This is a genomic window from Asticcacaulis sp. W401b, assembly GCF_046503825.1.
In the GTDB taxonomy this organism is placed as follows: Bacteria; Pseudomonadota; Alphaproteobacteria; order Caulobacterales; family Caulobacteraceae; genus Asticcacaulis.
On the sequence record NZ_JBKFEE010000003.1, the window covers coordinates 1 to 55,971 of the forward strand.

A 55,971-nucleotide genomic window follows, 5' to 3' on the forward strand; every position below is an offset into this window, starting at 1 on the left:
CTCCCATCTGCGCGAACATTGACCGGCCAGTGGCAGGGATGGCGTCATCGTCGACGATCTTCGCCAGCAGGGCCGCAATGCACGCGGTGCCCTTGGCCACCACCACGCCGAACTCCGCCGCGTGACCGCGCAGGGCATTGATAGCCTGGGTGCGTTGCGAAACGACCATATCGCGATGTTTCAAGATCATGGCGTCAGCTTGCTGCTCGACCGTCTTGAGGGCGACTGAAGGCATGGTCGGACGCGCCGCAGCCTCACTGATGGCCTCGGCATCGTTGCGGTCATTTTTGGAACGCTTGACAAAGGGTTTGACGTATTGCGGCGGGATCAGTCGTACCTTGTGACCCAGGCCACCTAACACCCGCGCCCAATGATACGAACCGCCGCACGCCTCAAGCACCACCTCGGTTGGTTCTTGCTTGCTAAAGAAATCTTCAAATTGAGTTCGCTTCAGATCACGACGGAGTGCAGGGCGATCATGTTCATCAACACCATAAAGAGTGAAAACATGCTTGGACGTGTCGATGGCAACGCGCTTATAGTTCATTTGGGCGGTCCTTATGTTGGAGTGAGCAACCCAAATATGGCACAAGATGCCTTTGGGCCGTCCACCCCAACAAGGGTCATTGAAAGTGACTCTTGGTATTCCATTCGAGACTGTCTCATGTCGCTAATACATATGAGACAGTCTCGTGTCTTCAACGGCCGGATGCGGTCAGCATCTTCGGCCGTTGGTATAAAAATGGCCGCTCCGGGGTGGGAGCGGCCAGTCTGTGCGCAAACGCTTACTCGAACACGGTTTTAATGATCTACCGCCTCCGAAGCCCCAAGCCCCGTCTGTGAGCGGACGAACTGGGCAAAGAACTTCTCGCGCTCGGCCCTGGCCTTGGCGGAGGTGTCCGTCACCGAGAACAGCCAGATACCCACAAAGGCGGCGATCATGGCGAACAGGGCCGGATATTTGTACGGGAAGATGGCGGCTTGATGGTGCAGCACATCGACCCACACGGTCGGGCTCAGGACGGTGAGCGTCAGGGCCGTGATCAGGCCCATGGCCCCGCCGATGACCGCCCCGCGAGTCGTCAGCTTCGACCAGTACATGCTGAGGAACAGGATGGGGAAGTTGGTCGCTGCTGCCACCGAGAAGGCGAGCCCCACCATGAAGGCGATGTTCTGCTTCTCAAACACGATGCCGAGCACGATGGCTACGACACCCAGTACGATGACCGCGCCTTTGGAGACCGCCATCTGTGCCTTTTCATTGACGTTGCCGCCGCGCAGGACGTGGGTATAGAGGTCGAGCGCCACGGCGGAGGCCCCGGCCAAGGCCAGACCGGCCACGACGGCCAGAATGGTGGCAAAGGCGACGGCCGAGATGAAGCCGAGGAAGAAGTCACCGCCCACGGCCTTGGCGAGGTGCACCGCCGCCATGTTCGACCCGCCCAGAAGTTCACCCGCCGCGTCCTTGAAGGCGGGGTTGGTGCCGACCAGCAGGATGGCCCCGAAGCCGATGACGAAGGTCAGGATGTAGAAATAGCCGATGAAACCCGTGGCGTAGAAGACCGACTTGCGCGCCTCCTTGGCGTCGCTGACGGTGAAGAAGCGCATCAGGATGTGCGGCAGACCGGCGGTGCCGAACATCAGGGCCAGACCCAGCGAAATGGCCGAGATCGGGTCGCTGATCAGCACGCCGGGGGCCATGATGGCATCGCCCTTGGGGTGCACCTCGACGGCCTTTTCAAACAGGGCGGAGAAGTCGAAATTGACCGATTTCAGCACCATGACGGCCATGAAGGTGGCGCCGGACAACAGCAGGACGGCCTTGATGATCTGCACCCAGGTGGTGGCCAGCATCCCGCCGAACAGCACGTAGAGCACCATCAGCACGCCGACCAGCACCACGGCGATCAGGTAATCGAGCCCGAACAGAAGCTGGATCAGCTTACCCGCCCCGACCATCTGCGCGATCAGGTAGAAGGCCACGACCGTCAGCGAAGACAGGGCCGACAGGAAGCGGATCGGCTTTTGCCCCAGACGGTAGGAGGCCACGTCCGAGAAGGTGAACTTGCCCAGATTGCGCAGTCGTTCGGCCATCAGGAACAGGATGATGGGCCAGCCGACCAGAAAGCCGATCGAATAGATCAGGCCGTCAAAGCCGGAGGTAAAGACCTGCGCCGAAATGCCCAGAAACGAGGCGGCCGACATGTAATCGCCCGCAATGGCCAGACCGTTCTGAAAGCCGGTGATCTTTCCGCCGGCGGTGTAATAGTCCTTGGTCGAGGCCGAGCGCGCCGAGGCCCATTTGGTGATGCCCAGCGTCAGGACGATGAAGGCCAGGAACATGGCAATGGCGATGTAGTTGGTGCCTTGCTTCTGCACCTCGCTATTGATGGAATCGGCCAGCACCATGGCCGGGACCGCGCTGATTAGCGCGGCTCCGAACAGGGCGCGCCAGCTAAATGAGAAGCCCTTCATTGCCCGGCCTCCTCAAGGATTTGACGCACTTCGCGGTCAAATTCGCCATTGGCGCGCTGCACATAGATACCAGTGAGGATAAAGCACAGCAGGATCAGGCCGATGCCACCCGGAATGCCCCAGGTGAGGACCGCATCCGGCTGGATGCGCGTACCCAAAAGCTTCGGGTCAAAGGCGATCAGGCAGACAAAGCCGTAATAGGCCAGCAGCATCAGGGCCGACAGCGTCCAGGCAAAGCGCCCGCGCTTTTTGACCAGCGCCTGAAATTTGGGGTTGTCGTAGATACGACGATAGACCTCGTCGGAACTCATTTCGGGTTGTCCTTCCTGTTGTTTTGGCCTGTTTTTTGGGCCTGTTTTTGGCCTTCAGCCGTTTGTTCGTCTTCCTTATGGCGCGGAAGATCAGGGGAGGAGGGTAAAACAGCCCCGCCCCGGCGGCTATTCGACTTTAGTCGTCGCAAAATGCAACAGCCAATCGCGTGATTTTCCCACTTGCGGTCAGCCGGGGGCGGGATAAGGTTTCTGCTGTTATTAAAGGGGACGCACGCATGACCATCCGCACACTGAGCCTGGCTGTTTTTCTGGCTGTCGTCGCCACGCACGCGACGGCGCAGGACAAGCCTGTTACCCCGTCGTCTGTGCTGGAGAGCGCGCCTGCGACCGCCTGGAAGGATATCCCGGCCGAAGACCTGATGGTCATGACCTTGGCTGACGGGTCGAAGGTGGTGGTGCAACTGGCCACGACCTTTTCGCCGCAGCACGTGGCCAATGTCCGCGCCTTTGCCCGCGCGAAGTGGTGGGATGGCTCGGCCATTATCCGCTCACAGGACAATTATGTCAGTCAATGGGGCTGGCCAGACGAGCCGGAACCCAAATACCCGGAGGCCGTAAAGGCCGCGCCGCCCGCTGAGTATGAACAGCCCTTGTCCAAAGCCTTCCGCCCGCTGCCCTATCGTGACGCCTATGCGACTCAGGTCGGGCACGTGGACGGCTGGCCTGTGGCGACGGACGGTCAGGCGCAATGGCTGCCGCATTGCTACGGCATGGTCGGTGTGGCGCGCGGCCTCAATCCGGATACGGGGTCTTCGTCGCAGCTTTACGCCATTATCGGCCACGCGCCGCGCCATCTCGACCGCAACCTGGCTATGGCCGGGCGCGTCGTGTCGGGCATGGACGCCCTGAGTGCCCGTCCGCGCGGCACAGAGGCGCTCGGCTTCTACAAGACCGAGGCGGAGCGCACAAAGATTGTGTCCGTGCGCATCGCCGCCGATCTTCCGTCCACGGAGCGTCCATCTTTTCAGTATCTCGATACGCAAAGCCCGACCTTTGCCGCCTGGGTAAAGGCCCGCGCCAACCGCAAGGACGACTTCTTCGCGGTGTCGGCCGGAGCGGTGGATATTTGCAACGCTTTGCCGCCCATCCGCCAAAAACCGTAAAAAAGGGCTTTTGCGAAGCCCCCGCCCGTGCCAACACTAAAAAGGTTAACGGGTGGGTAGATGGGTTTGTTCCGGAAAATTATTGGCGCGGTGCTGAGCCTGATGCTGCTGGTCAGTCAGCTCTATGTGCTGGGCGGCACGCTGGATCAGCGTCAGCGCGCTGAGCGCCTGTCGCGGGAACTGGCGCGGCTGGAGCCGGAGGTGGGGCAGTCGAAGGACTTTGTCGCCCTGATGCAGACGCGCGACACGCCGGCCGTGCGCGCGCAGATGAACAACGACTATATCGACGCCAATTTCGAGCTGATTATGGAGCGCGTCTATCTGTATCTGCCGCAGGAAGCGCCGCGCAATATCCAGCCCGTCGGCTATATGGTGCGCGACCTGAGCGGCAAGCGCTTCGTGTTTGTGGCGCTGGAGTACGAATTTTCCGACCGCTGGATCATCGCCACCGTGACGGTCGAACCGGGCTCCGCGAAGCAGGCGGTGGCGGGGTTCAATATGAATACCTACCGCGCTTCGCTGTTTGAACGCACGGCCTTCCGCCTGAGCGGGCAGAGCATCGAACACTATGCGCTTCTGGGGCTGGCGGTCATCAACCTGATCTTCTGCGCGGTGACCTTGTTTATCTGCATCGCCGCCCCGCGCGTGCGCTGGCGCTTTGTGTGGATCGGCTTGATCCTCCTGGGGGTAGGGCTGATGAGCTTCAACTGGCTGGAAGGGCGTATGGCGCTGAACCTGTTCACGGCCAACCTTCCGCCGTCGCGTTTCAGTCTGGGCCTCTATCAGCCGCTGATCATCCTTCTGTCCATCCCGCTTGGGGCCATCCTGTTCTGGATGAATTTCCGCAAGCTGACTCAGCCCGACGCCAACCGCGTCTGACCTCAGAGCCTTACGACGCGGCTGTGGAACGGCTGCACCTGAACCTCCAGCTCGTGCGCAAGCCTCTGGCCCTCCGCGTGGCTTTCGTCCCTGATCTCGCAATCGATCAGCACGGTGATCGCCGCGGCGTGCGCCTCCAGCAGCGGCAGGGTCAGCGCCAGATCGCTGTTGGCCGTCAGCAAGAGGCAGGCCGAGGCGGCCACACGGCTGACCAGCGGGTAGCCGTAGGTCGTCCCCATGCCCTTGAGGTCGCCGTAGCGTCTCAGCAACTCCTACCGGCTCGCCTCACCGGGCGTCTGACAGGCGGCTTTAACGGCCCTGTTCAGCCGCATGATGTCGTCGGACAACCAGCCCTTGAACTGTGCTGACAGGGTGTGCAGGGCCTCTTCCACCCGCTCAAGCATGGCCGCGTCCGAAAGCGCGTCCCCCAGCTTGGCGTGCAGATCATTGGGAACCTCCAGAATAAGTGCCGTTTTCATGAGGGGGCACCGTTCGTCGGGTGGTGAGCAGGTGGGCTGACGGGACCTGTGCCCATAGCCGATGGCATAGCAAACATAGGGTTTGCTCCTCGTGGTTTGAGGGTAATACGGGCGCTACACATCCATAACGCGAATATCTTAAACCGTAATTAACGATACTGTACGCTGCCTCTAGTATCGTGAATTTGAAGTTCGCTTCATTTTGATATCGAGAGCCGGGCGAACTTCAAATTCGAAAACGATACGAGTTACAATAATTTGCTAGTGTCCTGTTGAATCTGAAATTCGCCAGAGAGCGATAACAAGCACATGCGAATTTCAGATTCAGGACACCAGGCCCGCACCGTGGTTAAGGCTTGTGCGCGCGCAGGGTTTCCTTGGGGGTTTCTCCGAACCGGGCCGTATAGTCTTTCAGGAAGCGGTGGCGGCTGGAATAACCGCACTCCGCCGCCAGCGCCGAGATGGTCCCGCGATAGGTGCCGGAGGTCAGAATGGCCCGGATAGCGTCAAGGCGGACCTTCTTGACGAAGGCGGACGGGCTCATCCTCAGACTCTGCTCAAACCCGCGTTCGAGTTTTCTCAGGCTGACGGCGCAGAGTTCGGCCAGTTCGCGGATGGTGAGGGCGTCGCGATAGTGGTGGACGATGTAATTGCAGGCCTTGCGGATATAGGGCGGCACCCTGTCGGCTTCGGACAGGCGGCCATGGCGGCGCATCACATTGGGCACCAGATCAAAGACCAGTTCCCCCATGGCGGTGACCAGGGCATGGCGCGTTTCTTCGGACAGCACCGAAAAGACCGCCTCGGAATCAAGCCCCGACATCGTGCCGACCAGCGCCGGGATCAGGCCAAAACCCGGCATGCTCTGTTCGATTACCTGACGGAAATCGGTGCGCAGACGATCAAAGCGACCCGTGCGCCGCGCAATAATGCGCCGCACGCATTTGTTGCTCAGGCGCAGCGATACCGAGCGCGCCACACGATCGTGGGCCATAAAGGACTGACGCAGTTGCTCACACTGCTGGTACATGATGGCCTGTCCCTTGCCGATTTCGACCGTCTGATCGGCAAAGGTGTGGCTCTGGCGGCCTTCCAGCGGAAAGCTCATAATGATGTCGTCGCCGGGCGTATGGGACGTAAAGGACCAGTCCGCCGTAGTCTCCACCATGGCCAGCTTCAAATAGACAGGGTCCTTGAGATGACGCGACTCAATAGAGGATAAATTCAACCGCCAGTTTAAAGGCTGCGCGGGATCGGGTTGCTGGGCCGTTATATCGCAGTAACGGTGCAGAATCTGAGCCAAACCCTCAAACGAATCCCCGCTGAATTTCCAGTCCTCTCGCGGTAAAGTGCTGTTATTTGACATGTGCCCCACTCCTCAGCGACGGGTAATCGTATTCGGAATGTATCGTAAGAGGCGAATTTGCGGCGTGTGCGTCAATCCCCGGTGATTTGTTCCGATTGCGACATGCGGCCCTTCTGTCGCGGTATTTAGGTGCCGTTGCCTTGTCGGAAAAACCCGCCAGCTACGCCCTTTTACGAGGATGAGACCTGAAAATCTCCTTATAAAATAAGCTTATCCACCCTAGTTGCGCGGGGAACAGGGAATCACCCTTCGGCGGCTACGTCTTACAAAGACTGCGTCGGAAGGTCCCTGAAAACGCATAGCGCTTATCAACCCTCAGGGGAATGCGGCAAACTGAGGCGGGTTTGACAGGTTGACCTTATCTGAGGAGAGGCGGCGCGGGACAGTTCGCGCTGAGCGGGTCGGCTTTCGCGCAGGACGTCACCGGCGGCGCCTGACAGCTGTCACTGAAAGGGCGTGACGGCGTTTAAGCAAACGACCCCTTCGCCTTTATCGCAAGGCGATAGTGCGATGCCATGTCGGGGAGATAGAGGCTTTTGTGATAATTGAGCCGGGCTGGATGAGCCGAGTCACAAAACGGACGTTAGTGGCCTTCTAACGTTTAAAGTGCCAGTTTTTCTTGGATTTTTTAACCTTGGGCGGATTTCAGCAAACAAGGTAGTGGTGCGCTTAGGTGACTCGAATTCGAGAAATAACCTATTGAATTCAAAACTCATTGGTGGAAGAAAAAAATGAAAGGCCCCCAAAATGGCCCCCAAGACCAATGTGTTGTCTCTGTTACAGTCCTCAAAAATGATTCAGATCACCAAAATTGCACATGTGAACGGGCCAAATAGCATCGGTGTAGCTGACACAATTGGCCGGATCATTCACCCTCTATGCTGACACGCTCACCCGCATCTGTAAATGTATCGGGCACCGTCAAGCTGGGTTTCTCCATATTCAACGCTGAGGTCACGGGCGATGGCGTCATAATCAATGTAGTTTCGCAGCGGCTCCGGTATCTCGCCGTAGAGCCCTTCTTCGACAAACTGCGCTGCCAGGTCAGCGAGGCTGTCAGCCTGGTAAAGTTCGACCTCGAACTGATCCGGCATGTCGTCGCCAAGCTTGAATTTGTAGCCGACCTCGCCCACCGCGATGATGACCTTGATTTTCTCGTCATCGTTCCAGTCGGTCGCGGCTTCAAGGAAAGACTCATGGTTCGCCTGATTGACGCCCAGGGCCTCGAATAGCTTGGCATCCAGGTACTCGCCATCGATGAACTGGATTTCAAACTCTTCAACGGCCTGGCCGTAGTCGTTTTTCAGCTTCACGGCCTTGGCGGAATATTCCGACGCCGTGTCGAAATAGAAGCCGCGCGCGCTGATGTCGTAAGGCTGTGCAAACAGTGTGGTCATGGTCATTTCCCTCTTTGGCTTTGGGTTGCGCATAGCAACCCTTGGCTCCCGCCGAGGGTGGGGGTAGCAAACGCAAGGGCGATCAAGGCCGAGGGGTATCACCCGCCTGCACAGAGCGTAGCGAAGGAAGGCAGGGGATACGGCCTTGATCGTTCATCGAAGACCCTTGCGTGCGCGAGGGGCAACGCCCCTTAGGTCTCCACTGCGATCATCCGGAAGAGAACTGAGGGAAGCTATTACTTAAAAAAGACGTTCTCAAGCGACTCAACCGTTAAGTGTCGATCAACGGATTTGAGCCGTTGAAACGTTTCCTGCTTTGCTTGAGGTCGATTGTCGGTTGAAATCTATGGATCGGCATACTACCGATGTCTTAATATGAGTCAGGGGCAATTTCGTGGATATTTTCAAGCTTGATAATGAACTTATTGAAAATTATGCGTCTTTTGCGCGGTCATTTTCCGAGATTCGCGCCCCTGAAATTAGAACACAAATAGATGCTGCTTACTCATCAGGCAGGTACTGGCCGGAACCTCTTATTACTATCAATCCGAGGTTTGAGGCCGGAAGAACCGTATCAGAACTCGTAGCCGAGGGTGTTCTCGATCCCGCTATGCAAGAGATTTTTGCAATTGGGCCGACCCGTTTGCCGATGTCCTTGTACAGCCACCAAGAACGAGCCATCTCTCGCGCCAAAGCCAATGAAAGCTATATAGTTACCACGGGAACGGGGTCCGGAAAATCCCTGTGCTTCTTCCTGCCGATTGTAGATGCCATCATTCGAGCGCGGCGCGCTGGTGAGCCGAAGCGCACGCGGGCCATCATCATCTACCCGATGAATGCCCTAGCCAATAGTCAGCTTGAAGAGCTGGAAAAGTATATCGGTGAGTCCGGCTTATCAGATGACCTTAAACCCACTTTTCGTCGGTATACCGGCCAGGAAAGCGATGCTCAGAGAGACGAAATAGCGCGGACTAAGCCGGATATTATACTGACGAATTTCATGATGCTCGAACTGCTCATGACGCGGCAGGACGGTCGTGATCGCACAGTGATGGCCAATGCCGAGGGTTTGCAGTTCTTAGTGCTAGACGAGTTGCACACGTATCGTGGCAGGCAAGGTGCCGATGTTGCTATGCTGGTGCGGCGGGTGAAGAATCGTCTCGCGCCCGACCAAGAATTAACTTGTATCGGCACGTCCGCAACGATGTCGAGTGCTGACTCCGATGACGAGCGTGCCGCAGCAGTTGCCAAGGTAGGCTCGAAGCTGTTCGGCCAAACCATCAAGCCGTCATCCATTATCGACGAAAGGTTGGTTCGAGCTACCGACCCCAAAATTAATGCGTCCACTCTTGGCGAGCCCTTGCGTAAGGCTGTGCTGGCTTCGCCGCCAGCCATGGCGACGGACGAGGAACTTGCGTCTCACCCGCTGGTCTGCTGGATCGAGACCGAGATTGGACTCGATGACCGCGAAAAGCTTCGTCGCCGCAAGGCGATAACCCTATCGGTAGCGGCAGAAAAACTTGCCGAGCAAACCGGGCTCGAAAAATCCCAATGCATGACATCTCTGATGGATATGCTGACCTTGATCGGCAAACCAGAAGGCCAGCGTGGCGGCACCAGGGACCGCGCCTTCTTAGCCTTTAAGCTGCATCGTTTCATCTCCGGGGCGGGTCGCGCTTTCGCGACTCTTGAAGGTCGCGATCAGCGTCGCGTGGTTCTAGACGGACAAGTCTTTCATCCAGACGACCAGAATGCGAGGCTGTATCCTCTGTTTTTCTGTCGAGAATGCGGGCAAGAACATCACAGCGTTCGCCTGGCAATGACGTCAGCGGGGCGGCAAGTGATCGCTCGTCCGATTGATGAACCTGCAACAGACGATGCAGGTGAAGATGGTTCACTCACAGGGTTCCTCGTGCCGGCGGTAAATGAAGCTTTCGACTTTTCCGGCGCTGTAGAAGACTATCCCGACGACTGGATTGAGGTGACCGCGCCCGATCGTCCTGCGCGCCTAAAGGCGACCCACCGACGCAAGCATGAAGGCCAAGAACTTAGCATTCTCCCAGACGGCTCAGTCTCGGAAAAAGGTACGAAAGGCTGGTTCTTCCAAGGCAAGTATCGGTTTTGCCCGCAGTGTAAGCATCAACCGTCGCCCCAGGCACGCGACATCAATAAGCTGGCCGGCTTGTCGGCTGAGGGCCGCAGTTCCGCAACCACCCTCATCGTCTCGACCATTCTCGCGGAGATGGAAGCGGACAAAACTTTCAAGAAGCATAGCCGCAAATTGCTGGGCTTCACGGACAATCGTCAGGATGCCGCTCTTCAGGCCGGGCACTTCAACGACTTCATATTTGTGTGCCTATTACGTGGCGCAATCTTGCGCGCCACGATCGATGCAGGGGACAGGGGATTGGCCGATGCGCGGTTTGGCGAAGCAGTCCGCAGGGCCCTGGGCTTTGAGCCGGACTATCAGGCCCGTCTGGCCGAGTGGATGGGCGATCCCAACGCCAAGGGTTATCAGGCGAGGCAAGGCGCAGAGGATGCGCTCAATGCTGTCCTGGCCCATCGTGTTTGGACCGATCTGCGCAAAGGCTGGCGTTTCACCAATCCCAATCTCGAAGAAACGGGCCTAATTGAAATCAAATTCCCTGGCCTAAAAGAATTGGCGAGTGATGACGTTGAATTCGCTGGCAATCCGCGTCTGGCCAATCTCTCGGCGGCACAGCGTGAAAATCTGTATAAAATTCTCTTTGGCTTTATGCGAAAGGGTCTGGCCGTCGCAACGGAAAGCCTTGATCGCACACGGGTTTTGCAAGTCGCCCAAGATTCCCGCAGCCATCTACGTGACCCCTGGCTAATTGATCAAAATGAAGAACGCGAAATCCGTAGCGCCTCTGTGTTCATGATCACCCCTCCCGATCGGGCCGACCTCCGGGCGCGGGACGAAATGGCTATTATCCGCGGCGGCTGGCGCACGAGTCTGGGCAAGGCGTTGCGTCACAAAGATATCTGGGGCGTCCAACTGCCAACGGCCGAATATGATGAGCTGTTACTGACCCTGCTGGCGGCCGCCGAGGTCCATCAAATTGTGCGTCGCGTGTCATCGCTGGGATTTGACGTTCCTGCCTGGCGTCTAGCTTCCACGGCACTGCGCGTACATCCCGCCGATCAGCGTGCCGATGGCAAGCGCGAAAACCCGTTTTTTAAGGCCCTGTATATTCAGGTAGCCAACATGCTGTCACAGGACGGCCCACTTCCTTATGCGTTTGAGGCACGCGAACACACGGCACAGGTGGATCAGCGCGTTCGGTCTTGGCGGGAAGATCGCTTTCGATACGGTCACACCGAACAGGAACGCATCAAGGTCAATCAAGGTGACATGCGCCAGGAGGGCGAGCCGACCAGTTTCCTGCCCGTATTATTCTGTTCGCCGACCATGGAACTGGGGGTCGATATCAGCGCCCTCAACATGGTTTATCTGCGCAATGCGCCGCCGACACCAGCGAACTACGCGCAACGTGCGGGTCGTGCTGGCCGTAGCGGCCAGGCGGCGTTGGTCATCACCTACTGCGCGGCCCAATCGCCGCACGACCAGTATTATTTTACCAATAGGACAGGCCTGGTCTCCGGAGTTGTCAAGCCCCCGGCGCTCGATCTCAGCAATCGCGACCTGTTGCGCAGTCACCTTCAGGCAGAATGGCTAGCCGTCGCGAAAGTGCCGCTGCAACCGGCGATCCCGGCCAATTTAGACATGACGCAAGTTGGCCTGCCGATAGCGTCGCACATTACCGAAGCTCTTGATAAGCTGTCGAAAGATGGCCGGGCCAAACCGATATTACGGCGGATTGTTGACGCCACTGTCAATGTCATTGACATGACAGATGCGCCCTGGCTGGAAGACATCGACTCCTTTGTCGCCGAAACGGACAGGGAAGCCGCATCACGCCTGACGGCCAGCTTTGAGCGCTGGCGCGATCTGTACCAAGGTGCCAAGCGAGAGCAGGATGAGTCCAATCTTATCCAGACTCGCACCTCCTTCCGACCTGGCGAGCGCAAAGAAGCGGCTCGGCGTTATTATCGTGCAACCGAGGAACTGGATCTGCTGGAGCGTGGTGACTCAACCAACAGCTCGGACTTCTACACGTATCGTTATCTGGCGACCGAAGGGTTTTTGCCTGGCTACAACTTTCCTAGATTGCCTTTGTACGCCTTCGTACCCGGTACGAAGCGAGCCTCAGTTCTGCAAAGACCACGATTCCTGGCCATTTCAGAGTTCGGCCCAAACAGCCTCATCTATCATGAGGGAAGGGCCTTCCGCGTTGTGAAGGCGAAACTACCATCCCACGGCCGGTTCGATGATGGCAAGTTGACCACGACAACTTTGATCCTCTGCGACAGGTGCGGCGCGTCTCATGGCGACGACCGGATCGAACGTTGCCACGCCTGTGGTGGCTCCCTAGCCGGGGGCACTCGACTCGATAATATTTACAAGATTGATAATGTCGAAACAGCGCCCTCGCTGCGAATTACAGCCAATGACGAGGACCGGCAACGCCGTGGCTTCGATGTACAGACGGTCTTCCAGTGGACGTATGACCAGGGCCAACTGGATGTCCGTCACCTTGAACTTGCCAACGCGGATGGACGGTTGCTGTTCGTCGATTACGGTAACCGAGCCAAGCTCTCGCGGATCAATAAAGGCCTGCGCCGAAGAGCCGAAAAATCGATAAACGGGTTCAACATCGATCCATCGACAGGGCGGTGGGTATCCGACACAAATAATGATGACGATGGCGAAACCGGCGATATCGGCACGACGGGGGCACAGCGCATTGTCCCCATCGTCGAAGACTATAAGAACGCCATGCTGCTGCGTCCGGCATGGGAACTGAACCTGTCCCAGATGGCCACGCTTCAACACGCCCTGGTTCGTGGCATCGAAATTACTTCTGAACTCGAGGAGGGGGAACTGCTCGGAGAGCCCTTGCCCAGCCGTGATCAGCGCAATGGCATCTTGCTTTACGAAGCGACCGAAGGCGGCGCCGGTGTTCTGAACCGATTGGTTTCGGACGCAGGCAGGATATCAGAAATCGCCCTCGAAGCACTCAAGCTGATGCACTACGATCTGGATGCTGAGACGGGCATCTTGACTGAGCAGAATGATGCCTGCGTAGCAGGCTGTTACCGTTGCTTGCTCTCATATTTCAATCAGACCGATCACGAATTGATCGACCGCCGTGACGAACAGGTGAGAAACTTCCTTTGCGAGATTGTTTCCGCCACGGCGGATGCTGCACCCCAAGCGCATCCAGCGAGCGTTGACGGCTGGCAGGATGCCCTGATGGCCTGGGGCCTACCGAGGGCATCTTCGCGTGTCGTTGCTGGCGAGATTTATGATCTGTACTGGCCGGCTCAATCTGTTCTCGCCACTAAGGGAGCGGCATCGAAAAGTCTCATTGAAGCTTGCCGCGACCTAGGAATCGACGTGGTCGAGGTTCCCGTCGCACCACCATCCTCGGTCCCTGCCGAACTTGGCGCTTACTTTAAAGGCTAGATCATGGACGTTAGATTTGCTCCCGGTGATCTGATCGAGGCGCGCGGTCGCGAATGGGTGGTTCTGCCCTCGCCGGACGACGGTATTCTGAATGTACGTCCGCTGTTGGGCTCGGAGGAGGACAGCCAGCGTCTTCTACTTGCCCTTGAGCGCGACCCAGTAAAGCCTGCGACCTTTGCCTTGCCTACACCGACCCAAACCGATACCCAGGACGGTGCCCGACTGCTGGCAGACGCCTTGAGGCTGTCCTTGCGCCGAGGCGCTGGTCCGTTTCGCTGTGCCGCACATCTAGGTGTCGAGCCCCGAGCCTATCAGCTCGTCCCCCTAATGATGGCGCTGAAGTTGCCAGTTGCGCGCCTACTTATTGCTGACGATGTGGGGATCGGCAAGACCATCGAAGCTGGTCTTATCGTCCGCGAGTTGCTCGATCGTGGCACGATAGACCGCATCGCCGTACTATGTCCGCCGCACCTGGTTGACCAGTGGGTAGCCGAGCTGGAGGAAAAGTTCGACATCGACGCGGTGGCGGTGACATCTTCGCGGGCGCGGAGTTTGGAGCGAGGTCTTCCAGCAGCCCAGAGCTTGTTCGAGGCCTATCCATTTACGGTTGTCAGCCTGGACTATATCAAGTCAGATGGCCGACGCGACGACTTTGCCCGTACCTGTCCATCTATGGTCATTGTAGACGAAGCCCACACCTGTGTCGGCGGCGAAAAGGGCCGACATCAGCGCTACGAACTTCTGCAAAAGCTCGCGGCCGACAAAGACCGCCATCTATTGCTGCTGACCGCTACGCCCCACAGCGGCGATGAGGCGGCCTTCGACCGTCTGCTCAGTCTGATCCATTCTGACTTTGCACATCGTCCAGAGACCTTGGATCGCAATATTCAGGAACGCTATCGCGAACGCCTAGCCCAACACTATGTCCAGAGACGACGTCCAGACATTACCGAAGGCGGATGGCAAGAGCGGCGGGCTTTTGCCCAACATCTCAAGGCCGATGCGCCTTACAATCTTACGTCCGACTTCCTGACGTTTAATGAGCGCGTCATTGACTACTGCCTAAGTGTCACGGACAGGGCTGGTGGTGATCAACGCCGTCGTCGTCTGGCCTTCTGGGGCACCCTGGCCCTGATGCGTTGCGTAGGGTCGTCGCCCGCCGCAGCCGGCAACGCGTTACGGAACCGACTGACAGGCTTGTCGGACGAGGACAGCATCGAACCTATCGTGTTCGACGAGGTTGACGGCATGATGGACGAGAGCGACCTCGAACCCGGCACGCCCAATAGTGATGACGAAGAACACCAAGCTTTACGAGAGTTGATAGCCCTAGCCGACGCACTTGACGCGAAACGTGACAAGGACCCCAAGGTTAAAAGCCTCGTCTCCGAGTTGGAAGACATTTTGAAGAAGGGGGCTCGACCGGTCGTGTTCTGTCGGTTTATCGCCACAGCTAACGCACTGGGGGAACAACTAAAGAAGGCTTTTCCGACCTACGAAGTTTCTGTTGTCACTGGCGTCCTGCCGCCGGAGGAACGCCGTCAGCGCGTCTCGGCCCTGGATACCTTTGAAAAGCGCATCCTTGTCGCCACAGATTGTCTGTCGGAAGGCATCAATCTGCAAAGCCTCTTCGATGCCGTCATCCACTACGATCTCAGCTGGAACCCGACCCGCCACCAGCAACGTGAAGGTCGCGTCGACCGGTACGGCCAAAAATCGAAGATCGTCCGCTCCATCACCATGTTCGGCGAGAATAGCGCCATCGACGGCGCCGTGCTGAGTGTTATCATTCGCAAGGCTGAGGCTATTCAGCAGGCCACGGGCATTTCCGTACCTATGCCGGAAGACAATGAAGGCGTCACCTCAGCTTTGATGCAGGCATTGCTTCTGAAATCTTCGACGCCGCGAAAGCAGTTGAGTTTCGACTTCGGTGCAGCGGCTCAGCGCTTCGATATCAAATGGCGCGATGCCGAAGAAAACGCCAAGGGCAGCCGCGCCCGCTACGCCCAGGGCCGCCTGAAGCCAGAGGAGGTTTTGCCCGAATGGCAAAAGATGCGTGCCTTGAACGGCGGCGCGGACGAGGTCGCCCGGTTCACCCAACGTGCCCTTAGCCGGGTCGGCGCCGACCTGGGCAAGAAGGGCAGCCACAACGTCGTCCACTTTGACCCATTACCACAAACCTTGAAGGATCGACTGGAGGCCCGCGGTTTCAAGGGCAGTCGCGCTATTACCTTCAATGATGATCCCCAGCCGGACGTCATGTATATCGGTCGCGCCCACCCCTTAGTCGCGGCTTTGGCGGAAAGCATGACCGAGGGCGCTCTTGACCCACGCAGTGCTTCGTTCAAACCCTTGGGTCGGACGGGGGCGTGGCGGACGCGGGCCGTCAGCCAATTAACGACGCTTCTGGTCATGCGACTGCGTTTCAAACTGGTGACCAGCGGCCGCCTTAACCGGCTGATGCTTGCCGAAGAGGCCACCTGCCTGGCATTCGGTGGCGCGGGCAGTGACGTGCTGGCGAAGGGGCCGGGCGCCCTGGAATTGCTTGAACCCGAGGCCTCCGGCAATCTCGACCCGACGGCGATCGAGCGTCAGGTCACCCGCGCTCTGGAACGCTACCCAACCTACACCACAGCCATTGCCGGGTTCGCGGCCGAACGTGCCGCTGTGCTATCCGACGACCATCTGCGCCTGACAGAAGCCGCCCGGGGCGGGGCCACGGTTGAAGTCCAGCCCGTCTTGCCCGCCGACATCATCGGCATCTACGTCCTGCTGCCGGAGGGCGAATAATGGCCCGTCACCAACGCCGCGACAGCGACAGTGGCCTGACCGCTATCACAATCGAAGGCGGTCTCATCTCCCCGGCGCAACTGGCCTTGATTGCCGCGACGCCGCCGGACCTCAAGACCGCCGCCGACTACAACTGCCCAAAGGGCACCAATCTGCGCGACGAAATCACCCGCTACTTTCGTATCGCCCAGGCCCATTGGCAGGCTTATGCGCGGATCGAAAACCCCAATGCCGTGCAGGTGGCTCAGTTCGCCAAAGCCGTGCTGGAAGGCGCCTTCGGCTTTGAACATCTGACGGGCCCCCATCGCCACAGCCACGACGACCATACCTACCGCATTGCGTGGGAAGGTCGAGGTGGTCGCATCCCGGTGGTTGTCGCCGCCCCGCTCAGCAACGGTGACGGCTTCAACAAATCCCTGCCCGAACTGGGCGACGAAGGCGGCACCATCGCGCGTCGCTCTCCGGTCGTGCTGCTGCAAGACTGGCTCAATGCCAACGACCAGGCCATGTGGGGCCTGTGTTTCGCCGGTGATCGTCTTCGGCTGATGCGCGACAACGCCAGTCTGACGCGGCAGTCCTATATCGAGGCCGATCTGAGCGCCATTTTCAAGGACGAGATCTTCTCTGACTTCACCGCCCTGTGGCTGCTGATCCATGCCACCCGCTTCGGCGGCGAAGGCCAGCCGACGACCGACTGTGCTCTGGAACGGTGGCGTGAAGCCGGTCAACAGGCGGGCACTGCTGCGCGGCAACGCCTGGGGGCCAATGTCGAAGACGCCCTCTTGGCCCTGGGGCAGGGCTTCCTCGACGCCAATCCGCACTTGCGCCAACGTCTCGATGACAACAGCCTGCCGATGAAGGCCTTGTTCGAGCAGATCCTGCGCATCGTCTATCGCCTGATCTTCCTGGCGGTGGCCGAAGATCGCGACCTGCTACACCCCCGTAACACCGCCATGGCCTTGCGCGATCTGTACAAAGACGCCTACGGATTTGACTGCCTGCGCCAACGCGCCGGGCGGCGATCCGCCCATGACCACCACGCCGATGCCTGGGAAGGCATTCTGGTCACCTTCAAGGCCCTGGAATACGGTGAAAAGCGGCTCGGCCTGCCGGCCTTGGGCGGTTTGTTCAGTTCGGACCTGACGCCCGATCTCAACGCGGCGCGCCTGCCCAACAAGGCGTTCCTGACCGCCATCTTCCGCCTCAGTTTCCTGATCGACAAGGGGCAGCGCGTTCGCATCAACTGGCGCGACATGGCGACCGAAGAACTGGGCTCGGTCTATGAGGGCCTGCTGGAACTGGTCCCCATCCGTGAAGACCATGGCCGCAAATTTAGCTTCGCCGGTGGCGCGGAGCAGAAAGGCAATGCCCGCAAGACCAGTGGAAGCTATTACACCCCCGACAGCTTAGTTCAGGCCTTGCTCGACTCCGCGCTTGATCCCGTGCTCGACCGTGCTGAGGCGGAAAATGGCGCCGACGGCATCCTGAAGCTGACCGTCATCGACCCGGCCTGTGGTTCCGGCCACTTTCTGCTGGGGGCCGCGCGGCGGATGGCCAACCGGGTGGCGCAGATCAGGAACCCTGATGCCCCTGACTACAACGCCGCCATGCGTGACGTGGTGCGCAACACCATCTATGGCGTTGACCGCAACCCTATGGCCGTTGAACTGACCAAGGTCGCTTTGTGGATCGAGACGGTTGAGCCGGGCAAACCGCTCGGATTCCTTGATGCCAATATCCGTTGCGGCGACAGCCTTCTGGGTGTGTTCGACCTGTCCGTACTGGACAAGGGTATCCCCGACGCCGCCTATAAGGCCCTGAGCGGCGACGACAAGGAAGCCTGCAAGATCCTGATGAAGGTCAACCGCAATCAGCGTGGCCGGACCGACCAGGACCTCACCGGCATCAACGCCCCCGCCGACCTGGCTGCCGCCCAGGCCAGGGTCCACGCCATGACCGAGGACACCCCGTCCCAGCTCAAGGCCAAGGCGCAAGCCTTTGCAGCGTTGCGCCAGGGGACCAACTGGTGGGCCAAAAAGACCGCCTGTGACCTCTATGTCGCCGCCTTTCTGCGCCCCAAACGGCTAATGGCCGGGACGATCCAGGGCATTCAGGTGCCGGACAAGGTACCGACCACCCACGACGTCAAGACAGCCTTATCGGGCGCACAGGGCAACCCGCAACTGACCGGATTGGCGGTCGAACTGGCTGGGGAGGCCTACGCCTTCCACTGGCCGCTGGAATTTCCGGACATCTTCGAGGCGGGCGGTTTTGACGTGGTGATCGGCAATCCGCCGTGGGAACGCATCAAGCTGCAAGAGAAAGAGTTTTTTGCCGCCCTCGACCCCGATATCGCCACTGCTCCCAATGCCGCCGCGCGCACCCGGCTGATCAACGCCCTGCGCGACGCCGCACCAGAAACGCCGCAGCGCGTCCTCTACGACCGTTTCGAGGTCGCCCGCCGCTCGGCCGAAGCCGCGTCGGAATTTGCCCGCGTACCCGGCGAAGACGGTGGCCGCTTTGCGCTGACCGGACGCGGCGATGTCAACACCTATGCCCTGTTTGCCGAACACTTTGCCCGCCTGACCAACCGCAGGGGCCGGTCCGGCGTCATCGTGCCGACCGGCATCGCCACCGACGCCACCACCGCGCCTTTTTTTGGCAGTCTGGTCGATGGCCAAAGACTGGCCAGCCTGTTCGACTTTGAAAACCGCGAGGCTCTGTTCGAGGGCGTCCACCGTAGCTTCAAATTCTGCCTGCTGACGGTGGGCCACAATATCGCCCTGGCGCAGTTTGCCTTCTTCCTGACCGATACCGCCCATCTGCTGGAAGCCGAGCGCCGCTTTACCCTAAGCCCGCAACAGATCGCCCGCATCAACCCCAACACCAAAACCGCGCCGGTGTTTCGCTCACGCCGCGATGCCGAACTGACGGCGAAGATCTATGACCGCGTGCCGGTGCTGATCCACGAGGCGCAGGGCGGAGCAGGTAATACCTGGCAACTAGACCTCGCTAGTCGCATTTGGCATATGTCAGAAGATTCGCATTTGTTTCGTACTGCCAATCAATTGGAAGCATTGGGCTTCAAACTGGTTGCCCCAAATTATGAAAAGGCTCTGGAGAGATTTATACCGTTGTACGAGGCTAAGATGGTTCATCACTTCGACCATCGCTGGTCCACGTACAAGGGTGCTGACAGCGTTGACGTAAGTTTAGATTCAAAGGCCAATGCGAATTTCGAAATAACTCCTCGCTACTGGGTTCCAGAGACAGAAGCGTTGGAACGATTGGATGCTAAAAATTGGAAATGTAAATGGCTAACTGGTTGGAGAGATATTACAAACGCTTCCAACGAACGAAGTATGATTGCTGACATTTTTCCCCTTTGCGGCTCAGCAGACACGTTATTGCTAATGTTTCTGAAAAATGGCGACGCGGAACACGCAGCACTATTAATCTCGTGCTTATCAAGCATTACTCACGATTACTGCGTCAGGCAAAAAATTGGAGGGACACATCTCAAATTTAATGTGTTCCAGCAACTGCCTATTATCCCACCTGCGGCTTATTCTGGTGTTGATTGTAGGTTCGTCATCCCGCGCGTGCTGGAACTGACCTATACCAGCCATGCCATGGCCCCCTTTGCCCGCGATCTGGGCCATCACGGCCCGCCCTTTGCCTGGGACGAAGACCGCAGAGCGCTGTTGCGCGCCGACCTGGATGCCTTCTATGCCCGAGCCTACGGATTAACACGGGACGAACTGCGATATATCCTCGATCCCGCCGATGTCATGGGAGAGGATTACCCCTCCGAAACCTTCCGCGTGCTGAAAAATAAGGAAATGCGCGACTTCAAGGAATACCGCACCCAGCGCCTGGTCCTGGAAGCGTGGGACCGCCTGGAGGCGCAGGAATGGTCATGAGCACGTCAAAATACCTGACCGATACAGTCCTCGTCAGCGTAAAATATGTTATTGATATTTTCACACTGAGCCCCTACATAGGTCGCAACAGAACCCGCCACGCTTCTTGTCTCGGCTTAGGCCTTGGCTCGCGCACCAGGCGGGTCATTTGTTTCTGGGCTATGGTTTTCACGCCTGCCCAGGGGGGTAGCTGATGAAGCCGCCCTTTGCCAAACCCGCTCTTAGCCACGCTGATCAATTGGCGCGACTTATCGCTCATGGAATGATTGTGCCGGATCAAGCGGCCGCCCTGCATGCTTTGCAGCACATTAGCTACTACCGGCTCAGCGCCTATTGGCTGCCCTTTGAGCATCCGAAGGGTGCGACTGGCCCACGATTTTTGCCGGGTACAAGTCTCGATACAGTCCTGGCCCTGTATGAATTTGATCGCAAGCTACGCATGTTGGTCACCGACGCCATCGACCGTATCGAAGTCGCCGTGCGCGGCAGTTGGGCACATGTCTTGGCACTGAGTGGCGGCCCTCACGCCTATTTGTCGCCCGTTTTGTACCAAAATTCCGAAGACTATCTCGATAATCTATCCAACCTGATCAAAGAGGTAAGGCGCTCCAAGGACGTTTTCATCAAGCATTACTACGCAAAATATGCGGAGCCAGCGATGCCGCCGGTATGGATGGCGTCCGAGGTCATGTCTTTTGGTAGTCTGTCGCGATGGTACAAATTGCTAGCGCAGCCGTCGGACCGACAAGCCATTGCCAATCCTTTTGGCCTTGACGAGCGCGTTATGGTTCCATTCGTCCATCATCTCGTCGTGGTCAGAAACACCTGTGCGCATCACGGGCGACTGTGGAACCGTCACTTTCAAATCCGACCTGCCTTACCACGCCGGCCATCCGATTTGGCCACAAGTCTGGAACCAGGCAGCCCGGCACAACTTTACAACACCTTATGCATTATTGCCTTTGTTCTTCAAAAGGTCGACCTGGCGAGCACCTTTGCTGCGGACCTGAAAGCCCTGATTGCGCAACATCCAACGGGTGACGTTGCCGCCATGGGCTTTCCAGCCAATTGGTTGGGACGTGCGTTATGGCTGTGATTGACGCTCGCAAGCGCCTGATGACCTATCCTTTCGGTCTTATGGTACGCCTGAAGGACGCTGCCTTTGAACACGGCTATCGTATCGGTCCGGAAGAAGCCGCGGGGTGGATATTTTTTCGCTCCAGCACGGCACCCGGCGAAATCGCCCTGGCCGCCTTGTCCGACCGCGGCCCCTTTGTTCTGTCGATCCAGCATGACGGCACCGCCCGTGAGTTGGTCAGCCGTCACTTTGCCACAGCTACGCCCTGCGCGCGTGGTCATGCGGCCGCTTTAGTCTTCGACGACCTCGACGCTCTGTTTATGGGCGTCAGCCAGGCCTACCGGCTGTCGATGAGTTTACCGACCTTTCCGCTGGAGCAATTCCTCAAGGAAACTGAAGGCTTAGGCACTACTGAAGCCGAACAAACCGTGCGGATTCGCAAGGGGCAGGACATCTTCCGCGCCGCCTTGATGGAATACTGGAACCGCACGTGCCCCTTGACCGGCATTACCGATACCGCACTGTTGCGCGCCTCCCACATCGTTCCATGGGCCGCCTGCACGTCTGATGACCAGCGCCTGGATGTCCATAATGGCCTACTGCTCTCGTCGCTGTGGGATGCGGCTTTTGACGCTGGCTTGGTTAGCTTTGACAATAACGGGCGGGCCATTGCCTCGCCGGCGCTTAGCGATGAGGCGGCCGTGCATATGTTGCTTTCCGACGCCTCTCCTTTGCCACTATCACCTCAACATCTTCCCGCGTTGGCATGGCATAGGCAGTATGTTTGGCTTTCTTAGCACGACTTACAGTTACCCGACTCTCGATTTTATATGGACCAGCTCTGCTTAATCGTGTGGTCGGCACTCTGTTTCAAAGCACTTTGGGCCTGGCCTGACCGTTCGTGTATCCCTTGAATCAGCTTGTCGCGGTCGTCAGTATAGATCACGGCCTCGGCCTTGGCGCGAGATATGCTGACATAGAGAACGCTCTGGTCAACGAGGTTCGTCCGGTTGCTCTCAAAATGGATGAAGGCCCGTTCCGCCGTCTGTCCCTGGGAGGCATAGGCAGTCTGCACATAGGCATGGCGGATATGCTGGTCGGACGCCTCATGGATAGACAGGGTGACGGTCTTGCCGCGCTCGGTCTTGATGGTGATGGTTTCCCGATCCGGGTTCACCTTCGTCACCTCGGCCTTCAGGCCATTGATCCGGGCCTGGGCGGCATTGTTGCGGGTAAACTCGATCCTGTCCCCTGCGCGCAATTCGCGGTTTTGGCCCTGGAACACTTCGACGCTTCCCCATGTGTCGGGCTGCCAGTTTCGCTCTTGGCCGTGTTTGTCGCGGAGAGCGACTGTGCCTTTGTGTGTATCAACCCGCGCCACGTCAAATGCCGCGCCTCGCTCGATGCCGTACGCTCGGTCGGCCTTGTTGAATATCACCACGTCGCCGGGTTCATACGCCTTGGCTGCCCTGATCTCAGCCCTGGTCATGTCCTTCTGGTTCAAGGTGCGCATGGTTATGGCCTGGTCGCCAAGTTCTCCCTTGTCAGCCAGGGCGTTTCTGATCTGGTCGGTCAACAAGTCACGGCCTTCGCGTGACGGGTCAATGACGATGGTCTTGCGTCGCTCGTCTTCGCTGAGTGCGGCATAGGTGTCGGCGATGGCTCCCATACGGTCGGAGGCGGTGGCGTGCTCCATCACACGGCCACCGCCGCGATCAAGCGCGTCAAGAGCCTGTTTGGCTTTGCCCTTTATGGAATGTTCTACAGCCTCCAACGTCAATTCATTGGTTTGGCGCACAACCTTTTCCAGCTTGAACGTCGGCATCCCGGCTTCCTGAAGTTGGCGGAATGCCGCACCGGCGCCGACAGAATTTAGCTGTTTGTAGTCGCCGACAAGAACGGTCCTGGCCCCTCGCTGTTCGGCGGCCTCCAGCAGGCGGGTCATATCCCGTGCCGATATCAGACTGGCCTCATCTATCAGCCAGATTTGCCGGTCATTGGTTTTCGGCTCGGCCTGCCGCTCCAACAGGCGAAGGTGACGTTCGACCGTAACGGCAGGCAGGGTGAGGGCGTCGCCAAGGGTCTGTGCCGCTGACGCGGACGGGGCCATTGCCTTGATCTCAAAACCCGCTGCCTGAGCTGCATCGGCGAACGTTGCCAACACCGTCGTCGTCTTGGCCGTCCCGGCATAGCCCTGGATGGCGGTAACGGCATGTGTACTTGCCAGTAGGCCTTTGGTTGCCTGCCTCTGGTCATCAGTCCAGCCAAAGCCCTGATCCTCTGAATTACGCGCGGCGGTCGCTACGATCTCGGCGGCCTTGATAGGGGCGGCGACTGCCTCGGCCCCATGCCTGCCGCGCATTTCGGCGCTCAACAGTCGCTGCTCATAGTCGAGACTGGCGCGGGTCGTGTAACCCTGGCCCTCGCGGCCCTGACGGTTGATGTAGGCGCGCGGCACAAGCTCGCCACGCTCGACTGCCTGCGCCATGGCCCCGCGAATGACGGCATTGTCCACCCGGCCCATGCCGAAGCGTCCTGCCTCCTTTTGCAGGTCCACGCTGGAAAACACCGCCTGGCGCTCACCCAATTTGTTGTGGGCGAATGCCACCGCCGTATGCGCCAGGGCTTCGGCTTCGCCCTTTATAAGGAGTGATCGCCGGTCGTCTTCGGCCAGCTGCTCCGCCGCATGAACAAGGTCCTGACGCTTGGCCTGGTCGAAACCAAGTTCATCGGCCTTGTCGCGCCAGCCCTGCACCAATCCGGTCCGGTCGATCTCGCCCTTAGCCTCGCGGGTGTCGAGCGCCGCGATCTGCTTTTCTTCGGCGGACGCGGATGCGCGATCCTTGCCGCGTGCCTCCAGATGCTTCTCGATCTGAGACGACCGCTCGCTGAAAGCCAGCAATAGGTCCCGGCTCAAACCCTTGATCTCAAAGTTAGAGTCCTTGCCAACATCGATCTCATAACCCAGTTGCGCAACCCGGTGCGCCAATTCCTGCCGGTAAATCTCCCCGGCCGCTTTCTGGATTTGGTAGAGGGGCCGGGATTCGAGACTACGCCAGTTGCCGTCCTCGTCCTGGGTCATATTCAATATGACATTATGGGTATGAAGCTGCGGGTCTTCCTCCCGGCTGGTCTGGTGCAGGAAAGACCCTATGACCAGATTGCCAGTTTGAACATGTTCAACGCCATCCTTGCCCCGAACGCGGGTTTCTGCTGCGAACTCCTCGATGAACGCCATAGTGACTGAGGCGGCCTTGGCATGGGCTTCGACAAGACGTTCGTCGCCTGCCACCAAAGCCATGACCGAAACCGATTTGGGCGCCGAAAGGGTCAAGTCCCAACCAGGTCGATGCTCCAGGACATCGGATTTGTTGGTCCCCAAGGTCGTGCCATCGGGGAGCTTGCCTTCCAGCAACTCCTTGAACCTGTCACGGTCAACTTCGCCCTTCAGGTCGAGCGCTTTGGCACCTTCACCCTGCCATTCGGACGGCGACACCCCGCCCTCGCTATAATAGTCGTCGGATTCAAAATAGCTAGCGGCCTGACCCGAGCTGCGGATGGCGGATATGGTGGCGACCATCAGACCGGCCCTCCGGTCGGCAGAATAGGCGAGGCGCTCTGTGCTCGGTCGGTCTGGCGCTGCCCTTTACCCCAATAGGTGTCGGCAATATCACCGGGGATGAAGGCGGCATGACCTGGTTCGCGACGGGCTATGATTTGGCCATTGCTCAACCGGATCAGGGCAATCGGCAAGCCATCTGGCAATTGCAGATAGCCGGTATGCGGCGGAAGTCTAAGCTGGGACTCGATAACGGCAGGCCGAACCTGTCGGGAGGTACCAAGGCTGGTGCGGCCCTTGCCATACTCGAAGTCCATATTGTCCGTGGCGGCGCGGATTTCGATTTCTACATCACCAAGTGTCTTGCTAATCCAGAGCCGCGTGTCGGAATCGATGGTCTGCAAAAACAACTTGGTATTGGCGCAACCCAACATGGCCTCTGCGCCCTCGCGTCCATACCGGTCGTGCATCTGGCCGATACTCTGGAAGGTGATGACGACGGACGCGCCGAACTTCCGGCCTTGTGGCAAGAGCCGCAAAAGCTGATCAACCCTTGGGATGTCGGGAAGCTCGTCCAGCAGCATCCATACGCGGCGGGCCTTGCTCACCTCCAGCCCCAAGATAGAGGTGGCGGCGCAATCGAGCCAGCAAGCCATAAGGGGCTTCATAGCCTCGAAATAATCTTCCTTGCGCTGAACGAAGACCCAGGGCTTGCGTCCTGGTATAGCGTCCAGCCCCTTGAAGAAGGCGCGGAAGCTGAATGATCCGCCATCACCTGGCCCGGTGCGCAGGTACTGCAAAATGGCGGATGCCTTAGTCAGCATGAACAGGACCGATCCCGTCGCCCGGTCGGCATCCTCCGCAAAGATGCGCGATGACGACGTGTCCTGAAGCCAGGTCTTCAGGTCGTCCTTCGACATGGACTGAACGGCCTGGATCAGATCGGCAATGTCGGTCTTGCCCTCCTGCCACAGAGTCCGCATCATGTTGGCCAGAAGATTCCGGCCCGCTGTTGTCCAGACGCTATCCTCCTTTGCGCCGGAATCGGTGATCAGTTGCGCGGCGATGCGGTCGGCATCGGCGGGGTGACTGATCTCGCTGAAGGGGTTCCAATAGGTGCCGCGTTCATCGAACGGATTCAGGATCATGTCGCCACGCGACGGGTCGTAATAATGCGCGACGAATTCGCCGCTGGTATCATAGACGATGGCGCAATCGCCCCTGGCCTCGATCGCATCCAGCATTTGGCGTAGGACGGTTGTCTTGCCGGCGCCGGTCGTCCCGATTAACGCTGCGTGCCGGGTCTCCATGTTTGATGGCCACGCTACCGTGCCGATCCTGATTGGATGTGAACCGGCGAGACCCTGGGTGTGGCGCGCCAAAACCTGCTCACCAACAATATGCGTCCCGCGCAATACGTCGTCCTGGACGAGTTCTTCGCCGGTCGCCGAGAGCCACCGCGTCCATCCGTAGCATCCGCCTAGACCGATTAAAAAACCGGCAAATGCGCCCAGGCTGCCGTACAGTTTAAACCGTCGAAAGCTCTCCTGATATTCGGCGCTTTGCAGGATGGTCGATGCCCTGATGGGGACTTGCCGACCCTCAATTGAGATGTTGATTTTAGGAGGCTCGGCGGCATTGCCGCCCAGCCAATTCGTAAAACCAGCATAGGCGTACTCACCGCTGAGGACCTGATCGTCATGTGACACCGATAGCTTTAGGCTAGCCAAGCCGCATAGGCCCGTCGAAGCCAACAGAATTATGGCATAACCTCTGAGGCGGTGTGTGGCGGCCGCAAGGTTGAGATTTTGCAGCCCCTGACCGCGTTGCAGATTTTCGAGCACGTTTTTCATGATGGACCGCTTACCTGTGTTTTCTGGGCCAGCGTCTTTTGGCGCTGGTACGCTTCGGCGGCCTCTGCCGCTAAAGCCTGGTTGATTTTGGAGGGGTCGGCTTCGCCCTTGAGGGCGGTGCGCTGGGCGTAGACATAGGCGCAGACCGCCGTGAACAAGGCGCGGTCGGTGATAGCTTCCATGCGCCTGACTGTGGCGCTGATGTCACCCAGGGCGTCGATGAGGTCATTGCCGGTACTGGTCGTCACGGCTCCAGGCATGACCAACGAAGCCAGACCCGCCTCAAAAACGCGGACACCGGCCTGGTACAAATCAAGGCCAAGGGCGGCTCCGTAGGCCTCGATCATCGCCTTTTGGCTGAGGCTTATGCGGATTGAGAACGGATGTCGGGAGGTCATGACAGGCCTGCCATCCGTATGCGCAGTGCATACGCCCAACCCGTTGCTATAGCTGGCGGTTTTAAATATGCCACTTGACCGTAAGCGCTGCGCATACGCGCAACGCTTTGTTTTCTAAAGAAACACGTGTGCGTAGGGTGTGATCCTCCTTTCCCCATTTTCTTCCTGATATTCTTGGCTCTGGTGTTTGCCTTTTGGGGCTTTCCCCCGGCCTGACCGGGGCGGCGCGCAGCAAGATCAGGCGTTGACATTTGCGGCCTTCACTCTCGGTCGGGAAATCTCGCGCTGGAGACGCTGGGCGGCTGACTTGACCATCTTGGCAATGGCGAACGGTAGGAAGAGCACTGGGAACAGGTGCCCAACATGCCGGTGCGCGCCGATGACCTTGAACCTCGACACCTGGCCCGCATCATCGATTCTGACAGCAAAGAATTGGATGCGTTTCAGGTCGGAGAATTGAAGTTCGGTGCGTGCCCAGATTTTGAAACAGAACAGCAGATTGCTGCGTAGGTGCTGATCGTGCTGGTGATGCCAGCAAAAACAAGCACACCATCTGCCACCGGCTCGACGATAGGACGTCACGACGAAGGGTATGGTGACGCCGTCGATATCCTTGAACTCAAAGGGGACGATACTTGTTTCAGACATGGGGATGCCTTGAGGATATTCCATGTGGATGATCCTTTGGCCCACAGAGGGCGTGTTAAGATGTTAGGGGGAGTGGGTTGGACGCTATTCAGCTAGCGTCCTGGACATCAGCCGATATCACCCGGCTGTTTCAGGCGGGCTGCTGGTTTCCATCAGGCGCAACAGTTCGCTCATCGGCACAAGCGTCTTACGGCCAATTTTGAGAACTCGTATCTTGTTCGATTTTACCTGTTCGTAGAACAAGGTTTTGCCGATGCTCATTTCACGGCAAAACTCCCTGACAGAGAGGGCCTTCACTTGGTTGGTTGGGAAGTTTGGTTGAATCACAATCGTCACCTTTCTGCGGACTATCGCGATCCGCTGCGGCGATGATGGCCTCGACAACCTGAAGTGCGCTAGATGCTCTTTCAGGATTTTCCTGCCGCATTATTGCCAATTTTCGGATATCGTCACTGACACTGTTCAGCAGTCTGACACTCGCTTCATGTTTCCTATCGATGACTGACGTGAAAAAAGCCTGAGTCAAGCCTATCAACTGGGCAAGGTCTTCAGGGGTGTCAGGCTCCTTTGCGATGTCATCTAATGCGGCATAATGGACCGCCGCCTCGTCTTTAAGGTCGTCATGCGCAAAGAAGACGGAAAAAAGATTTGCTGCCTTCTCAGGAGCAACGGCTTTTAGCTCCTGGAGAAGTCTCGCACTTATGATGTCGTCGTTTTTCTCGAAATGCTTCTCGATGTCGATCTTCCGACAGACCATGCGCATAATCATTTCATAGTGTTGAGGTGAAATGACATACCCGTATGCGCGCCCGCGCTCGGTCAACTTGATCGGGCGGCTTTCAAGCGCAGTTTCGATCTCGGCGACGGAATAGGACCGGAAGGATGTTGTCTTTTCGGCCAAAGGCTTGGACAGCGCATCTCCAAGCCTCTCATAGGTTCTCGCAAAATAGGCTTCGTCCATATTTGCCCCTCGAAATTGTACTAAGGAAATTGGTAACCGTTCTCAGCCAGCTTTTCGCGGAAGAACGTTCGCACCGCCTTTAAGCTGATCCAGATAGTCAGACCACCACTGCGCCATTTCAACGCGCTCGGCCCAATGCGCGCCACGATGGTAGGCTGCGCGAATGGTGTCCTTGTCTTTGTGTGCCAGGGCTCGCTCGATGGCATCTGGTGACCATTTGTTGGATTCATTGAGCAAGGTGCTGGCCATGGCGCGAAATCCATGAGCGGTCATTTCATCGCCGGTAAAGCCCAGTCGGCGCAAGGCCGCATTGACCGTGTTTTCGGACATGGGGTCCAAAGGTGTGCGGATAGATGGAAAGACGTAGCGGCCGCCACCGGACAGCATTTTCGCTTCCTCGAACAACTCGATGGCCCGTCGGCAAAGGGGAACGGCGTGCTCTTGACGCGCTTTCATTTTTGCGGCCGGGATGCGCCACACATTTGAAGTCACATCGATTTCCGACCATTCAGCCCGGCGAAGCTCACCTGGGCGAACAAAAAGCAGTGCCGATAACTGCAAGGCAATGCGCGTTGACGGGTGCCCCTCATAACCATCGATGGCGCGCAGCATTTCACCGGCCTTTTCAGGATCAAGAATAGCGGCGTGGTGTTTGGCGCTACGCTTGGCCAGAGCGCCGCGCAAATCACGCGTCGGATCTGAAGGGGCGAGTTGATTGGCCACGGCGTAGCGAAAGACCTGCCCGATAAACTGCAGTGTCCTGTGCGCTTTCTCGTCGTTTTTCGAAGCCTCGAATGGACGGACGGCGTCAAGGACTTCGTACGGCTTGATTTCGCCAATGGGCCGATGGCCGAGCGACTTTTCGACCAGGCGCGTGAACCACTCTCTCTTTATGACCGTCGCCTCTGCCAGGCCGTCGCGTTTGTTCTTGGCGATGTAGGCTTTTGCCACAACACCGAAGGTATTGGCCGCTGCCACCTTGGCGGCGTGCTTGTCGCGCTGCTTCTGTTCGGCTGGATCAATGCCATTAGCTAACATACGTCGCGCCTCGTCTCGACGCTCCCTGGCTTCTTTCAGGCTGACTTCAGGATATGTGCCAAGCCCAAGCTTCTTTTCTATGCGCTTGGGGCGTCCCTCATCATCATTTCCGTCAATACGGTATTTCATGCGCCAAAGCATGCCGCCCGACGGCTGAACCAGAAGGAACAATCCTTTCTCGTCGGTCAATTTATAGGGCTTCGGCCCAGGCTTAGCGTTACGGATTTGGGTTGCTACAATCGGCATTGGGGGCCACGCATTTTTGAGGATTTCAAGTGGCCCCCACCGTGGCCCCCAAAATCGCCCGGATGCAGGCGAACGAGAGCGGACACTAGCGACCGACTAGTGCCTAAACTAACAGATTTTATTGGATTTTTCAACCTTTGGCGCACTTCGGCGAACAAGGTGATGGTGCCGCTTAGGTGACTCGAACACCTGACCCCCTCATTACGAATGAGGTGCTCTACCGGCTGAGCTAAAGCGGCACTTTGATGCAGGCGCATAATCGCCCGCCCCGGTTCGGAGAGCGCTGTTTACAGGCTCCCATAGCGGTTTGGCAAGGCCCCAAAGCGCCCACGACGGCAATTATTTTGTGGGTTTTGTCTTGCGGGCGCGGGGTTTGGGGGCGGGCGGGGCGACTTCGGCCTCATCGAGGTCGTGTCCGGCAATGGCCGCGTCGTATCCGTCCGGGCTGAGGGCCAGATTGTCGGGCAGGGGGGCGGGGCCTGACTTTTTCTGCGCCGCCTTGACGAAGGGCATGGAGGGCACGTAGCGCGTCGGCATGTCGGGCACGTCGGGCAAGCCCTTTTCGGCGCGTTCATGGCGCGGGTGCGCCAAAGTCCCCGTTTCGGCATAGGTCAGGACCAGCGTCGTCCAATCGGACGGCGTATAGGCAAAGGCCTTGCCCTCTGGGTCAAGGTCGGACCAGTCGGGCTCGGCCTTGGCCAGCGAGGCCTTGGCGACCCAGCCGCGCGCCCCGTCCACGTCCTGCACGGCCAGAGCCGCCTTGGCCATCAGGCCGCACAGGCGGCGCGTCAGGCGCTCCTCGGTCAGTTCGTCCTCAAGCGCCGCCGTGGCGCGGTCGATATCGGCGCGCACGCCGCTTAAGACCGCGCGTTCGACCTCCAGCACGCGGCTTTCGCGGTGCTGCGGGTTGCGGTCGATCAGCCCTTGCAGGCGGCGGGCGCGGTCCTTCGGCGTCTCATCGTTCACCAGGTCGCGGTAGGCCAGCCAGATGGCCGGGTGCGGCTGAGCGGCATAGGCGGCTTCCAGCACGTCTTCGGCGCGGCCCAGCTTGTTATGCGCGCTCAGCAGACGCGCGGCAATGACGGCACCGGGCGCGAACATGGGCTGAAGCTTGGCGGCGCGCACGGCGTAATCGAGCGCCTGTTCGCGGATTTGCGCCTCAGGCGCGGTTTCCAGATGCGCGGCCGAGGCGGCCATCAGGGCGGCGCGCGCCCGTTCGGCAAACAGCGGCGAGACCAGCTTGCGATTCAGCGCCCCTTCGACCAGATCGAGCGCTTCGGCCCATTCGCCGGCGGTCGAGCGCGCTTCGAACAGGGTCTTGAAGGCCCACATGGCGGGTTTGGGCTGGTTATAGCCTTCGCCGGCCAGACGAATGGCCTCGGCGCGGTCGCCTTCGGAAATGGCGAGCGTCATCAGGCCGCGCAGGCCGGCGAGTTTCAGTTCCGGCACGCTGAGCATGGCCGTCCAGGCGGCGCGCGTGGCGACCGGGTCATGGGCGGTTTCAGCCGCCAGCGCATTGAGGATGCGCACCAATGCCACATTGTCGTGCACATCTACGGCCTTGATCGCCTGACGGCGGGCTTCGGCCCCATCGCCGGAGACAACAGCGATAAAGCCGCGCGTGAGGGTCTCTTCACCCTGACGGCGACGGGCGGCGGCACGCTGACGTTCGGCGCGCTGCGGGGCGCGCGACATCCACAGGACGAGGTTCCAGAAGCACACAGCCGCAAAGGCCAGCAGGCCGATGACGATAACGGCAGCGGCCGCCGGGGTGTCGATGCGGTAGCCAAGCCAGATCAGGGTGGCCGTGCCGGGGTCACCGGCGGCGGCAAAGGCCACGGCGATCAGGGCCATGATGCTAAGGAAAATCAGAAGCGTGCGGATCACAGGCCAGTCTCCGGCTGAGGCGCGACGGCGGCCCCGCTGCCCGCCGTGGCGTCGGCGCCATTGGCCGTGCTGTAATTGGCCTGACTGAGGCGGCTCAAGGCCTCGACCGTGATGCGGCGGGTGGTGGTATCGACCAGCACGCGGTTGCGCGCATCGGTCATCCACGGCTTGAGCGCGGCTTGCGAGGCCGGGGGCAGGGTGGAGAGGACCGTCAGCGCACCGTTAAGATCGCCCTGATCCAGACGGCCCTGCGCCTGAAGCAGCAGGGCATCCGGGCCGCGCGCCGCGCCGTCGATGCGGCGTATGCTGATCAGGCCGCTGAGGGCATTGGTCAGGCGCGTCAGGAAGCTGTCGTCCGTTTTGGCGCTGGCGGCGGTGCGGGCCTTGGCGGCGTAGGCCGGGAAGCTGAGCGCCAGCGCGATTTCGCTGGGCACGCCCTTTTGCGCCAGAGGCCGCAGCGGCGCGACCATCACCGTGTCGGTCAGGCTCTTTTCGACGTCGGCCAGTTCGGAGAGAAACGGCTGAGAGCCCTTCGCCGCCTGTTGCAGGCCCGACGCGGAAGTGGCCGCAGCGGCGGCCTGAATCAACAGGCGTTGATTGGCCTCAAGGCGATCAAGGCGCTCAGACAGGCGGTTGAGCGCCGTCGGGTCGGCATAGGTGGGCGTTTGCGGCGTTTCGACAGATGCCTGCGCCTGACGCACGCGAAGGGCGTTCAGTTCGGCGGTCAGACGTGCGATTTCGGAGTCTTTTTCGCTGTCCTTGGCCACCGCCGCGGGGTCGAGATAGTCGGCCACGGTCTTTTGCGGGGCGCTCAGGTGCTCCTTATAGACCGCAAACCCCAGCACCCCCAGCGCCAGCAGCACGAAGACGATGGGAAAGGCAAAGGCGATGATCAGCGGGCCGCGCCCCCAACGGGTCTTTTCCGGCTCCGCCGCAGCGGGGATCGGGTTCGGGGCGAAGTCGTCGGTCATGGCGGTCCGTGGGGTTTTAGAGCCTGGCGAACAGGGCCTCTTCATCCGGAGAGGCCGCTACCTCTATGTTTAGGCCCGCAGAGGGTAAATTTCCAGTGAAATTGAGGTGTTCGCGCAAGCGTTGGGCGGTGGCCTCCGAGATGCAGAGGACGCGCGCTGTGACACCGCTCAGATAGGGGGCGCAGGCCTGCGCCCCGCGCGGTGAATAGAGCAGGATATGGGTGATCGCCGCCATCTGCGCTCTGGCGTCGGGGGCGTCGCGCACCACGGTGCGATAGAAGAGGACCGGGTGCAGGTTGAACCCTGACAGGGCCGCAGTCAGGTCGCGCGCCGGGGTTTCGGGCTGCGGGTAGAGGAGGGGGCCTTGCGGGGCCTCAGCTTTCAGCAGGCGGATCAGGTCTTCGACATCGCCACGGGCGCTATGCACGGTATGGAAGCCGGCCTCACGCGCTTCGCGGGCGGTGGCGTCGCCGACGGCCCACACCGTCTGATGCCGCGTCGCGTACTGGCGCGTAAAGGCTTTAAGGCCATTGATCGAGGTGGCAAAGATATGGGCGAAACGCGCCACGTCGATGTCGGGGCTTAAGGGTTCGACCTCAAGCAGCGGGTCATTGATCACCTCAAAACCGCGCGCCCGCAGCGCCTGCGCCGTGACGCTGGCCTGTGGCTCCGTTCGCGTTACCCAGATCAGGGGCGGGTTCACGCCTGCGCCTTATACTGGTTCAGCCGGTCGCCGGCCTCATCACGGATGGATTGCCCCAGACGCAGGCCCAGAGCGTGCGCCGATTCGACCGTAGGCGCGCTGATCGTTTCGCGCCTTTGCCAGCGCGTGCGGCCATCGGCGGTCAGGGCCTCAACAAACAGGGTGAGCGCGTCGCCTTCGATCTTCGCATAGGCCCCGACAGCCGTGCGGCACGAGGCTTCGAGCGCCACCAGCGCGCCGCGTTCGGCCGAAATTTGCAAATGCGTTTCGACGTGGTGCAGCCGCTTGATCCACGCCTGATCGAGGTCGGCGGTGCGGCATTGCACGGCCAGCGCGCCTTGGCCGGGGGCACAGGGGAACAGGTCGGGGTCGATATAGGACTTGATATGCGCCTCAAGCCCCATGCGTTTCAGGCCCGCCGCCGCCAGCAGGATGGCGTCGCAATGCCCGGCCTCCAGCTTCGACAGGCGCGTATCGACATTGCCGCGCAGCATGACGACCTCAAGGTCCGGCCGCACGGCCAGGGCCTGCGCCTGACGCCGCAGCGAGGCGGTGCCGAGCTTTGCGCCTTGCGGCAGGTCTTCGAGACTGCGGTAGTTGATCGACACAAAGGCGTCGCGCGGGTCCTCGCGCACCGGAAAGGCGCACAGGCTAAGACCGGGAATATCTTCGGCAGGCATGTCTTTCAGCGAATGGACGGCGACATCGACGTCGCCATTCAGAAGCGCGTCCTCGATCTCCTTGGTGAACAACTGCTTGCCGCCGGCTTCGATCAGGCGGCGGTCCTGAATGCGGTCGCCCTGCGTGGTGATGATGACCAGCGGCGCAACCTCATGAGACCGGGCCGGGTCGTGACCCAGCGCGGTGACGATCTGACGCTGAACCCAGCCGCATTGGGTGGTGGCCAGCCGCGAACCGCGCGTACCGATTTTCAGAAGTGGGGTCATAACTTAGCCTTCGGGTTGCTATGTCTCTTCCCTAAAATTTCGCCCTGCGGCTTGCAAGCCCCTTGACCTGCGGCCATTTGGCCTTTTCAGGTAACCCCTCTCTCCGCAAGGCAGCGAGAGATAAGGATATGTAATGTCTCTTTGCGTTCTGGGTGTCGAATCGAGCTGTGACGAAACCGCCGTCGCCGTGGTGCGGCGGGGCGATGACGGCGCGGTCGAAGTCCTGTCTTCGGTCATCCACTCTCAGGTGGTCAAGCACGCCGTCTATGGCGGAGTCGTGCCCGAAATCGCCGCGCGCAGCCACGTCGAAACCATAGACGATCTGGCGCGGCTGGCGCTGTCGCAGGCCGCCGAAAAAGGCGTCGGGGTGGACGCAATCGACGCGGTGGCGGCCACGGCTGGGCCGGGCCTGATCGGCGGGGTGATGGTGGGCTTAAGCTTCGCCAAGGGCTTTGCGCTGTCGCGCGGTTTGCCGCTGATCGGGGTCAATCACCTCGAAGGCCATGCCCTGTCCGTGCGCCTGACCCACGATGTGCCGTTTCCCTTCCTACTGCTGCTGGTTTCCGGTGGCCATTGTCAGTTGCTGCACGTGCGCGGCGTCGGCGATTATGAGCGTCTGGGGACCACGATCGACGATGCGGCGGGCGAGGCCTTCGACAAGATCGCCAAGACTCTGGGGCTGGGCTATCCCGGCGGCCCGGCGCTGGAGGCCGAGGCGGCGAAGGGCGATGCCGCGCGCTTTACCCTGCCGCGCGCGCTTTTGGGGCGCAAGGACTGCGATTTTTCCTATTCGGGCCTGAAAACCGCCGCCGCGAAGATCGCCATGGAACAGGTGAAGACGCCGCAGGATCGCGCCGATCTGTGCGCTTCGGTGCAGGCGGCGATTGCGCGGCAACTGGTCGAACGCTCCGCCCGCGCCATGCGCGCCTTCAAGGCCGAACATGGGGGGGATAGCCCGGCCTTTGTTGTCGCGGGCGGCGTGGCGGCCAACAAAACCGTGCGGTCTGAGCTGTCGGCACTGGCGCAAAAGGAGGGGTTTGAATTTGTCGCCCCGCCTCTGGCCTACTGCACCGACAATGCGGCCATGATCGCGCTGGCCGGGCTGGAACGCTTTGCGCTGATGCGGGCGGCGGCCGATTATGATGGGGACAAACAGGTGCACGACGGGCTGTCGGCGCTGGCGCGGCCACGCTGGCCCCTTGACGAGCGCCGTGCGCTCAGTGCACCCATACATAAGTTTTCGGGACGCAAGGGAGCCAAGGCTTGACCCAATTCGTGCACGCCAAAGCCTTTGACAAGGTTGGAATCATCGGGGCAGGGGCATGGGGTACGGCGCTTGCGCAGGTCGCCGCGCGGGCCGGGCGCGAGGTGTTGATCCAGTGCCGTGAGCCGGAAGTCGCCGAGTCGATCAATGCTCAGCACCTCAATCACCTCTATCTGCCGGGCCGGGAGCTGCTGCCGCAGGTGAAGGCGACCGCCGATCTGGCCGATCTGGGCGACTGCGATCTGATTCTGGCCGTGCCGCCGGCGCAGCATATGCGCGCCTCGCTGAAAGCCTTTGCGCCGCATGTGCGCGACGGCCTGCCCATCGTCCTGTGCGCCAAGGGGGTTGAGCGCGGCACGGACTGCCTGATGAATGAGGTGCTGGCAGCCACCCTGCCGCAGGCGCGTGCCGCCGTCCTGTCCGGGCCGTCCTTCGCCGCCGAAGTGGCGCGCGGCTTGCCCACCGCGGTGACGCTGGCCTGCAAGGATGCCGAGCTGGGGGCGCAGATTTCAACGACTTTGGCGACGCAGACCTTCCGCCCCTATCTGATCGACGACATGATCGGCGCTGAGGCGGGCGGGGCGCTGAAAAACGTGCTGGCCATTGCCTGCGGCATTTCCGAAGGTAAGGGGCTGGGGCGTTCGGCGCACGCCGCCCTGATTACGCGCGGTTTTGCCGAAATGACGCGGCTGGCCGTAGCACTGGGCGCAAAGGCCGAGACGCTGAGCGGTCTGTGCGGTATGGGTGATCTGGTCCTGTCGTGCTCGTCGCCGCAATCGCGCAATATGAGCGTCGGTCTGGCCCTCGGTGGCGGGCAGACTCTGGCTCAGGCGCTGGAAGGCAAGATTTCGGTCGCCGAAGGGGTCGAATCGGCCCCGGCGGTCAAGCATCTGGGCGAAAAGCTGGGCGTCGATCTGCCCATTTGCAACATGGTGGCGACCATACTGTCGGGCGAAGCCAGCGTCGATAAGGCTATCGGCGATCTGATGTCGCGTCCGCTGAAGACCGAACGGTGAGACCGCCTCCCGGCACCGTTATCTGCACCTGGGCTGAGCTTCAGGTAACCGGCACCGTCCTCTATCGTCAGGACGGGTTTGAGGGGTTTGTCATCCTCGACGACTATTTGCCGCGCGGCTATGTCGATGCCTGTCCGCACAACGGGATGCCGCTGGGTGGCGATCAGGAAGAAAGCGATTATCAGACGCGCGAGCAGGATGTGATAATCTGCCGCTGGCACGGTGCGTCGTTTCTGAAAGACAGCGGCCTGTGCATCGGCGGCCCCTGCGCCGGGGAGCACCTCACGCCGTGGCCGGTCGAACGCCGCGGCGATGAGGTGGTGACGGTTTAGGGTCGTTCCTCCGCCTCGAATTTCGCAATATCTTTCAGCAGGGCCGGAACCGCCGCCTCAAGGATTTGGCGCCCCAGTTCGATGCTGGCCAGCGACGAGTCGGCGCCGATGCGGCCGTCAGGGAAGCGCGCGCGGTAGTCAAGCGCGTCGCGGATGGGGCCGGTGGGCGCAATCGGCGGGTCCATCGTCAGGTCGCGCACAGCATCGGGATAAGCGGCCCAGGTCAGGGCGATTTCCGACGGCGTGGCGTGGCTGCCGTGCCCCTTGGGGAAGAGGCGGGCGCACAGAGGCGAGATGCCCGGCAAATCCCACCAGTTCGACAGTTTCAGCGCGAAGGGACAGCGCGTACCTTTCCATGACCACTGGCTATAGATTTCCGAAAAGGCCGCTTCGATCGAGGCGACATTGCCGCCGTGGCCATTGAGGAAATAGATGTGGGTAAACCCATGCCGCCCCAGCGACTTCACCCAGTCTTCGATGGCCGCCATAAAGGTCGAAGGGCGCAGCGAAATGGTCCCCGCAAAGCCCAGATGGTGCTGGGCCATGCCGATATTGAAGGTCGGCGCGACCAGAATATCACCTTGCTTTTCCGCCGCATGGGCGATGATTTCCGGGCACAGCCAGTCGGTCCCCAAAAGCCCCATCGGGCCGTGCTGTTCGTTGGAACCGATGGGAATGATCACCGTCTTTGAGGTCTTCAGACGGGCGTCGATTTCCGGCCATGTGGAAAAGGCGAGGTGCATGGGGGTCTTTCCAGCCTCATGCCGAAAAATGGCCACCGCTTTTCGGATAAACATGAGGCGTTATAAAAAACAAGAGCCATTCGTCGCTTCGACGAATGCTCTTATGGTCACAAAATGATCCACATTGCATAACCAATATACGACCTATTGCCAAGTTTCCCTGCCGCGCAAATTGTGGTTGGCTGGCTCGACAGGGCCGTGGATCAGTCTTATCTCTACGGCAAGATAAGCAAGAAAATGTGTGAGGACGCCATGACGGTTGATACGCTGAACAATACGACTCTCTTTCCCGTGCCGGCGACCTATCCGCGCGCAAACAGCGTGACGGCGGCGGCGCTTCAGGCGCAGCGCGATCTGGTCAAGTCCGATCCGTGGGCCCACTGGCGGCAACTGGGCGAAGCGCTCGACTGGATCAAGCCCTTCACGCAAGTCAAGGACGTGTCCTTCAACCGCGAAGACTTCCGCATCCGCTGGTATCACGACGGGCAACTGAACGTCGCGGCCAACTGCATCGACCGCCATCTGCCGCACAAGGCCGATACGGTGGCCTTCATTTTTGAAGGCGATGAGCTGAACGACTCCTACACAGTCACCTATGGGCAATTGGCCGAGGCGGTGGGCAAGCGCGCCAACCTTTTGAAAAAGTATGGCGTCAAGAAGGGCGACCGCGTCACCATCTACATGCCCATGGTGCCGGAGGCGGCCTATTTCATGCTGGCCTGCGCGCGTATCGGGGCGGTGCATTCGGTGGTGTTCGGCGGTTTTTCGCCCGACAGCCTTGCCGGGCGTATCAATGACTGTCAGTCGGAATATGTGGTCACCACTATCGAAGGGCGTCGCGGGGGCAAGTCGGTGCCGCTCAAGGCCAATACCGACCTAGCCCTGCTGCAATGCCCCGGCGTGAAGCACGTCTTCGTCACCGGCAATGGCTGCTCCCTGAGCCATGACGGACGCGACCTGTGCGTCGATCCGGAACTGGAGGGCGTAAGCGCCGACTGCCCGGCCGAGCCGATGAATGCCGAAGACCCTCTGTTCATCCTCTATACGTCCGGTTCGACAGGTAAACCGAAAGGCGTGCTGCACACCACGGGCGGCTACCTCGCCTGGGCGGCCTATACGTTCAAAACCGTCTTCGACTGGCACGAAGGCGATGTCTATTGGTGCACCGCCGATGTCGGCTGGGTGACGGGCCATTCCTACGTCGTCTATGGGCCGCTGGCCAATGCCGCCACCTCGCTGATCTTCGAAGGCGTGCCCAACTACCCCACCGTGTCGCGCTTCTGGGAAGTGATCGACAAGCATCAGGTGACGACCTTCTACACCGCGCCGACGGCCATCCGCGCCCTGATGCGTGAAGGCGATGCACCGGTGCTCAAAACCTCGCGCAAATCGCTGCGTCTGCTGGGTTCGGTGGGTGAGCCGATCAACCCCGAAGCCTGGCTGTGGTATCACCGGGTGGTCGGCAACGAAAACTGCCCCATCGTCGATACCTGGTGGCAGACCGAGACCGGTGGCCACCTGATCACCCCGGTGCCGGGGGCGACGGCCTTGAAGCCCGGCTCGGCCACCCACCCCCTGCCGGGGATTGAGGCCTGTCTGGTCGATAATGAGGGCAAGGAGCTGAGCGGCGCGACCGAAGGCAATCTGTGTATCTGCGACTCGTGGCCGGGTCAGATGCGCTCGGTCTTTGGCGACCATCAGCGCTTTATCGAAACCTACTTCTCGACCTATCCCGGCAAGTATTTCACCGGCGACGGCGCGCGCCGCGACGAAGACGGCTATTACTGGATCACCGGCCGCGTCGATGACGTGCTGAACGTTTCCGGCCACCGTCTGGGCACGGCCGAGGTCGAAAGCGCGCTGGTGGCGCACCACAGCGTCGCCGAAGCCGCCGTGGTCGGCTTCCCGCACGACATCAAGGGGCAGGGCATCTATTGCTACGTCACCCTGACCAAGGGCGTCGAACCGACCGAAGCGCTGAAGACCGAACTGCGCAACTGGGTGCGTCGCGAAATCGGCCCCATCGCCTCACCGGACGTCATCCAGTGGGCGCCGGGCCTGCCCAAGACGCGCTCCGGCAAGATCATGCGCCGCATCCTGCGCAAGATCGCCGAACGCGATGTGTCGAACCTCGGCGATATTTCGACCCTGGCCGATCCATCGGTGGTGGCCGATCTGGTCAAGGGCGCCGGGCTTTAAGCGCCTCAAACATTAACCACCTCCCCTGATGTCAGGGGAGGTGGTTTTTATTGGAGACTTACGCCCCCGCCATCATCTCCTTTTTCAGCGCGTCCATCTCCTTGGCCAGCTTGCGGGCCTGATCGGCGCTGAGATAGGTCTTGGCCTTTTCGAAGATTTCGCCCTCTTCCTCTTCGACGTGGTGCATGACGGCGTGTTTCAGTTCGCCGAAATGCAGCAGCCACTGATCGCTGTCGGCCGACAGGCCGGACACGTTCTGCAGGAAGGCCTCGATTTCGTCATGCTCCTCATTGGCATGTTCCATCTTGTGCTCGACGGCCTTTGAGCGCGTGGCGTCCAGCACGGCCTTATAGAAGGTTTCTTCCTCGCTTTTGGCGTGGATCGTCAGTTCGTTTTTGATCTCATTGAACAGGCGCAGGCGCGTCGCGCCATCGGCGGCATTGACCACCTGCTCCATCAGGTCCTCAACCTTGCGATGGTCTTTTTTGATATAGTTATAGATATCCATGCCTAGGCTCCAGTCTCATCATAGATTGAGCGCCGAGCATGGACCCGCCTTGCGTAAGAGCGATATGGCGCAGCATGGGTCGGTTATAAGCCGGGGGTAAGGGTCTTGCCCAACTCGCCGCGTTTGACCGCGCCGTACCAGCCCCACAGGGCGTGCGACACCACCGAGCGGTAGGGTGCCCAGCGAAGCGCCCGCTCGCGGCAATAGGCCTCGTCCGGGCGGGCATCGAGGCCATCTAACCAGCCGACGGCCTCGCGTAACGCAATGTCGCCAGTCGGGAAGATGTCGAGACGGCCTTCGCAGAACATTAGATAGACCTCCGCCGTCCAGCGCCCTATGCCTTTCAGCGCCGTCAGGTGGTCGATGGCGGCTTCGGCCTCAAGGCCCCGCACGGTCGCAAAGTCGAGCGCGCGGGCGTGGACGGCCTCGGCGAGGATGCGGGCATATCTGACCTTGGGCCGCGACAGGCCGTGGCCGCGCAGGGCCTCATCCGACAGGGTCAGCAGATGGGCCGGGCTCATCTCTGAAAGGCCGCCGCGCAGCTTCTGCCAGATGGCGTCGGCGGCCCTGACCGACAATTGCTGCTCGACGATCAGGCGCAGCAGGCCTTCGAAACCGTCGGCCCGGTGGCGAAAATTGAGGTCGCCCACGGCGGCAAACAGCGGGGCCAGCGCCGGATCGGCTTCGGCCAGAGCGGTCATATGCGCGCGTTCGAGAGGGACAAGGTCACCGGGGATCATGCGCGCAGACTTACACGGATGGCCGTGCGCGTCACGTCCCGAATATTGCGGTCAAATCCTTAGCTCTGGATACAGCCGACCTGCGCCACGCGATACTCCCGGCGCAGGGTGTCGGACACGATGCCGTAATTGCGCCGCGTCAGCAGGTCTTCGTGCTCGAAATCATAGGTGCGCGACGGCGTATTACCGATTTTCGCCAGCGTCGCCGGGGTCGAGGAATAGAGACGCCCGCGGCGCGGCTTGGTCTTCAGCGTGATGCCGATGACCTGAGACTGCGCATCGAGGGTGGGGCCGCCCAGCAGCTTGTTCAGGCTGCCCGTCAGATTGGCCGTATGCCCGGCTTCGGCCCAGGCCAGCACGGTTTCAGGGGCTTCGAAGCGCTTGCCGGTCTTCAGCTTGGTTTCCCCGATCAGACGGCCGGTCGCTTCGCCGACCTGATCCTGCGGAAAGCCCGGCATGAAGCCGCGCATCCCCGGCTTGATGGTTTTGGGATCGGCAAAGGGCAGGGGACGCGCCCCGCTTTCGGTGACGGCCAGCACGTAGTTGTCGAGGCTGCGCTTGTACTGCACGCGGATACGCACCCCCAGATTGCCACCCAGATTGAGGAAGGGGTAGCGGCAGTTGCGGATGCTTTCGCGGGCCAGCACCCACTCACCGGATTTTGAGACGGAAAAGGCCGTGCCGCGATAATCAATATCGTTCATGATCGGCAGGCTGATGATCTCGTTGGTCGAGAAGGGTGAGTAGGTGGCAAACAGGGCCGCTTCACCGGGCGGCGGCGGCGGCGGCGCGGGCGGCGACAGGGATTTGTCGGCCCAACGACCGGGCACGATGACCATCAGGGCCACCGCCGAACCGTAGAGCAGCCAGTCGGGGATGAGGCCCATCTCAAAACCCCTTTCAGATTAACCGGCGACGGCGGCGGCGAGGATCAGGGCGACGGCCAGCTTACCCGCCACCAGCAGCACGGCGGCCGACACTTCGCCCTCGTCAATGCGTTGCGGCAGACCGGCCAGCAGGAAGTCCACCAGACGGAAGACAAACAGTTGCAGGATGACGGTCGCCCCGCCCCAGATGAGGATTTCGCGCACCGAGGTCGAGGCCGACATCGAGGCGGCGAGCGGCACGGCCAGACCGATGATCACGCCGCCATAGGCCACCGCTGCGGCGGAATTGCCGTCACGGATTTGCTGGATTTCTTTGTAGGGCGTCAGGATCGAATAGACGAAGGCCCCGATAAACAGCATCAGCAGGGTCGCCCCGGCGTGCAGTAGGGTGACCGGAAAACCGGAGGCGAAGGCCTGAACCTCCGGACGCAGCACGTCCGGCACCAGAAAGTCGAGATTGAGGAAATCCGGTATCATGCCGATCAAAAGCCCCGATTACGCCCGCCGTCCCGTGCGGATGGCCAGTATTGTATCGGGGGTCTTGCAAGATCAAGGCCGAAAAATGTGACCGTTTTTTATAAGGTCACCGGCCTGCCCTTACATGCCGGAGGCCAGATGGCCGTAAGGCAGTTCCGTTTCGACCCCATCCGTTTCATTCTGGGGCGTTTCGCTCTCATCACTGGCCAGACCTTCGACCTGTGCCTTGCGCAGCGCGCTGGCGCGGACCTTCTCGCTCTCGGACTTCAACTGACCGCAGGCAGCCAGAATATCGCGACCGCGCGGCGTGCGGATGGGCGAGGCGTAGCCGGCCTTGTTGAGGATGGCCGCAAAGGCTTCGATGGTGCGCCACTCCGAACACTGATAGTCGGTGCCGGGCCAGGGGTTGAACGGGATCAGGTTGATCTTGGCCGGGATGCCCTTGATCAGTTTGATTAGTTCGCGCGCTTCGGCCGGGCTGTCATTGACGCCCTTCAGCATCACATATTCAAAGGTGACGCGCCGCGCGTTCGACAGGTCCGGATAGGCGCGGATGGCCGCCATCAGGTCTTTCAGCGGGTACTTCTTGTTGATCGGCACCAGCACGTCGCGCAGTTCATCATGGGTGGCGTGCAGCGAAATGGCCAGCATGGCCGCCGTGCGCTTGCCCAGCGCGTCCAGCTCCGGCACTACGCCAGAGGTCGAGACCGTGATGCGGCGGCGCGAAATGGCGATGCCTTCATTGTCCGAAATGATGTCGATGGCGTCGGCGACATTGTCGAGATTGTACAGCGGCTCGCCCATGCCCATGAAGACGATATTGGACAGGCGGCGGTCTTCCTTGGGCGACGGCCATTCGCCCAGGTCGTCGCGCGCCACCTGCACCTGCGCCACGATTTCGGCGGCGGTCAGGTTACGCACCAGCCGCTGCGTCCCCGTGTGGCAGAAGGAGCAGTTCAGCGTGCAGCCCACCTGAGACGAGACACACAGGGCGCCTGAGCGACCGACATCGGGGATATAGACGGTTTCGACCTCGATACCCGGCGCCATGCGGATCAGCCACTTGCGCGTGCCGTCTTTTGACACCTGACGCTCGACCACTTCCGGGCGGGCAAGGGTGAATTTTTCGGCCAGCGGCCCGCGCTGATCCTTGCCGATATCGGTCATCTTGTCGAAATCGGTAAAGCCGTAATGGTGCACCCAGCGCCAGATCTGCTGGGCGCGCATTTTGGCCTTGCGCTCCTCGACCACGCCCGATTCCTTCAACGCAGCGATCAGGCCATCACGCGTCAGCCCGGTGATATTCACCTTGGCGCTTGCGGCGGGTTTGGCGGACAGGTCGAGCGTATAGGCCACGGAGGGAACCTTTGGATAAGCAACAGGTGTGGGAAGCGAGTGCGGGCCTATACAGGAAAACGTGGGGAATGTCTAATTCCGCGCATCAAATCTACGGCGTCTTCAAATACGCAATGATCGCCGCGCGGTTTTCGGGTTTCGACACCGACTGCGGCATGTAGGTGCCGGGGTAGAGCTTTGACGGATCGCTGAGGAACCGGTCGAGATGCGCGGCGTCCCAGCGCAGGCCCTTCGCGCCGGCGGCCTTGAGGGCCGGGGAATAGGCAAAGCCCGCCACGCTGGCCACCTTGCGGCCGACCACGCCCTTGAGTGACGGCCCCTGACCATTGGCCGCCGTCACTTCGTGACAACTGACGCAATGGCGCTCAAACAGGTCCTCGCCGGATACGGTTTGCGCCTGTGCACCGGAGGCGGCCAGAAGACCCGCAAGGATAAGCGCGGCTTTCATAAAAACACCCCCTGCGCCACGCGCCCCATCAGGATGACCACGGCGACAAAGTTGATCAGGAAGACCAGCCCGCGCAGCGGCACATTCGTCGTCAGGGTCTGCACACCCGTATGGATGAGCCGCCCGATCAGGAACAGCCAGGCAGCGGCGATGTCGATCGCTTCTATGCGGCCCGACTGATAGATGATAGCTGCGGCAAACAGGGCAAAGACCGGCAGTTCAAACTGATTGGACAGGTTGCGCGCCACGCGCTTTGAGCGCTCCGGGTCGGCATTGGCGTTGACGAAGGCGGCAGGCTTGATCTCGCCCTTGCGCAGGGCCGTCTGGCGCTCCCAGGTCAGCCAGATATAGAGCCCGGCCACCAGCGCGAAATGCCCCAGAAACGGCAGCAGAAACTGTTGATCGAGCGTCAGTTCAAACAGGTCTTTGCCAGCAGTCTCGCCGATTGAGCCAGCATGGGCGGTAGCGCCGAGACAGAGTACTAAGCAAAGCGGGGCAAGGTATTTCAGCATGACGGCAGCCTAAATTTGAGTTACCAGAACCTCCACCACGCCTTGGGTGTTTTCCATTTTGAGTATGCCTTTTCGATATAAGGTTTAATCCGGTCATAGGTTTCGTCATTAAACGTAACCTGAAAAATTGAAGGCCGGTCATGGGCGACAGCGCGTTCATAGTCGCGAAGATATTGCCCGGTCTGAAAGTCGAAATAGTGGCTCGCGAATGCATTGCCTTCATCATTCATCATGTCGCCAATCAGGCATCCATCAAGAACCCTGTAGAATTCGAGCGCGTCTATCGATCCGTTTCGATAGGCCGAAAAATCGTCTTCGAAATCTTCTTCAAAACGCTTATCCGTCAGGTTTTGATCTACGATCCAGCGCCAGAAAAATGCCGTGTGGACATAGGCCTGAATTTCATCCAGCCCTTCTTTTTCTATGCTCTCAAAATGCCATTTCGCCTTGTCGTAAGCTTTTTCGCTATAATCCATTTGTTCCACCGCAAATTTTGCAATCCGGCTCCGGCGGCAGGGCAATGACGCGCGAGGTCATCGACAGGCCGTCGAAGATCAGCAGCTTGCCGATCAGCGGGTCGCCCGCGCCGGTGATCAGCTTGATCACCTCCAGCGCGCTCATCGAGCCGATAATCCCGGCAAGAGCGCCGACAATGCCCATGCGCTCACAGGTTTCGGCGTCGGGCGGAATCTCCGGCACCAGACATTGATAACAGGGCGTCCCATTGAACACCGCCACTTGACCGCTGAACCGCCCCAGTGCACCGGACACCAGCGCCTTGCCCAATGCCATACAGGTGCGGTTGACCAGATGCCGCGTCTCGAAATTGTCGCAGCCATCCAGCACAATGTCATAGCCGCCGATGATCTCCGTCGCAGTATCGGGCGTCAGGCGCACCGGATGGAGGTTCAGCGCGGCGTGCGGATTGAGCGCCGACAGGCGCGCCTGCGCCACCTCGGATTTAAGCGCGCCCACATCATTGGTGGCGTACAGGACCTGTCTTTGCAGGTTGGACAGACTGACCGTGTCGTCATCGAGCAGGCCCAGCGTGCCGATGCCCGCTGCCGCCAGATAAAGCGCCGCCGGGGCCCCGATGCCGCCCAGCCCAACGATCAGCACCTTGGCGCCTTTCAGACGGCGTTGCCCCATACCGCCAACCTCTTTCAGCACGATGTGCCGGGCATAGCGGTCAAGATCGTCGTCACTGAGTTCGGGGGGCACATGGAGCAGGGACATGGCCTCAGATATAAAGGGCGTCGTGCCGCCCCGCCAGCCCTCATCTGTTCGTTTACCGTTAACGGGCGTCGGCCTATAATCCCGTAAGGATATAAAGGATATTGGATGCGGCGGACCCTCAGACAGATCAGCGGCAAACGGCGCTCGGAAACGGGTGATGCGCGGCTGGGGGTGACGCTGGCCTTTGTCGCCGGGGCGGTCAATGCCGGGGGCTTTCTGGCCGTCGGCGTCTATACGTCGCACATGTCGGGTATGGTGGCCTCCTTTGCCGACGATATGGTGCTGGGGAAGTTTGGCCCGGCCGTTCTGGCGCTCACCTATGTGCTGTGTTTCTTTTTAGGTGCGGTGACCTCAAGCCTGCTGGTCAACTGGGCGCGGTTAAAGCGGCTGCATTCGGAATTTGCCCTGACGCTGGGGCTTGAGGCGGTGTTGCTGCTGCTGTTTGGCCTGCTGGCTGCGGGGCTGATCGGGGATATTGCCCTCAGCCTGCCCCTGACCATCGGGCTTTTATGCTACCTGATGGGCTTGCAGAACAGCCTGATGACCAAGCTGTCGCACGCCGAAATCCGCACCACCCACATGACGGGGATTATCACCGACTTAGGCATCGAAGCCGGGCGCTTCCTGTTTGGGCGCGCCACCCACGCCGGGGCGCGCTTTCATCCGAAGAAGGCGCGGTTACTTGTGTCGCTTCTGGGGGCCTTTGCGGCGGGCGGGCTTACGGGAGCGTTTGGCTTCAGCCATATGGGCTTTGTGACGGTGTTGCCCCTGTCGCTGGGGCTCGGTCTGATCGCCCTTGTGCCCATGCTGGACGACTTGTCCCGGCAAAAACGTCGCCGGGACTTGAAAGGCCCCCTTGAAAGACCCCGCGCAAACCGCCAATTAGACGGACATGACGGATAAAAACTTCCCCAACTGGCACGGGACAACCATCGTCGCCGTGCGCAAAAATGGCAAGACGGTCATCGCCGGTGACGGTCAGGTGTCTATGGGCCCCACCATCGTCAAGGGCGGCGCGAAGAAGGTTAGGACTCTGGCCGGCGGCAAGGTGATCGTCGGCTTTGCCGGTGCGACCGCCGATGCCTTCACCCTGCTGGAGCGTCTGGAGGCCAAGCTGGAACTCTATCCGGATCAGCTGGCGCGGGCCTGCGTCGATCTGGCCAAGGACTGGCGCACCGACCGCTATCTGCGCCGTCTTGAGGCCATGCTGCTGGTGGGCGACAGGAACCACATCCTGACCATTACCGGGGTCGGTGATGTGCTGGAACCCGAAGACGGGGTGGCGGCCATCGGATCGGGCGGCACCTATGCCCTGTCGGCGGCACGCGCCCTGCTCGACTATGAGCCCGATGCCGAGGTGATCGCGCGCAAGGCCATGCAGATCGCCGGGGATATCTGCGTCTATACCAATCACAGCGTCACTCTGGAAAAGCTGGAAGCGTGAGGAAGTTAGCCACTTCTGAAGACGGCTGGTCTGAACTGCATTACGATGACGTCACCGGGCGTTACTTTGAGAAAACCTACCCGGAAAGTGATCAGCATGGCGGTGGTCAGCCCCGCTTTGATGAGGTTTCTGAAACCTTTGCGCGTCAGAAGTATCAATTTTGAATTTTAGGACCGTATGATCGCCTTTCGCCCCCTGACCGATAACGATGCCGGGCTTCTGTTGTTGTGGATGTCCTCGCCGCACGTGCGCCAGTGGTGGGTCAATGACGGTCAGACCGCAGAGGACGCCGTCGAAGACGCCCTGGCCTATATCGGCGCGGCCAATGCCACGGCGTGGATCTTTAGCTGGAATGGCCGGCCGGCAGGCTATACCCAGTGCTATGAGTGCCACCCCGATCACGAACCGGGCACGCCCTGCCACGCGGAGTCGCCCAAAGGCACCTTCCTGATCGACCTGTTTATCGGCGATGCGGCCCTGCTGGGTGAGGGGATCGGCACGCAGGTCCTGACCCAGCTCAGCAACGGCATGTTCAAGAAGGGTGCCGTTTGCGTGCGCGTGGCCCCCCAAACGACCAACGCCGCCGCCCGTCGCGCCAGCGAAAAGGCGGGCTTCGTCCCTGTCGGCCCGACGCCCTGCGGCCGCATGGTCCTGATGCAGCGCACGCCGGAACTGAACGCCTGAATTTAGGAAAAAGAGCGTATGACCACCTTTTCACCGCGTGAGATCGTCTCCGAACTCGACCGTCATATTATCGGCCATGCTGACGCCAAAAAGGCGGTGGCCGTGGCGCTGCGCAACCGCTGGCGGCGCAAGCAGACCAACGCGGCCATCCGCGACGAGATCACGCCTAAGAATATCCTGATGATCGGGCCGACGGGCGTCGGCAAGACCGAGATCGCGCGACGTCTGGCCAAACTGGCTCATGCCCCCTTCATCAAGGTCGAGGCGACCAAGTTTACCGAAGTCGGCTATGTCGGCCGCGACGTCGATCAGATCGTGCGTGATCTGGTCGAAGCCGCCATCCTGATGGTCAAGGACAAGAGCCGTCAGGGCGTGCGCGCCAAGGCTGAGGCGCAGGCCGAAGAACGCCTGCTGGACGCGCTGGTCGGACCGGCGGCGCAGCCCGCGACGCGCGACAGCTTCCGCAAGCGCCTGCGCAATAACGAGCTGGACGACAAGGAGGTCGAAATCACCGTCGCCGATACGGGCGGCGCGATCGGGGCCTTCGAGATTCCGGGGCAGCCGGGCAATCAGATTAATCTGGGCGAGATGCTGCAAAAGGCCATGGGCGGACGGCAAAAGACCGTGCGCCTGACGGTCGCGGCGGCCCAGCCGATCCTGCTGTCCGAAGAGTCGGATAAGCTGCTCGATCAGGAAGCTGTGTCGCGTGAGGCGCTGAGCCTCGCCGAACAGGAAGGCATTGTCTTCCTGGATGAAATCGACAAGGTAGCGTCGCGTCAGGAGCGTGGCGGGGCCGATGTGTCGCGCGAAGGCGTGCAGCGCGACCTGCTGCCGCTGATCGAAGGGACGACGGTTTCGACCAAGTATGGGCCGGTGAAGACCGACCACATCCTTTTTATCGCCTCGGGTGCCTTCCATGTGGCCAAGCCGTCGGATTTGCTGCCGGAGCTTCAGGGGCGCCTGCCTATCCGGGTCGAGCTGAAGGCGCTCACTCAGGACGATTTCCGCCGCATCCTGTCGGAACCCGAAGCCAATCTGATCAAACAAAATCAGGCGCTGATGGCTACCGAAGGGGTGACGCTGGCGTTTGAGGACGGCGCAATTGCCGAAATGGCCGCCGCCGCCGCACAGGTCAATGCCAAGGTCGAAAACATCGGCGCGCGCCGTCTGCACACCATTATCGAGCGGGTGATGGAGGAGCTGAGCTTCACCGCCGCCGATCAGACGGGGCAGACCGTGACCATCACGTCGGCTTATGTGCGCGAACGTCTGGGCGAGGTGGCGGGCGACGCCGACCTCAGCCGCTATATTCTGTAAAGCGCAATCCGATAAAGTGGAAACCACTTTTCGGAAAAATTGCGCGACAAAACAGAAATTTAGAGCGGGATAGTGCGTCGATCTAAAATCATCCCGCTCTAAGCCAAAGCCCCGGATCACTCCGGGGCTTTTGTTATTTCATATAGGTTTCGTAATTGTCGCCGAAGTCATCATAGTGGCTGAGCAGCAGTTCACGGAACTGCGCCGTCAACTGATCGACATTCAGTTTGCGCGCGGCCAGAAACTGCGTCTTGTCGGCACTCTGAGCGGCGCAGGTAAAGGCCGTGTAGCGTGTGGCGGCCTGAAGCAGGGCCCCGCCGGCTTCGCCGATCGAGCTTTTGTGCGCGTGGCTATTGGTTAGGTCGATATGATCGGCCGCCATCTGACGGAAGACGTCGTTGGAAGCGGCAGGCGTGGTCATCCCTTGTCCTTTTCACTCGGCACCTTGGCCATGTAGGTGTCGAAATTTTTCGCATATTCAATATAGTGGATGTCGAGATACTCACGGAAGCGGGCGCTGATCCTGGCGACCATTTCCTCCTTTTTGGCCAGCATGTCGGCACCGCTCGGTTCACCCACAGCGGTTATGAAGGCGCTGTAACGGGCGGCGGCGTGCAAAAAAGCGCCTTCGGATATGGAAAAGGAATCCACAGCCTTGGCCTGTGCATTAGCAATATGGATGAATTCCGCTGTGAGCGCGTTAAAAGCTTCGGCACTCAGTTGTTTGGGCTGGGTCATTTGGGGATGCCCAGATTGGGGCGACCATATTCGGCAAAGTTTTGCGCGTACTCTTCGTAGTGCCCCTCAAGATACTGGCGATACAGCTTCACATAGTGGTCAATGTGCGCTTCCTTGCTTTGCAGCATGACGCGACCGCCGACAAATTGCGTGGACGACACGAAAGCATTGAAACGGGCCGCCGCGTGCATCAGGGCCGCCCCGGCCTGCCCAGGATTGGCCTCCTTGAGGTGACCATTAGCGAGCTCAATATGTTCAATCATCAGTTCATTGAAGCGATGGTCTGTCAGTTCAGTCACAAGGTTACTCCTGTAAAATGAGCCGTCTATCTGGTGTTAACGTGAAGGCTTTGTCAACGTGCGTAGCAGCGCCGCCGAGGCCTCATCGCACAGGCGATAGACGGCCTCGAAATCGCGGGTGTCGCCGTAATAGGGGTCCGGCACATCCTTCGTCAGGCCTAGCGCTTCCTCCAGATAAAGACCGATGGTCGCGGTGGTATCATCCGGGGCGATTTTACGGATATTGCGCACATTATCGCGGTCGAGGCCAAGGATCAGGTCAAAGCGGTAAAAGTCGTCGCGATGAAGCTGACGCGCGCACTGGGCGGAAATATCGACACCATAACGCGCCGCCACGGCGAGGGAGCGGCGGTCCGGCCCTTCGCCCGTGTGCCAGCCGCCGGTACCGGCGGAGTCGATGACAAATCGGTCGCTTAAGCCCGCCTGTTCGACGTGATGACGCAACAGGCCCTCGGCCAGCGGCGAACGGCAGATATTACCCAGACAGACAAACAGAACGCAGATCATGGAAATTGCTTAGCCCGCCGGATGCTTCCGTCGCAAGGCGTGTCTTGCGGGGGCGCTGAAATCATTTCACAATGGCGCCATGACCGCGCCCCTTCCCGAACTTGAGCCCTTTATCGACCGCCTTCAGGCCATTTCCGACCGCTATGAGTGCGTCTATGGCATCGACCGGGGCGGCGACTGGCACCTGCTGAAAATGCAGGAGGAGATGGGCGAACTTACCCAGGCCTATCTGGCCATGACGGGGCGTTCGCGGCGCGATGCCGCAGAGGCGAAGCACGAGGTGGCGATGGAGATGGCCGACCTGATCTGCATGACGCTGCTGATGGCGCGCGCCGAAGGCATCGACCTCAATACCGCCATCGCCGAGAAATGGCTGAAGTGGGAGGATGTGATGGCGGCGGAAGCGACACATGCGTAGTGCCGCTGCCGTCAAAAAGCTGTTCGAGCGCTTTGAAGCCGATAAGCCGGACCCCAAGACCGAACTGAACTTCTCCAATCCGTTCACGCTGGTGGTGGCCGTCGCCCTGTCGGCCCAGACGACCGATGTGGCGGTCAACAAGGCGACCGGGCCGCTGTTTGCCTTGGCCGACACACCTCTGGCCATGCTCGATCTAGGCGAAGAACGGCTGATGCAGATGATCTCCTCCATCGGGCTTTATCGCAACAAGGCGAAGAATGTGATGGAGATGTGCCGCATCCTGATCAGCCGTTTCGACGGTCAGGTGCCGCTCAATCGCACGGACCTGCTCAGCCTGCCGGGGGTGGGCAACAAGACGGCCTCGGTGGTGCTCAATGAGCTGGATATCGAGCCGGCCATTGCGGTCGATACGCACGTCTATCGCGTCTCGCACCGGCTGGGCCTGGTCGATGACAGCGCCACCACACCGGACAAGGTCGAGGCGCAACTCATGGCCTCAATCCCGCGCAAATGGCTGACGCGGGCGCACCACTGGCTGATCCTGCACGGGCGCTATACCTGCACGGCGCGCAACCCCAAGTGCATGGCCTGTCTGGTCGAAGACCTATGCCCCAAGCGAGGGGTGGGTTAGGTGAAGGGCCCTTCCGATCCGCGTCAGAACCCAGCATGGGCGTCGGTCCGGCTTCGCTTCGGGCGTGTCAGGGCTCACCCAATGCAGTTGGGGTCTGTGGGGTAGGTCTTGCGGCAGGCGGATGTTCCACACAAGCCCAAGCGCCTCCAGAGCTTTCAAAAGCCAGTATCCCGGATCACTTTGTCCTTTATAAATACCGATACGGGCGGAACAGGGGTAGGCATGGTGGTTGTTATGCCAGCCTTCGCCCATCGTGATCAGACCGGTGAAACTGACGTTGCGGCCCTGTACACCGGCGCCATCAACATGCCAGTCATGGGCGTCTCCCGTGTGGGCCAGATAACCAATCAACCAGTGTCCGGTGACGGTTACCGCGATCTGAGCGCACACGCCCCAGATGACCCACGCCCATCCGCCGATCAGGTAGAAGCCTATCGCCCAGGGCACGTGCGCCATAATCCAGTGGCGGTCGATAAAGCGATAAAAACGGTCTTCGGCCACTTCCGGTTCAATCGTCAATGCGGGTGGCTGATGCAGGCGAATGTCACAGTGCATCTGCCACAAGGCATCGGTCAGCGGCGGTTGGCGATGTGCAAAGTAGTCATGACATTTCGGTTGCCTCTGTGCCCAATCACGGTAATCGTGCGTCCTGATCATAGCAAAGGGGCCACCCAATCCGACCAGCGTGCCCAAATAGACCAACGTGCGTTCAAGCCATAAAGGGCAATCAAAGCTCTTGTGAATCAGTCGCCGGTGCATCCCGACCGAGTGCCCAAGCAAAAGCACCATCACGGTCTTAGCGGCAAACAGCGCAAGCGTATCAAGCCGGGTGTAATGCATAGCTCCATACACCGTGGCCACATACATACTCAGCAGGAAAAGGGACTTTACAGGCGACCATGCGACACGACCTTTAACCGGGTCGGCAGGGAGGCTTTCGTCAATCCGTTTTATGTTCTCGAACGGAGCGGTCATGTTCAGTCTCCTGAGCGCCCCCCTTCGCCCGGAGTGCCGCGCTTTCTTGTTTGTAGGTCTGACTTACAGGGCAGAAATCATTAAGAAAATCGTATAGATTAGTGACCAGATTGTCGCGCAGCAGACTGTAGTAAACGAATTGCCCGACCTTTTCGGATTGGATGAGACCAGCGTTTTCCAGAACGTCGAGATGCTTGGAAATGGACGGTTTGGACATATCGAAGCGTTCAGCGATTTCACCGGCGTTCAACCGGGCGCTCGACAGGTAAGCGAGTATTTTGCGCCGTGTCGTTGACGACAGCGCGTTGAAAATCTTGTCCATGATTGCGCAGTTAATTAGCTAATTCGCTAAATATCTATACATCTAAATACAAATGTCAAGCCTGATGCGAAACGCGGGGTGGGTTAGACCGCAAAAATCTCCTGAAGCGTGGACAGGGTCGCCATCAGTGTCGGATTGTCCACGGCCCCCAGCCGTTTGATTAGTCGCGTCTTATCGAGCGTGCGAGTCTGATCCAACAGGATCAGGCCGCTTTTACCCTGAAACGTCAAAGGGATGCGAAACGGCGCATTGCGGCTGCCCGTGGTCATCGGGGCGACCATGACGGTGCGCAGATGATCGTGCATTTCTGGCGGAGAGATGATCACGCAGGGCCGCGTTTTCTGAATCTCGCTGCCCACCGTCGGGTCAAGCGCCGCCAGCCACACCTCGCCGCGCGTCACCATGTCAGGTCGGCATCATCGGCATTGGCCACGTCCGGCCAGACCAGCCCGTCGTCTGCGGCTTCGGCCAGGGCCCGGCTGGCCTCGCCCCAGCCCGTGCGGGCGGTCTTGGGCTTTTCAAGGATGATGGCCGTGTCGGTGACGGTCATTTCCACACTGTCCGACAGCTCCAGTTGCGCAATCACCGCCTTGGGGATGATCACGCCCTGCGAATTGCCCATCTTGCGCAAACTGGCTTTCATGTGGCGCCTCCGTCAGCACAAAGTTAGCACGAGGGCTGTCTCAACGCAATCAGTGCTTATGCCCGCACATCCCCAGCGCGTGCTCGACCGCGTGGCTGAGGCGGGCCGGGGCGGCGTCTTCGTATTTGAGATAGAGGTCGGGCTCGATCAGCTCCAGCTCCATCAGGCAGAAGTCACCGGCGGCATTGCGCACCATATCGACGCGCGCATAGAGCAGGGTCTGACCCACATATTCCAGCGCCTGATAGGCCAGCTCCACGGCGGCGACCGGCGGGGTCTGTACCCGCAGATGGGCGTCATAGTCGGGCTGTGAACGGAAATCGCCCGGCTTGGGCGTCTTGAGCACCGCGTGGCTGAAATCGCCGCCGAAGAAGATCAGCGACCATTCGCCTTCCGACTGAATGGCACCCAAAAAGGGCTGAAGCATCGCCTCGGCCTCCGGCGCGCCTTCGGGCACGTCCGCCCCTTCCCAGACAAGAGTTTTCTTCGCCCCGGCGGAGATGCGCGGTTTCAGCACCAGCGTGTCCTGTCCGAAATCGGCACGCGCACGGCTCAGTGTTTCTGACGTCAGGGTGTCGGCAAACAGGGTCGGTATGATGCGGATGCCACCTTCGGCCAGATCGCGCAGATAGGCCTTATCGACGTTCCAGCTTACGATTTCGACGGGGTTGTGCATCCGGTAGCCCTTGGCCTTGATGTGGGTCAGAGCGCGGCGGAAGTCATCGGGCGCATTGTGATAGCCCCAGGCGACCAGCGGCAGCACCAGATCATAGGGTCGCGTCAGGGGCTCCGACCACGGCTGCGCCTCGACCTCAAACCCCGCAAAAGCCGCGCGATAGGCCTCCAGCACGGCGGGCCAGCGTCCGTGATGCGAGGGGTGCGCCGGGTTCGGTGTCAGGATGAGAAGTGACTTTTTCATTTTCGCTTGCTCCGCGCGTGGTTTTTGCGCAAAGACACCCAAAATAGCAACCGGATTATCGCGCATGTCTTCTGAGTACGACGTCACCGCCGTTGGCAATGCCATTGTGGACGTGCTGGCCCCGGCCAGCGAAGCGTTTATCGTGGCGGAAGGCCTGCCCAAGGGCGGCATGACGCTGATTGATCAGCACCGGGCGCTGAACCTCTATGGCAAGATGGTGGCGCGCGCTGAAAAGACCAGCGAAGACCTGACGCAGGAATCCGGCGGCTCGGCGGGCAATACCATCGCCGGCGTTGCCTCGTTTGGCGGCAAGGCGGCCTATATCGGCAAGGTGGCGCACGACGAACTGGGCGAAGTGTTCAGCCGTGACCTGAAAAAGAGCGGCGTGCATTTCGACGTGCCCTTCCTGCACGACGACCCGACCCATACGGGGCGTTGCCTGATCAACGTCACCGAAGACGGTCAGCGCACCATGGCGACGTTTCTGGGGGCCGCGGCTCTGGTGCAGCCCGAAGACGTCGATCCGCAACTGATCAGGGCGTCGCAGATCACCTATCTCGAAGGCTATCTGTTCGATACGCCGTCGGGTCGTGCCGCCTTTGCCAAGGCCTGTGAAATCGCCCGTTCGGCGGGCCGCAAGACGGCCATGACCCTGTCGGACAGCTTTGTTGTCGATCGCTGGCGAACCGACCTGCTGGCCTTTATCGACCAGCATATCGACCTTGTCTTCGCCAATGAGTCCGAACTTCTGTCGCTGTTCCAGACCGAGGAT

General features: G+C 60.0%; 55 protein-coding genes, 1 tRNA gene and 2 pseudogenes (1 of these 58 only partly in view). 20 read left to right on the plus strand and 38 right to left on the minus strand.

From position 1 onward, the window contains the following. The 3 genes from ACK8OE_RS07435 to ACK8OE_RS07445 all read right to left on the minus strand — a co-directional run. The coding region (locus ACK8OE_RS07435; RefSeq protein WP_410272035.1) for an IS110 family transposase at window positions 1–547 on the minus strand (547 nt) is incomplete at its 3' end. 254 nt (window positions 548–801) lie between these two features. After that, complete coding sequence (locus tag ACK8OE_RS07440) at window positions 802–2,475, minus strand: cation acetate symporter (RefSeq protein WP_410272036.1); 1,674 nt, start codon at window positions 2,473–2,475, stop codon at window positions 802–804. After that, entirely contained in the window at window positions 2,472–2,786 is a 315-nt protein-coding gene (locus ACK8OE_RS07445) for a DUF485 domain-containing protein (protein WP_013478242.1), read from the minus strand. Before ACK8OE_RS07445 ends, ACK8OE_RS07440 begins: the two co-directional genes overlap by 4 nt. A 236-nt stretch (window positions 2,787–3,022) precedes the next feature. Between ACK8OE_RS07445 and ACK8OE_RS07450 the strand changes: the two genes are divergently transcribed. Both ACK8OE_RS07450 and ACK8OE_RS07455 read left to right on the plus strand, forming a co-directional pair. After that, a complete protein-coding gene (locus ACK8OE_RS07450; protein ID WP_410272037.1) occupies window positions 3,023–3,910 on the plus strand; it encodes a peptidylprolyl isomerase in 888 nt (295 codons plus the stop codon). A 60-nt stretch (window positions 3,911–3,970) separates the two neighbouring features. Next, on the plus strand, window positions 3,971–4,789 hold the full coding sequence (locus ACK8OE_RS07455) for a hypothetical protein (RefSeq protein ID WP_290795430.1): 819 nt from the start codon (window positions 3,971–3,973) through the stop codon (window positions 4,787–4,789). A gap of 2 nt (window positions 4,790–4,791) precedes the next feature. Here the strand turns inward: ACK8OE_RS07455 and ACK8OE_RS07460 are convergent, their stop codons facing one another. From ACK8OE_RS07460 to ACK8OE_RS07475, 4 genes are all read right to left on the minus strand, one after another. After that, a complete protein-coding gene (locus tag ACK8OE_RS07460; protein WP_410272038.1) occupies window positions 4,792–5,058 on the minus strand; it encodes a hypothetical protein in 267 nt (88 codons plus the stop codon). Between the two features lie 3 nt (window positions 5,059–5,061). Then, window positions 5,062–5,268, minus strand: coding sequence for a hypothetical protein (locus ACK8OE_RS07465; RefSeq protein WP_410272039.1), 207 nt, complete (start codon window positions 5,266–5,268; stop codon window positions 5,062–5,064). A 349-nt stretch (window positions 5,269–5,617) separates the two neighbouring features. Beyond that, the gene (locus tag ACK8OE_RS07470; RefSeq protein ID WP_410272040.1) at window positions 5,618–6,634 is read right to left on the minus strand and encodes a helix-turn-helix domain-containing protein; all 1,017 of its coding nucleotides are present in this window, start codon (window positions 6,632–6,634) and stop codon (window positions 5,618–5,620) included. Window positions 6,635–7,524: 890 nt separating this feature from the next. Beyond that, window positions 7,525–8,031 carry an antirestriction protein ArdA gene (locus ACK8OE_RS07475; protein ID WP_410272041.1) on the minus strand — a complete coding sequence of 169 codons (507 nt, stop codon included), beginning with the start codon at window positions 8,029–8,031 and terminating at the stop codon, window positions 7,525–7,527. A 649-nt stretch (window positions 8,032–8,680) separates the two neighbouring features. On the opposite strand from ACK8OE_RS07475, the pseudogene ACK8OE_RS07480 reads away from it, so the two are divergent. The 6 genes and pseudogenes from ACK8OE_RS07480 to ACK8OE_RS07505 form a co-directional block, all read left to right on the plus strand. After that, a pseudogene (locus ACK8OE_RS07480) lies at window positions 8,681–11,560 on the plus strand (DEAD/DEAH box helicase); the annotation flags it as partial. 1,392 nt (window positions 11,561–12,952) lie between these two features. Beyond that, a pseudogene (locus ACK8OE_RS07485) lies at window positions 12,953–13,582 on the plus strand (DUF1998 domain-containing protein); the annotation flags it as partial. Window positions 13,583–13,585: 3 nt separating this feature from the next. Further along, window positions 13,586–16,372, plus strand: a complete 2,787-nt coding sequence (locus ACK8OE_RS07490; RefSeq protein WP_410272042.1) for a DEAD/DEAH box helicase — start codon at window positions 13,586–13,588, stop codon at window positions 16,370–16,372. After that, window positions 16,372–20,295, plus strand: a complete 3,924-nt coding sequence (locus ACK8OE_RS07495; protein WP_410272043.1) for an Eco57I restriction-modification methylase domain-containing protein — start codon at window positions 16,372–16,374, stop codon at window positions 20,293–20,295. Before ACK8OE_RS07490 ends, ACK8OE_RS07495 begins: the two co-directional genes overlap by 1 nt. Window positions 20,296–20,488: 193 nt before the next feature. Continuing rightward, window positions 20,489–21,391, plus strand: a complete 903-nt coding sequence (locus ACK8OE_RS07500; RefSeq protein ID WP_410272044.1) for an Abi family protein — start codon at window positions 20,489–20,491, stop codon at window positions 21,389–21,391. Beyond that, entirely contained in the window at window positions 21,382–22,170 is a 789-nt protein-coding gene (locus ACK8OE_RS07505) for an HNH endonuclease (RefSeq protein ID WP_410272045.1), read from the plus strand. The genes ACK8OE_RS07500 and ACK8OE_RS07505 overlap by 10 nt, the downstream gene beginning before the upstream one ends. Before the next feature lie 29 nt (window positions 22,171–22,199). Here ACK8OE_RS07505 and mobF read toward each other — a convergent pair whose 3' ends face one another. From mobF to hemC, 12 genes are all read right to left on the minus strand, one after another. Further along, entirely contained in the window at window positions 22,200–24,953 is a 2,754-nt protein-coding gene (mobF, locus tag ACK8OE_RS07510; protein WP_410272046.1) for a MobF family relaxase, read from the minus strand. After that, window positions 24,953–26,785: a type IV secretion system DNA-binding domain-containing protein gene (locus ACK8OE_RS07515; protein WP_410272047.1), complete on the minus strand. Its 1,833-nt coding sequence runs from the start codon at window positions 26,783–26,785 to the stop codon at window positions 24,953–24,955. Before ACK8OE_RS07515 ends, mobF begins: the two co-directional genes overlap by 1 nt. Then, window positions 26,782–27,183 (minus strand): hypothetical protein, encoded by a 402-nt coding sequence (locus tag ACK8OE_RS07520; RefSeq protein ID WP_410272048.1) that lies wholly within the window; start codon window positions 27,181–27,183, stop codon window positions 26,782–26,784. The genes ACK8OE_RS07515 and ACK8OE_RS07520 overlap by 4 nt, the downstream gene beginning before the upstream one ends. 237 nt (window positions 27,184–27,420) lie before the next feature. Continuing rightward, on the minus strand, window positions 27,421–27,855 hold the full coding sequence (locus ACK8OE_RS07525; protein WP_410272049.1) for a hypothetical protein: 435 nt from the start codon (window positions 27,853–27,855) through the stop codon (window positions 27,421–27,423). Window positions 27,856–27,948: 93 nt separating this feature from the next. Next, window positions 27,949–28,092, minus strand: coding sequence for a hypothetical protein (locus ACK8OE_RS07530; protein WP_410272050.1), 144 nt, complete (start codon window positions 28,090–28,092; stop codon window positions 27,949–27,951). Between the two features lies 1 nt (window position 28,093). Then, window positions 28,094–28,792, minus strand: a complete 699-nt coding sequence (locus tag ACK8OE_RS07535) for a hypothetical protein (protein WP_410272051.1) — start codon at window positions 28,790–28,792, stop codon at window positions 28,094–28,096. A 42-nt stretch (window positions 28,793–28,834) separates the two neighbouring features. Further along, window positions 28,835–30,076 (minus strand): tyrosine-type recombinase/integrase, encoded by a 1,242-nt coding sequence (locus ACK8OE_RS07540; RefSeq protein ID WP_410272052.1) that lies wholly within the window; start codon window positions 30,074–30,076, stop codon window positions 28,835–28,837. A gap of 163 nt (window positions 30,077–30,239) precedes the next feature. Beyond that, a tRNA-Thr gene (locus ACK8OE_RS07545) sits at window positions 30,240–30,315 on the minus strand. Window positions 30,316–30,415: 100 nt separating this feature from the next. Continuing rightward, window positions 30,416–31,963 carry a heme biosynthesis protein HemY gene (locus ACK8OE_RS07550; RefSeq protein ID WP_410272053.1) on the minus strand — a complete coding sequence of 516 codons (1,548 nt, stop codon included), beginning with the start codon at window positions 31,961–31,963 and terminating at the stop codon, window positions 30,416–30,418. After that, window positions 31,960–32,934 carry a COG4223 family protein gene (locus tag ACK8OE_RS07555; protein WP_410272054.1) on the minus strand — a complete coding sequence of 325 codons (975 nt, stop codon included), beginning with the start codon at window positions 32,932–32,934 and terminating at the stop codon, window positions 31,960–31,962. The genes ACK8OE_RS07550 and ACK8OE_RS07555 overlap by 4 nt, the downstream gene beginning before the upstream one ends. A gap of 16 nt (window positions 32,935–32,950) precedes the next feature. After that, a complete protein-coding gene (locus ACK8OE_RS07560; protein WP_410272055.1) occupies window positions 32,951–33,637 on the minus strand; it encodes a uroporphyrinogen-III synthase in 687 nt (228 codons plus the stop codon). Continuing rightward, window positions 33,634–34,584: a hydroxymethylbilane synthase gene (hemC, locus tag ACK8OE_RS07565; protein WP_410272056.1), complete on the minus strand. Its 951-nt coding sequence runs from the start codon at window positions 34,582–34,584 to the stop codon at window positions 33,634–33,636. The genes ACK8OE_RS07560 and hemC overlap by 4 nt, the downstream gene beginning before the upstream one ends. A 133-nt stretch (window positions 34,585–34,717) precedes the next feature. On the opposite strand from hemC, the gene tsaD reads away from it, so the two are divergent. Genes tsaD through ACK8OE_RS07580 form a run of 3 tightly spaced genes read left to right on the plus strand, consistent with a single transcriptional unit; the run spans window position 34,718 to window position 37,196 of the window. After that, entirely contained in the window at window positions 34,718–35,851 is a 1,134-nt protein-coding gene (gene tsaD / locus ACK8OE_RS07570; RefSeq protein ID WP_410272057.1) for a tRNA (adenosine(37)-N6)-threonylcarbamoyltransferase complex transferase subunit TsaD, read from the plus strand. After that, window positions 35,848–36,864: an NAD(P)H-dependent glycerol-3-phosphate dehydrogenase gene (locus ACK8OE_RS07575; RefSeq protein WP_272740725.1), complete on the plus strand. Its 1,017-nt coding sequence runs from the start codon at window positions 35,848–35,850 to the stop codon at window positions 36,862–36,864. The genes tsaD and ACK8OE_RS07575 overlap by 4 nt, the downstream gene beginning before the upstream one ends. Beyond that, entirely contained in the window at window positions 36,861–37,196 is a 336-nt protein-coding gene (locus ACK8OE_RS07580; protein ID WP_290796051.1) for a Rieske (2Fe-2S) protein, read from the plus strand. Before ACK8OE_RS07575 ends, ACK8OE_RS07580 begins: the two co-directional genes overlap by 4 nt. Here ACK8OE_RS07580 and ACK8OE_RS07585 read toward each other — a convergent pair. Beyond that, window positions 37,193–37,939, minus strand: coding sequence for a creatininase family protein (locus ACK8OE_RS07585; protein ID WP_410272058.1), 747 nt, complete (start codon window positions 37,937–37,939; stop codon window positions 37,193–37,195). The genes ACK8OE_RS07580 and ACK8OE_RS07585 overlap by 4 nt on opposite strands. Before the next feature lie 252 nt (window positions 37,940–38,191). Here ACK8OE_RS07585 and acs point away from each other — a divergent pair, with 252 nt between their 5' ends. Continuing rightward, on the plus strand, window positions 38,192–40,138 hold the full coding sequence (gene acs / locus ACK8OE_RS07590) for an acetate--CoA ligase (RefSeq protein ID WP_410272059.1): 1,947 nt from the start codon (window positions 38,192–38,194) through the stop codon (window positions 40,136–40,138). Between the two features lie 58 nt (window positions 40,139–40,196). On the opposite strand, the gene ACK8OE_RS07595 is transcribed toward acs, so the two are convergent. The 9 genes from ACK8OE_RS07595 to ACK8OE_RS07635 all read right to left on the minus strand — a co-directional run bounded on the left by ACK8OE_RS07595 (window position 40,197) and on the right by ACK8OE_RS07635 (window position 46,302). Next, complete coding sequence (locus ACK8OE_RS07595) at window positions 40,197–40,646, minus strand: hemerythrin domain-containing protein (protein WP_410272060.1); 450 nt, start codon at window positions 40,644–40,646, stop codon at window positions 40,197–40,199. Between the two features lie 83 nt (window positions 40,647–40,729). After that, window positions 40,730–41,386 carry a DNA-3-methyladenine glycosylase family protein gene (locus tag ACK8OE_RS07600; RefSeq protein WP_410272061.1) on the minus strand — a complete coding sequence of 219 codons (657 nt, stop codon included), beginning with the start codon at window positions 41,384–41,386 and terminating at the stop codon, window positions 40,730–40,732. Window positions 41,387–41,445: 59 nt separating this feature from the next. After that, window positions 41,446–42,273, minus strand: a complete 828-nt coding sequence (locus ACK8OE_RS07605) for a peptidase (RefSeq protein ID WP_410272062.1) — start codon at window positions 42,271–42,273, stop codon at window positions 41,446–41,448. Between the two features lie 18 nt (window positions 42,274–42,291). After that, the gene (locus ACK8OE_RS07610; protein ID WP_410272063.1) at window positions 42,292–42,750 is read right to left on the minus strand and encodes a DUF350 domain-containing protein; all 459 of its coding nucleotides are present in this window, start codon (window positions 42,748–42,750) and stop codon (window positions 42,292–42,294) included. A 120-nt stretch (window positions 42,751–42,870) separates the two neighbouring features. Beyond that, a complete protein-coding gene (rlmN, locus tag ACK8OE_RS07615; RefSeq protein WP_410272064.1) occupies window positions 42,871–44,106 on the minus strand; it encodes a 23S rRNA (adenine(2503)-C(2))-methyltransferase RlmN in 1,236 nt (411 codons plus the stop codon). Window positions 44,107–44,197: 91 nt separating this feature from the next. Then, window positions 44,198–44,554 (minus strand): c-type cytochrome, encoded by a 357-nt coding sequence (locus ACK8OE_RS07620; protein WP_410272065.1) that lies wholly within the window; start codon window positions 44,552–44,554, stop codon window positions 44,198–44,200. After that, window positions 44,551–45,066, minus strand: a complete 516-nt coding sequence (locus ACK8OE_RS07625; protein ID WP_410272066.1) for an MAPEG family protein — start codon at window positions 45,064–45,066, stop codon at window positions 44,551–44,553. Before ACK8OE_RS07625 ends, ACK8OE_RS07620 begins: the two co-directional genes overlap by 4 nt. Window positions 45,067–45,086: 20 nt before the next feature. Further along, on the minus strand, window positions 45,087–45,542 hold the full coding sequence (locus ACK8OE_RS07630) for a hypothetical protein (protein WP_126419487.1): 456 nt from the start codon (window positions 45,540–45,542) through the stop codon (window positions 45,087–45,089). Then, window positions 45,532–46,302 (minus strand): HesA/MoeB/ThiF family protein, encoded by a 771-nt coding sequence (locus ACK8OE_RS07635; RefSeq protein ID WP_410272067.1) that lies wholly within the window; start codon window positions 46,300–46,302, stop codon window positions 45,532–45,534. Before ACK8OE_RS07635 ends, ACK8OE_RS07630 begins: the two co-directional genes overlap by 11 nt. A 105-nt stretch (window positions 46,303–46,407) precedes the next feature. On the opposite strand from ACK8OE_RS07635, the gene ACK8OE_RS07640 reads away from it, so the two are divergent. Genes ACK8OE_RS07640 through hslU form a run of 5 tightly spaced genes read left to right on the plus strand, consistent with a single transcriptional unit; the run spans window position 46,408 to window position 49,747 of the window. After that, window positions 46,408–47,205 carry a YoaK family protein gene (locus ACK8OE_RS07640; RefSeq protein WP_410272068.1) on the plus strand — a complete coding sequence of 266 codons (798 nt, stop codon included), beginning with the start codon at window positions 46,408–46,410 and terminating at the stop codon, window positions 47,203–47,205. After that, window positions 47,195–47,746 (plus strand): ATP-dependent protease subunit HslV, encoded by a 552-nt coding sequence (gene hslV, locus ACK8OE_RS07645; protein WP_290796087.1) that lies wholly within the window; start codon window positions 47,195–47,197, stop codon window positions 47,744–47,746. Before ACK8OE_RS07640 ends, hslV begins: the two co-directional genes overlap by 11 nt. Further along, window positions 47,743–47,910: an Imm27 family immunity protein gene (locus ACK8OE_RS07650; RefSeq protein ID WP_410272069.1), complete on the plus strand. Its 168-nt coding sequence runs from the start codon at window positions 47,743–47,745 to the stop codon at window positions 47,908–47,910. Before hslV ends, ACK8OE_RS07650 begins: the two co-directional genes overlap by 4 nt. A gap of 13 nt (window positions 47,911–47,923) precedes the next feature. Continuing rightward, window positions 47,924–48,430, plus strand: coding sequence for a GNAT family N-acetyltransferase (locus ACK8OE_RS07655; protein WP_290796089.1), 507 nt, complete (start codon window positions 47,924–47,926; stop codon window positions 48,428–48,430). 18 nt (window positions 48,431–48,448) lie between these two features. After that, window positions 48,449–49,747, plus strand: coding sequence for an ATP-dependent protease ATPase subunit HslU (gene hslU, locus ACK8OE_RS07660; protein ID WP_410272070.1), 1,299 nt, complete (start codon window positions 48,449–48,451; stop codon window positions 49,745–49,747). Window positions 49,748–49,880: 133 nt separating this feature from the next. Here hslU and ACK8OE_RS07665 read toward each other — a convergent pair whose 3' ends face one another. The 4 genes from ACK8OE_RS07665 to ACK8OE_RS07680 are packed head-to-tail and all read right to left on the minus strand — an operon-like array spanning window position 49,881 to window position 51,291. Next, a complete protein-coding gene (locus ACK8OE_RS07665) occupies window positions 49,881–50,168 on the minus strand; it encodes a DUF3144 domain-containing protein (protein ID WP_410272071.1) in 288 nt (95 codons plus the stop codon). Then, window positions 50,165–50,485, minus strand: coding sequence for a DUF3144 domain-containing protein (locus ACK8OE_RS07670; RefSeq protein WP_410272072.1), 321 nt, complete (start codon window positions 50,483–50,485; stop codon window positions 50,165–50,167). Before ACK8OE_RS07670 ends, ACK8OE_RS07665 begins: the two co-directional genes overlap by 4 nt. After that, window positions 50,482–50,784 carry a DUF3144 domain-containing protein gene (locus ACK8OE_RS07675; protein ID WP_410272073.1) on the minus strand — a complete coding sequence of 101 codons (303 nt, stop codon included), beginning with the start codon at window positions 50,782–50,784 and terminating at the stop codon, window positions 50,482–50,484. Before ACK8OE_RS07675 ends, ACK8OE_RS07670 begins: the two co-directional genes overlap by 4 nt. Before the next feature lie 36 nt (window positions 50,785–50,820). Next, window positions 50,821–51,291, minus strand: a complete 471-nt coding sequence (locus ACK8OE_RS07680; protein ID WP_410272074.1) for a low molecular weight protein-tyrosine-phosphatase — start codon at window positions 51,289–51,291, stop codon at window positions 50,821–50,823. 79 nt (window positions 51,292–51,370) lie between these two features. Here ACK8OE_RS07680 and ACK8OE_RS07685 point away from each other — a divergent pair, with 79 nt between their 5' ends. Both ACK8OE_RS07685 and nth read left to right on the plus strand, forming a co-directional pair. Beyond that, complete coding sequence (locus ACK8OE_RS07685) at window positions 51,371–51,709, plus strand: phosphoribosyl-ATP pyrophosphohydrolase (RefSeq protein ID WP_410272075.1); 339 nt, start codon at window positions 51,371–51,373, stop codon at window positions 51,707–51,709. After that, a complete protein-coding gene (gene nth, locus ACK8OE_RS07690) occupies window positions 51,702–52,340 on the plus strand; it encodes an endonuclease III (RefSeq protein WP_410272076.1) in 639 nt (212 codons plus the stop codon). The genes ACK8OE_RS07685 and nth overlap by 8 nt, the downstream gene beginning before the upstream one ends. Here the strand turns inward: nth and ACK8OE_RS07695 are convergent. From ACK8OE_RS07695 to ACK8OE_RS07715, 5 genes are all read right to left on the minus strand, one after another. Further along, a complete protein-coding gene (locus ACK8OE_RS07695; protein ID WP_410272077.1) occupies window positions 52,314–53,315 on the minus strand; it encodes an acyl-CoA desaturase in 1,002 nt (333 codons plus the stop codon). The genes nth and ACK8OE_RS07695 overlap by 27 nt on opposite strands. Next, window positions 53,281–53,637, minus strand: coding sequence for a metalloregulator ArsR/SmtB family transcription factor (locus ACK8OE_RS07700; RefSeq protein ID WP_410272078.1), 357 nt, complete (start codon window positions 53,635–53,637; stop codon window positions 53,281–53,283). Before ACK8OE_RS07700 ends, ACK8OE_RS07695 begins: the two co-directional genes overlap by 35 nt. An 83-nt stretch (window positions 53,638–53,720) precedes the next feature. After that, entirely contained in the window at window positions 53,721–54,041 is a 321-nt protein-coding gene (locus tag ACK8OE_RS07705) for a type II toxin-antitoxin system PemK/MazF family toxin (RefSeq protein WP_410272079.1), read from the minus strand. Further along, window positions 54,035–54,280 (minus strand): AbrB/MazE/SpoVT family DNA-binding domain-containing protein, encoded by a 246-nt coding sequence (locus ACK8OE_RS07710; protein ID WP_290796106.1) that lies wholly within the window; start codon window positions 54,278–54,280, stop codon window positions 54,035–54,037. The genes ACK8OE_RS07705 and ACK8OE_RS07710 overlap by 7 nt, the downstream gene beginning before the upstream one ends. Before the next feature lie 49 nt (window positions 54,281–54,329). Further along, window positions 54,330–55,199: a RimK family alpha-L-glutamate ligase gene (locus ACK8OE_RS07715; RefSeq protein WP_410272080.1), complete on the minus strand. Its 870-nt coding sequence runs from the start codon at window positions 55,197–55,199 to the stop codon at window positions 54,330–54,332. A gap of 64 nt (window positions 55,200–55,263) precedes the next feature. On the opposite strand from ACK8OE_RS07715, the gene ACK8OE_RS07720 reads away from it, so the two are divergent. Continuing rightward, window positions 55,264–55,971, plus strand: the 5' portion of a protein-coding gene (locus ACK8OE_RS07720; RefSeq protein WP_410272081.1) for an adenosine kinase. 312 nt of this gene lie beyond the right edge of the window; the window shows 708 of its 1,020 coding nt (coding positions 1–708); the start codon lies at window positions 55,264–55,266; the stop codon falls past the right edge of the window.

Coding starts and splice junctions, on each gene's coding strand:
- ACK8OE_RS07440 (WP_410272036.1), bottom strand. CDS start 2,475: ATGAAGGGCTTCTCATTTAGCTGGCGCGCCCTGTTCGGAGCCGCGCTA.
- ACK8OE_RS07445 (WP_013478242.1), bottom strand. CDS start 2,786: ATGAGTTCCGACGAGGTCTATCGTCGTATCTACGACAACCCCAAATTT.
- ACK8OE_RS07450 (WP_410272037.1), top strand. CDS start 3,023: ATGACCATCCGCACACTGAGCCTGGCTGTTTTTCTGGCTGTCGTCGCC.
- ACK8OE_RS07455 (WP_290795430.1), top strand. CDS start 3,971: ATGGGTTTGTTCCGGAAAATTATTGGCGCGGTGCTGAGCCTGATGCTG.
- ACK8OE_RS07465 (WP_410272039.1), bottom strand. CDS start 5,268: ATGAAAACGGCACTTATTCTGGAGGTTCCCAATGATCTGCACGCCAAG.
- ACK8OE_RS07470 (WP_410272040.1), bottom strand. CDS start 6,634: ATGTCAAATAACAGCACTTTACCGCGAGAGGACTGGAAATTCAGCGGG.
- ACK8OE_RS07475 (WP_410272041.1), bottom strand. CDS start 8,031: ATGACCACACTGTTTGCACAGCCTTACGACATCAGCGCGCGCGGCTTC.
- ACK8OE_RS07490 (WP_410272042.1), top strand. CDS start 13,586: ATGGACGTTAGATTTGCTCCCGGTGATCTGATCGAGGCGCGCGGTCGC.
- ACK8OE_RS07495 (WP_410272043.1), top strand. CDS start 16,372: ATGGCCCGTCACCAACGCCGCGACAGCGACAGTGGCCTGACCGCTATC.
- ACK8OE_RS07500 (WP_410272044.1), top strand. CDS start 20,489: ATGAAGCCGCCCTTTGCCAAACCCGCTCTTAGCCACGCTGATCAATTG.
- ACK8OE_RS07505 (WP_410272045.1), top strand. CDS start 21,382: ATGGCTGTGATTGACGCTCGCAAGCGCCTGATGACCTATCCTTTCGGT.
- mobF (WP_410272046.1), bottom strand. CDS start 24,953: ATGGTCGCCACCATATCCGCCATCCGCAGCTCGGGTCAGGCCGCTAGC.
- ACK8OE_RS07515 (WP_410272047.1), bottom strand. CDS start 26,785: ATGAAAAACGTGCTCGAAAATCTGCAACGCGGTCAGGGGCTGCAAAAT.
- ACK8OE_RS07520 (WP_410272048.1), bottom strand. CDS start 27,183: ATGACCTCCCGACATCCGTTCTCAATCCGCATAAGCCTCAGCCAAAAG.
- ACK8OE_RS07525 (WP_410272049.1), bottom strand. CDS start 27,855: ATGGAATATCCTCAAGGCATCCCCATGTCTGAAACAAGTATCGTCCCC.
- ACK8OE_RS07530 (WP_410272050.1), bottom strand. CDS start 28,092: ATGAGCATCGGCAAAACCTTGTTCTACGAACAGGTAAAATCGAACAAG.
- ACK8OE_RS07535 (WP_410272051.1), bottom strand. CDS start 28,792: ATGGACGAAGCCTATTTTGCGAGAACCTATGAGAGGCTTGGAGATGCG.
- ACK8OE_RS07540 (WP_410272052.1), bottom strand. CDS start 30,076: ATGCCGATTGTAGCAACCCAAATCCGTAACGCTAAGCCTGGGCCGAAG.
- ACK8OE_RS07555 (WP_410272054.1), bottom strand. CDS start 32,934: ATGACCGACGACTTCGCCCCGAACCCGATCCCCGCTGCGGCGGAGCCG.
- hemC (WP_410272056.1), bottom strand. CDS start 34,584: ATGACCCCACTTCTGAAAATCGGTACGCGCGGTTCGCGGCTGGCCACC.
- tsaD (WP_410272057.1), top strand. CDS start 34,718: ATGTCTCTTTGCGTTCTGGGTGTCGAATCGAGCTGTGACGAAACCGCC.
- ACK8OE_RS07585 (WP_410272058.1), bottom strand. CDS start 37,939: ATGCACCTCGCCTTTTCCACATGGCCGGAAATCGACGCCCGTCTGAAG.
- acs (WP_410272059.1), top strand. CDS start 38,192: ATGACGGTTGATACGCTGAACAATACGACTCTCTTTCCCGTGCCGGCG.
- ACK8OE_RS07595 (WP_410272060.1), bottom strand. CDS start 40,646: ATGGATATCTATAACTATATCAAAAAAGACCATCGCAAGGTTGAGGAC.
- ACK8OE_RS07600 (WP_410272061.1), bottom strand. CDS start 41,386: ATGATCCCCGGTGACCTTGTCCCTCTCGAACGCGCGCATATGACCGCT.
- ACK8OE_RS07605 (WP_410272062.1), bottom strand. CDS start 42,273: ATGGGCCTCATCCCCGACTGGCTGCTCTACGGTTCGGCGGTGGCCCTG.
- ACK8OE_RS07610 (WP_410272063.1), bottom strand. CDS start 42,750: ATGATACCGGATTTCCTCAATCTCGACTTTCTGGTGCCGGACGTGCTG.
- ACK8OE_RS07620 (WP_410272065.1), bottom strand. CDS start 44,554: ATGAAAGCCGCGCTTATCCTTGCGGGTCTTCTGGCCGCCTCCGGTGCA.
- ACK8OE_RS07625 (WP_410272066.1), bottom strand. CDS start 45,066: ATGCTGAAATACCTTGCCCCGCTTTGCTTAGTACTCTGTCTCGGCGCT.
- ACK8OE_RS07630 (WP_126419487.1), bottom strand. CDS start 45,542: ATGGATTATAGCGAAAAAGCTTACGACAAGGCGAAATGGCATTTTGAG.
- ACK8OE_RS07635 (WP_410272067.1), bottom strand. CDS start 46,302: ATGTCCCTGCTCCATGTGCCCCCCGAACTCAGTGACGACGATCTTGAC.
- ACK8OE_RS07640 (WP_410272068.1), top strand. CDS start 46,408: ATGCGGCGGACCCTCAGACAGATCAGCGGCAAACGGCGCTCGGAAACG.
- hslV (WP_290796087.1), top strand. CDS start 47,195: ATGACGGATAAAAACTTCCCCAACTGGCACGGGACAACCATCGTCGCC.
- ACK8OE_RS07655 (WP_290796089.1), top strand. CDS start 47,924: ATGATCGCCTTTCGCCCCCTGACCGATAACGATGCCGGGCTTCTGTTG.
- hslU (WP_410272070.1), top strand. CDS start 48,449: ATGACCACCTTTTCACCGCGTGAGATCGTCTCCGAACTCGACCGTCAT.
- ACK8OE_RS07665 (WP_410272071.1), bottom strand. CDS start 50,168: ATGACCACGCCTGCCGCTTCCAACGACGTCTTCCGTCAGATGGCGGCC.
- ACK8OE_RS07670 (WP_410272072.1), bottom strand. CDS start 50,485: ATGACCCAGCCCAAACAACTGAGTGCCGAAGCTTTTAACGCGCTCACA.
- ACK8OE_RS07680 (WP_410272074.1), bottom strand. CDS start 51,291: ATGATCTGCGTTCTGTTTGTCTGTCTGGGTAATATCTGCCGTTCGCCG.
- ACK8OE_RS07685 (WP_410272075.1), top strand. CDS start 51,371: ATGACCGCGCCCCTTCCCGAACTTGAGCCCTTTATCGACCGCCTTCAG.
- nth (WP_410272076.1), top strand. CDS start 51,702: ATGCGTAGTGCCGCTGCCGTCAAAAAGCTGTTCGAGCGCTTTGAAGCC.
- ACK8OE_RS07695 (WP_410272077.1), bottom strand. CDS start 53,315: ATGACCGCTCCGTTCGAGAACATAAAACGGATTGACGAAAGCCTCCCT.
- ACK8OE_RS07700 (WP_410272078.1), bottom strand. CDS start 53,637: ATGGACAAGATTTTCAACGCGCTGTCGTCAACGACACGGCGCAAAATA.
- ACK8OE_RS07705 (WP_410272079.1), bottom strand. CDS start 54,041: ATGGTGACGCGCGGCGAGGTGTGGCTGGCGGCGCTTGACCCGACGGTG.
- ACK8OE_RS07710 (WP_290796106.1), bottom strand. CDS start 54,280: ATGAAAGCCAGTTTGCGCAAGATGGGCAATTCGCAGGGCGTGATCATC.
- ACK8OE_RS07715 (WP_410272080.1), bottom strand. CDS start 55,199: ATGAAAAAGTCACTTCTCATCCTGACACCGAACCCGGCGCACCCCTCG.